58 protein-coding genes, 1 other RNA gene, 3 pseudogenes and 1 other annotated feature (2 of these 63 cut by a window edge) are annotated in these 57671 nt (G+C 42.9%); of the genes and pseudogenes, 61 read left to right on the top strand and 1 reads right to left on the bottom strand.

The window, feature by feature from the left end; translation table 11 throughout:
* The 32 genes and pseudogenes from recJ to CEQ75_RS13415 form a co-directional block, all read left to right on the top strand.
* Positions 1-878: the 3' portion of a single-stranded-DNA-specific exonuclease RecJ gene (gene recJ / locus CEQ75_RS13570; protein ID WP_157677476.1), read on the top strand. 1246 nt of this gene lie to the left of the window's left edge; the window shows 878 of its 2124 coding nt (coding positions 1247-2124); its start codon lies beyond the left edge, outside the window; its stop codon occupies positions 876-878.
* On the top strand, positions 875-1330 hold the full coding sequence (locus tag CEQ75_RS13565; protein ID WP_089611467.1) for a hypothetical protein: 456 nt from the start codon (positions 875-877) through the stop codon (positions 1328-1330). The genes recJ and CEQ75_RS13565 overlap by 4 nt, the downstream gene beginning before the upstream one ends.
* Positions 1331-1369: 39 nt before the next feature.
* Positions 1370-3541 carry a RelA/SpoT family protein gene (locus CEQ75_RS13560; protein ID WP_089612646.1) on the top strand — a complete coding sequence of 724 codons (2172 nt, stop codon included), beginning with the start codon at positions 1370-1372 and terminating at the stop codon, positions 3539-3541.
* Positions 3542-3576: 35 nt separating this feature from the next.
* Entirely contained in the window at positions 3577-4044 is a 468-nt protein-coding gene (gene dtd / locus CEQ75_RS13555) for a D-aminoacyl-tRNA deacylase (RefSeq protein WP_089611465.1), read from the top strand.
* Between the two features lie 98 nt (positions 4045-4142).
* The gene (locus tag CEQ75_RS13550) at positions 4143-4763 is read left to right on the top strand and encodes an MBL fold metallo-hydrolase (RefSeq protein WP_089611463.1); all 621 of its coding nucleotides are present in this window, start codon (positions 4143-4145) and stop codon (positions 4761-4763) included.
* Between the two features lie 110 nt (positions 4764-4873).
* Positions 4874-5086: a binding site (T-box leader), on the top strand.
* Positions 5087-5135: 49 nt separating this feature from the next.
* Entirely contained in the window at positions 5136-6398 is a 1263-nt protein-coding gene (hisS, locus tag CEQ75_RS13545; protein ID WP_089611461.1) for a histidine--tRNA ligase, read from the top strand.
* A gap of 38 nt (positions 6399-6436) precedes the next feature.
* A complete protein-coding gene (gene aspS, locus CEQ75_RS13540) occupies positions 6437-8224 on the top strand; it encodes an aspartate--tRNA ligase (protein WP_089611459.1) in 1788 nt (595 codons plus the stop codon).
* A 66-nt stretch (positions 8225-8290) separates the two neighbouring features.
* Positions 8291-8470, top strand: a non-coding RNA gene (ssrS, locus tag CEQ75_RS13535) — 6S RNA.
* 275 nt (positions 8471-8745) lie between these two features.
* The gene (locus CEQ75_RS19660) at positions 8746-8949 is read left to right on the top strand and encodes a DUF5104 domain-containing protein (RefSeq protein WP_089611456.1); all 204 of its coding nucleotides are present in this window, start codon (positions 8746-8748) and stop codon (positions 8947-8949) included.
* Positions 8915-9079, top strand: coding sequence for a DUF5104 domain-containing protein (locus CEQ75_RS19655; RefSeq protein ID WP_476700542.1), 165 nt, complete (start codon positions 8915-8917; stop codon positions 9077-9079). The genes CEQ75_RS19660 and CEQ75_RS19655 overlap by 35 nt, the downstream gene beginning before the upstream one ends.
* Positions 9080-10099: 1020 nt before the next feature.
* Entirely contained in the window at positions 10100-10366 is a 267-nt protein-coding gene (locus CEQ75_RS13515; RefSeq protein ID WP_257914073.1) for a metal-sensitive transcriptional regulator, read from the top strand.
* A 119-nt stretch (positions 10367-10485) separates the two neighbouring features.
* Positions 10486-10815, top strand: coding sequence for a thioredoxin (gene trxA, locus CEQ75_RS13510; protein ID WP_089611452.1), 330 nt, complete (start codon positions 10486-10488; stop codon positions 10813-10815).
* A 104-nt stretch (positions 10816-10919) separates the two neighbouring features.
* Positions 10920-12218, top strand: coding sequence for a replication-associated recombination protein A (locus tag CEQ75_RS13505; protein WP_089611450.1), 1299 nt, complete (start codon positions 10920-10922; stop codon positions 12216-12218).
* A gap of 32 nt (positions 12219-12250) precedes the next feature.
* Complete coding sequence (gene mnmA, locus CEQ75_RS13500; protein ID WP_089611447.1) at positions 12251-13333, top strand: tRNA 2-thiouridine(34) synthase MnmA; 1083 nt, start codon at positions 12251-12253, stop codon at positions 13331-13333.
* A 97-nt stretch (positions 13334-13430) separates the two neighbouring features.
* Positions 13431-13916 carry a PRC-barrel domain-containing protein gene (locus CEQ75_RS13495; protein ID WP_089611445.1) on the top strand — a complete coding sequence of 162 codons (486 nt, stop codon included), beginning with the start codon at positions 13431-13433 and terminating at the stop codon, positions 13914-13916.
* 211 nt (positions 13917-14127) lie between these two features.
* Positions 14128-14325, top strand: coding sequence for a YtxH domain-containing protein (locus CEQ75_RS13485; protein WP_089611441.1), 198 nt, complete (start codon positions 14128-14130; stop codon positions 14323-14325).
* Positions 14326-14428: 103 nt separating this feature from the next.
* Entirely contained in the window at positions 14429-15472 is a 1044-nt protein-coding gene (locus CEQ75_RS13480) for an AI-2E family transporter (RefSeq protein WP_089611439.1), read from the top strand.
* Positions 15473-15613: 141 nt separating this feature from the next.
* Positions 15614-16827: pseudogene (gene alaS, locus CEQ75_RS19565) on the top strand (alanine--tRNA ligase).
* Entirely contained in the window at positions 16770-18257 is a 1488-nt protein-coding gene (gene alaS, locus CEQ75_RS19560) for an alanine--tRNA ligase (RefSeq protein WP_420838517.1), read from the top strand. The pseudogene alaS (CEQ75_RS19565) and the gene alaS (CEQ75_RS19560) overlap by 58 nt, the downstream one beginning before the upstream one ends.
* A gap of 280 nt (positions 18258-18537) precedes the next feature.
* A complete protein-coding gene (locus CEQ75_RS13470) occupies positions 18538-18768 on the top strand; it encodes an IreB family regulatory phosphoprotein (RefSeq protein ID WP_089612644.1) in 231 nt (76 codons plus the stop codon).
* Positions 18769-18953: 185 nt separating this feature from the next.
* On the top strand, positions 18954-19901 hold the full coding sequence (locus CEQ75_RS13465) for an aldo/keto reductase (protein ID WP_089611437.1): 948 nt from the start codon (positions 18954-18956) through the stop codon (positions 19899-19901).
* A gap of 57 nt (positions 19902-19958) precedes the next feature.
* A pseudogene (gene ruvX, locus CEQ75_RS13460) lies at positions 19959-20383 on the top strand (Holliday junction resolvase RuvX).
* 88 nt (positions 20384-20471) lie between these two features.
* The gene (locus tag CEQ75_RS13455) at positions 20472-20750 is read left to right on the top strand and encodes a DUF1292 domain-containing protein (RefSeq protein ID WP_089611434.1); all 279 of its coding nucleotides are present in this window, start codon (positions 20472-20474) and stop codon (positions 20748-20750) included.
* 148 nt (positions 20751-20898) lie between these two features.
* A complete protein-coding gene (locus CEQ75_RS13450) occupies positions 20899-22245 on the top strand; it encodes a VanW family protein (RefSeq protein ID WP_089611433.1) in 1347 nt (448 codons plus the stop codon).
* 173 nt (positions 22246-22418) lie between these two features.
* Entirely contained in the window at positions 22419-23375 is a 957-nt protein-coding gene (gene mltG / locus CEQ75_RS13445; protein WP_157677475.1) for an endolytic transglycosylase MltG, read from the top strand.
* 29 nt (positions 23376-23404) lie between these two features.
* Positions 23405-24034: an O-methyltransferase gene (locus CEQ75_RS13440; RefSeq protein ID WP_089611429.1), complete on the top strand. Its 630-nt coding sequence runs from the start codon at positions 23405-23407 to the stop codon at positions 24032-24034.
* A gap of 10 nt (positions 24035-24044) precedes the next feature.
* Positions 24045-25265, top strand: coding sequence for a peptidase U32 family protein (locus tag CEQ75_RS13435; RefSeq protein ID WP_089612643.1), 1221 nt, complete (start codon positions 24045-24047; stop codon positions 25263-25265).
* Positions 25266-25288: 23 nt separating this feature from the next.
* Positions 25289-25504: a DUF4911 domain-containing protein gene (locus tag CEQ75_RS13430; RefSeq protein ID WP_157677474.1), complete on the top strand. Its 216-nt coding sequence runs from the start codon at positions 25289-25291 to the stop codon at positions 25502-25504.
* A gap of 87 nt (positions 25505-25591) precedes the next feature.
* Positions 25592-27277 carry a peptidoglycan D,D-transpeptidase FtsI family protein gene (locus CEQ75_RS13425; protein ID WP_157677473.1) on the top strand — a complete coding sequence of 562 codons (1686 nt, stop codon included), beginning with the start codon at positions 25592-25594 and terminating at the stop codon, positions 27275-27277.
* 199 nt (positions 27278-27476) lie between these two features.
* Complete coding sequence (gene sigK, locus CEQ75_RS13420; protein ID WP_089611423.1) at positions 27477-28187, top strand: RNA polymerase sporulation sigma factor SigK; 711 nt, start codon at positions 27477-27479, stop codon at positions 28185-28187.
* 654 nt (positions 28188-28841) lie between these two features.
* Positions 28842-28970 (top strand): hypothetical protein, encoded by a 129-nt coding sequence (locus tag CEQ75_RS19245; RefSeq protein WP_257914050.1) that lies wholly within the window; start codon positions 28842-28844, stop codon positions 28968-28970.
* A gap of 62 nt (positions 28971-29032) precedes the next feature.
* Positions 29033-29668: an HDIG domain-containing metalloprotein gene (locus CEQ75_RS13415; RefSeq protein ID WP_089611420.1), complete on the top strand. Its 636-nt coding sequence runs from the start codon at positions 29033-29035 to the stop codon at positions 29666-29668.
* Positions 29669-29708: 40 nt separating this feature from the next.
* Here CEQ75_RS13415 and CEQ75_RS13410 read toward each other — a convergent pair whose 3' ends face one another.
* Positions 29709-30260: a DsbA family oxidoreductase gene (locus CEQ75_RS13410; protein WP_089611418.1), complete on the bottom strand. Its 552-nt coding sequence runs from the start codon at positions 30258-30260 to the stop codon at positions 29709-29711.
* A gap of 332 nt (positions 30261-30592) precedes the next feature.
* Here CEQ75_RS13410 and CEQ75_RS13405 point away from each other — a divergent pair, with 332 nt between their 5' ends.
* The 29 genes and pseudogenes from CEQ75_RS13405 to aroQ all read left to right on the top strand — a co-directional run.
* A complete protein-coding gene (locus tag CEQ75_RS13405) occupies positions 30593-32053 on the top strand; it encodes an aminotransferase class I/II-fold pyridoxal phosphate-dependent enzyme (protein ID WP_242965202.1) in 1461 nt (486 codons plus the stop codon).
* On the top strand, positions 32054-32902 hold the full coding sequence (gene speE / locus CEQ75_RS13400) for a polyamine aminopropyltransferase (protein ID WP_089611416.1): 849 nt from the start codon (positions 32054-32056) through the stop codon (positions 32900-32902). It abuts the gene before it with no gap.
* Positions 32895-33746, top strand: a complete 852-nt coding sequence (speB, locus tag CEQ75_RS13395; protein ID WP_089611413.1) for an agmatinase — start codon at positions 32895-32897, stop codon at positions 33744-33746. The genes speE and speB overlap by 8 nt, the downstream gene beginning before the upstream one ends.
* 140 nt (positions 33747-33886) lie before the next feature.
* A complete protein-coding gene (locus CEQ75_RS13390) occupies positions 33887-35086 on the top strand; it encodes a saccharopine dehydrogenase family protein (protein ID WP_089611411.1) in 1200 nt (399 codons plus the stop codon).
* Between the two features lie 4 nt (positions 35087-35090).
* Positions 35091-36233, top strand: coding sequence for a carboxynorspermidine decarboxylase (gene nspC, locus CEQ75_RS13385; protein ID WP_089612641.1), 1143 nt, complete (start codon positions 35091-35093; stop codon positions 36231-36233).
* A 40-nt stretch (positions 36234-36273) separates the two neighbouring features.
* Positions 36274-36531 carry a hypothetical protein gene (locus CEQ75_RS13380; RefSeq protein ID WP_089611409.1) on the top strand — a complete coding sequence of 86 codons (258 nt, stop codon included), beginning with the start codon at positions 36274-36276 and terminating at the stop codon, positions 36529-36531.
* Positions 36485-37054: a YqeG family HAD IIIA-type phosphatase gene (locus CEQ75_RS13375; RefSeq protein ID WP_338032026.1), complete on the top strand. Its 570-nt coding sequence runs from the start codon at positions 36485-36487 to the stop codon at positions 37052-37054. Before CEQ75_RS13380 ends, CEQ75_RS13375 begins: the two co-directional genes overlap by 47 nt.
* 174 nt (positions 37055-37228) lie before the next feature.
* Positions 37229-37471 (top strand): hypothetical protein, encoded by a 243-nt coding sequence (locus CEQ75_RS13370; RefSeq protein ID WP_089611407.1) that lies wholly within the window; start codon positions 37229-37231, stop codon positions 37469-37471.
* 74 nt (positions 37472-37545) lie between these two features.
* Positions 37546-38415 (top strand): shikimate dehydrogenase, encoded by an 870-nt coding sequence (locus CEQ75_RS13365; protein ID WP_198306545.1) that lies wholly within the window; start codon positions 37546-37548, stop codon positions 38413-38415.
* Between the two features lie 194 nt (positions 38416-38609).
* Positions 38610-39059, top strand: coding sequence for a MerR family transcriptional regulator (locus CEQ75_RS13360; protein WP_157677472.1), 450 nt, complete (start codon positions 38610-38612; stop codon positions 39057-39059).
* 138 nt (positions 39060-39197) lie between these two features.
* Positions 39198-40895, top strand: coding sequence for an ATPase, T2SS/T4P/T4SS family (locus CEQ75_RS13355; protein ID WP_089611400.1), 1698 nt, complete (start codon positions 39198-39200; stop codon positions 40893-40895).
* Between the two features lie 140 nt (positions 40896-41035).
* A complete protein-coding gene (locus CEQ75_RS13350) occupies positions 41036-42082 on the top strand; it encodes a type IV pilus twitching motility protein PilT (protein WP_089611398.1) in 1047 nt (348 codons plus the stop codon).
* Between the two features lie 132 nt (positions 42083-42214).
* The gene (locus tag CEQ75_RS13345) at positions 42215-43429 is read left to right on the top strand and encodes a type II secretion system F family protein (protein WP_198306544.1); all 1215 of its coding nucleotides are present in this window, start codon (positions 42215-42217) and stop codon (positions 43427-43429) included.
* Positions 43430-43629: 200 nt separating this feature from the next.
* Positions 43630-44016, top strand: a complete 387-nt coding sequence (locus CEQ75_RS19240; protein WP_089611394.1) for a prepilin-type N-terminal cleavage/methylation domain-containing protein — start codon at positions 43630-43632, stop codon at positions 44014-44016.
* 89 nt (positions 44017-44105) lie between these two features.
* Positions 44106-44851: pseudogene (locus CEQ75_RS13335) on the top strand (prepilin peptidase).
* Between the two features lie 206 nt (positions 44852-45057).
* Positions 45058-45519, top strand: a complete 462-nt coding sequence (locus tag CEQ75_RS13330; RefSeq protein ID WP_198306543.1) for a prepilin-type N-terminal cleavage/methylation domain-containing protein — start codon at positions 45058-45060, stop codon at positions 45517-45519.
* Between the two features lie 125 nt (positions 45520-45644).
* Positions 45645-46040: a prepilin-type N-terminal cleavage/methylation domain-containing protein gene (locus tag CEQ75_RS13325; RefSeq protein WP_157677471.1), complete on the top strand. Its 396-nt coding sequence runs from the start codon at positions 45645-45647 to the stop codon at positions 46038-46040.
* 8 nt (positions 46041-46048) lie between these two features.
* Positions 46049-46561 carry a PilW family protein gene (locus CEQ75_RS13320; protein ID WP_089611388.1) on the top strand — a complete coding sequence of 171 codons (513 nt, stop codon included), beginning with the start codon at positions 46049-46051 and terminating at the stop codon, positions 46559-46561.
* Between the two features lie 16 nt (positions 46562-46577).
* On the top strand, positions 46578-47627 hold the full coding sequence (locus tag CEQ75_RS13315) for a hypothetical protein (protein ID WP_089611386.1): 1050 nt from the start codon (positions 46578-46580) through the stop codon (positions 47625-47627).
* Between the two features lie 126 nt (positions 47628-47753).
* A complete protein-coding gene (gene pilM, locus CEQ75_RS13310) occupies positions 47754-48875 on the top strand; it encodes a type IV pilus assembly protein PilM (RefSeq protein ID WP_089611384.1) in 1122 nt (373 codons plus the stop codon).
* A gap of 2 nt (positions 48876-48877) precedes the next feature.
* Positions 48878-49426 carry a PilN domain-containing protein gene (locus tag CEQ75_RS13305; RefSeq protein ID WP_089611381.1) on the top strand — a complete coding sequence of 183 codons (549 nt, stop codon included), beginning with the start codon at positions 48878-48880 and terminating at the stop codon, positions 49424-49426.
* Positions 49423-50505, top strand: a complete 1083-nt coding sequence (pilO, locus tag CEQ75_RS13300) for a type 4a pilus biogenesis protein PilO (protein WP_089611379.1) — start codon at positions 49423-49425, stop codon at positions 50503-50505. The genes CEQ75_RS13305 and pilO overlap by 4 nt, the downstream gene beginning before the upstream one ends.
* A gap of 20 nt (positions 50506-50525) precedes the next feature.
* Complete coding sequence (locus CEQ75_RS13295) at positions 50526-51731, top strand: stalk domain-containing protein (RefSeq protein ID WP_089611377.1); 1206 nt, start codon at positions 50526-50528, stop codon at positions 51729-51731.
* Positions 51732-51863: 132 nt separating this feature from the next.
* Entirely contained in the window at positions 51864-53027 is a 1164-nt protein-coding gene (gene aroC, locus CEQ75_RS13290) for a chorismate synthase (protein ID WP_089611376.1), read from the top strand.
* Between the two features lie 2 nt (positions 53028-53029).
* On the top strand, positions 53030-53557 hold the full coding sequence (locus tag CEQ75_RS13285; RefSeq protein ID WP_089611374.1) for a shikimate kinase: 528 nt from the start codon (positions 53030-53032) through the stop codon (positions 53555-53557).
* Complete coding sequence (gene aroB, locus CEQ75_RS13280; RefSeq protein ID WP_089611372.1) at positions 53544-54617, top strand: 3-dehydroquinate synthase; 1074 nt, start codon at positions 53544-53546, stop codon at positions 54615-54617. The genes CEQ75_RS13285 and aroB overlap by 14 nt, the downstream gene beginning before the upstream one ends.
* Before the next feature lie 49 nt (positions 54618-54666).
* Complete coding sequence (locus CEQ75_RS13275; protein ID WP_089612639.1) at positions 54667-56088, top strand: TldD/PmbA family protein; 1422 nt, start codon at positions 54667-54669, stop codon at positions 56086-56088.
* Positions 56089-56112: 24 nt separating this feature from the next.
* Entirely contained in the window at positions 56113-57459 is a 1347-nt protein-coding gene (locus CEQ75_RS13270) for a TldD/PmbA family protein (RefSeq protein WP_089611370.1), read from the top strand.
* A 58-nt stretch (positions 57460-57517) separates the two neighbouring features.
* Positions 57518-57671, top strand: the beginning of a protein-coding gene (gene aroQ / locus CEQ75_RS13265; protein ID WP_089611369.1) for a type II 3-dehydroquinate dehydratase. 287 nt of this gene lie beyond the right edge of the window; 154 of the gene's 441 nt are visible here — the first part of the coding sequence; it begins with the start codon at positions 57518-57520; its stop codon lies off the right edge, out of view.

Below are 57671 nucleotides of genomic sequence, written 5' to 3'. Positions count from 1 at the left end.
ATGATTTAATTCAATTTGGCGGTCATAAGATGGCGGCAGGCCTGAAATTAAAAAAAGAAAACATTGAATTGTTCCGGCAAAGGATCAATCAATATGCTGAGCAGTTTCTGGATAAGAAAGATTTGATGCAACCTTTAAAACTTGATTTAGAATTGGCTGCCTGGGGAGGAGAGGAAGGTTATCTCCGGGATAGTGAGAGTTTAGCGCCTTACGGATCCGGGAATGCACAACCGGTTTTTGCTTATCGGGGTCTTAAAGTTTTAGAAGCCCGGGGAGTAGGGACCGATAAAAACCATCTTAAAATTAGCTTCTCTGCCGGAGATTATCTCCTGGATGGGATTGGCTTTCAGCTGGCCGAGCATCTTTCCTGGATTCATCCTTTTACAACGGTAGATGTGGCTGCTTCTTTAGAGCGAAATCAATGGAATGGTCAGGAAAAAATTCAGCTGATGATTAAAGATATCAAACCTCATTTAATTTCCCAAACCAAGGACTCCTTGCTGCCCCTGTTCAGAAAGGCACAAGGGAAAAAGGGTTGGTCCGATTCCTGGGTAGATTTCAGAGAAACAGACAATCGGGAAAAATATCTGATAGACTTATTAAAAAAGGGAGAACCTACTTTAATTTATCTTGCATCTCCTCAACATTTGGAATCAATCAGCCGTATCGTTGCGGAGTTCTGCCCTTCCGTCACCTTTGACCGATGTTTTGATATCCAAAGACCTTGGCAGCAGGAGTATACCATGGCCAAGGTTAAGAAAAAATTACCCAGGCGGTATTTTTTACGGGAAATTTGCATGCAAAAACAAAGGAAATTTTTCATCATGTTGTTTTTTTTCACAGCCCCAGAAAGATCGAAGATTTATTCCGGTTTATGATCAAAGGAGAAGCACAGGACACACCAAAAATTCATTTATTGTATAATAAAAACGATATGGAAGCCTTAGACCTGGACTTTAAAGTCTTTTTTCCTGATCGGGAACTATTGGGAAATATTTATCGAGCGGTAAAAAAAGCAGGAGCTCCCCGTAATCAAATTGTCGGTTCCCGCAAAGAAATTTTACAAAAGATTCAGATTGATCATTTGGCCCATGGGAAAGAACAAGCAGTAGAAGCTTGGATTTCCATTATGTCGGAATTAGGATTAGTAAAATTATCGGTATGGGGGAAGGATTTACGTCTAGAATTGATAGAAAAAGGAAATAAATGTAATCTAGGCGATTCTTTATACTATGCTCAAGGAATGAACGAAAGAAATTCTTTTGAACATTGGTCTAAGGTTGCTCTTTCTCCCCAGTTGAATGAAGAAATTTCTGCTCTGCTGGGTTAAAGAACCGGTATCAAGTAAAGGAGTTTTGTAACTATGGCAATGGATATTAACGAGTTGGTAGCAGAAATTAAAAAATATAATCCGGCCAGCGACGGAGAACTGATTAAACGAGCTTATCGGTATGCAGCGGATGCCCATGGAACGCAGATCCGTTATTCCGGCGAACCCTATATCAAACATCCTTTAGCTGTTGCCGAAATCTTGGCTATGCTTCAACTGGATGATATTACAATCGTTGCCGGTTTACTTCACGATGTCATAGAAGATACCAATATCACCAGCTTTAATATTATCAAGGAATTCGGTGAAGAAGTTGCTTTATTGGTTGATGGAGTGACCAAATTAGGAAAGCTGGAATATAAATCCCGGGAAGAGCAGCAGGTAGAAAACTTGCGTAAAATGTTTATCGCCATGGCCAAGGATATTCGGGTAATTCTCATTAAATTGGCAGATCGTCTCCATAATATGCGTACCCTGCGCTACCATCAATCAGAAAAAAGGCAAAAGGAAATCGCTGAGGAAACCTTAGAAATCTTTGCCCCATTGGCACATCGGTTAGGAATATTTAAGATTAAGTGGGAGCTTGAGGATTTGTCTTTACGGTATTTAGAACCGGAGAAATACTACAGTCTGGTCGATCAGATTTCTGCCAAACGTGCCGAACGAGAACAATTTATCGAGGAAATATGCCAAACGATAAATGAAAAATTAGAGGCAGTGGACATTAAGGGAGATGTGACCGGCCGACCAAAGAGTTTTTACAGCATCTACCGCAAGATGATTAATCAAAATAAAGAACTCTCCGAAATATATGATCTGATGGCAGTTCGGGTTATTGTGGATAGTGTCAAGGATTGCTATGGTGTCCTGGGCATTATTCATACCTTGTGGAAGCCTATCCCCGGCCGGTTTAAAGACTATATTGCTATGCCTAAGCAAAACATGTATCAATCTATTCATACGACAGTGATCGGCAATAACGGGGAACCCTTTGAAATCCAAATCAGAACCTGGGATATGCATCGTACCTCAGAATATGGGATTGCGGCCCATTGGCGTTACAAAGAAGGGCGCAGCGGCGATAAAGAGTTTGAAAAAAAACTAACCTGGTTACGAGGGATGCTGGAATGGCAGCAAGATCTTAAAGATGCGACGGAATTTATGGAATCGATTAAGGTCGATCTGTTTGTTGATTCTGTGTATGTTTTTACACCTCAGGGAGATGTGGTGGAATTACCGGCAGGAGCGGTTCCCCTTGATTTTGCTTATCGGGTCCACACTCAGGTCGGACATCAATGCATCGGAGCAAAAATCAACGGCAAGATTGTACCCCTGGATTATCAACTGTCTAATGGCGATATTGTTGAAATTCTGACGATGAAGGGCCGCGGACCTAGTCAAGACTGGCTGAAAATTGTCAAAACGTCTCAGGCTAAGAGCAGAATCCGCCAGTGGTTCAAAAAGGAAAAAAGAGAAGATAATATCTTACGAGGCAAAGAGATTCTGGAAAAGGAAATAAAAAAGTACGGACAAGATACGGGTTACTTCTTTAAAGCGGAAAGATTGGCGGAAGCAGCAAAAAAATTTAATTATCAGTCCGGAGATGATTTATTAGTTGCCGTGGGGGATGGTATCATTTCTCCTCTGCAAGTGCTCACCAAGATCAAAGAAGATTTTCGTAAGGATAAGGAACTGGCAGCTCCTCTTCCTGAGATGAAGCCTTGGGCAGAATCGGGCAAACCTTCTCAAGGAATCATTGTACGGGGCATTGATAATGCGATGGTGCGCTTTTCCCGCTGTTGTAAACCTTTGCCTGGGGATCCCATTGTCGGCTATATCACTCGGGGAAGAGGAGTTTCTATCCATCGGGCGGATTGCCCCAATGTACTCCACGCCCACCAGCAGGAACAGGAGCGATTGATTGAGGTGGAATGGGATCAAAAAGAACAGGGATTGTTCCAAGTGGAAATCGAAGCCATTGCCTTGGATCGCCCCCGCTTGGCGATGGATGTGATGAGTGCCATTGCCGATACCAAAACGACCATTAATTCAGTCCACGCCCGGGCAACCAAAAATAAACATGCATCTGTAAATGTAAAAATGGAAATTAAAAGCTTGGATCACTTGGAATATATTATGAATAAGGTAAAGCGTTTAAAGGATATTCTTGAGGTGAAAAGGGTAACGCCCAGCGGAAATACCGATTTGTAATTGACAAGCAACAAAATTGAGCAAGGGAGAATAACATGAGAGCTGTTGTGCAAAGAGTAAAGAAAGCTCAGGTTGCTGTGGCCGGGGAAAGGGTGGGCACTATTGATACAGGATTATGCGTCTTTTTAGGCGTCGGAAAAGAAGACACCAAAAAAGATGGGGAGTATTTAGCGGATAAAATTATCCATTTACGAATTTTCCCTGATGAAGAGGATAAAATGAATTTATCTTTAGTTGATGTCCAAGGTGCAATTCTGGCCGTATCACAGTTCACCCTGTATGGAGATTGCCGTAAAGGACGCCGACCGGGGTTTTCTGATGCTGCCTCACCGGAGCAGGGAAAGGAACTGTACGAAGCTTTTATTCAATCGCTGAAAGAGAAAGGCATTCCCGTTGAAACTGGAATCTTTCAGGCAGATATGTTGGTATCCATTGAAAATGACGGTCCGGTGACCTTATTATTAGATAGTCAAAAAACTTTTAACCGGACTAACTTGTTGTAAGTAGGCATTTGAATTTTTAACGCTGTATTTGCAGTGCTAACTGAACTCCCTACAAGTGATATATTTTCTTTAACAGTATGAATATAGGAGGAAATGATATGATTATCCATGAATTTCAGGTAGGAATGATTGGTACCAATTGTTATCTGGTGGCATGTCCCGACACGAAAGAAGCAATGGTGATTGACCCCGGAGATGAAGCAGATCGAATATTTAAATTGGCTGAACAGAATGGTTTCAAAATTACCACCATTTTGAATACCCACGGTCATTGGGATCATATTGGGGGCAATAAAGCCTTGAAAGAATTAACACAAGCTCCGATATTAATTCATGAAGCAGACAGTGATTATCTCACAGACGAAAAACTCAATTTAGGATCCTCCTTTGGAAATAAAGGTGAAGGTATTAAAGCAGATTGCCTTCTAAAAGAAGGAGATATGGTGACGGTGGGAAATCTGTCTTTTAAAGTGCTTCATACTCCGGGCCATACCCCGGGAGGTATTTCTCTAGTGGCAGACAAAGTTGTTTTTGTGGGCGACACCCTTTTTAAAGGATCCATCGGACGCACGGATTTTGCCGGAGGAAGTTTTTCGGTTTTAATCTCCTCCATTAAAAATAAGCTCTTAACTTTGGATGATGATCTGACGGTATATCCGGGACATGGACCTCATACCACCATTGACCGGGAGAGGAAGGAAAATCCTTTTCTTGCCTAAGTCCGGAAGTCCGGAAAGCAGCTTAAACCATGGTTTTTTCGGAATATTAAATTGACAAATCATCAAACTTTAGATAAAATTATTCAGTGTAATACCATGAAGTATGGCATTAAAAAGCGAAGAATGGGATTTTCAGACAGGATTTGTTTTTACAGGGAGGAAAAGACGTGACTGAAAGCTTTTCTAAAAACTGCTGCTGAAGGAACACCCAGGAGCTGGCATTTATTTAAAGAATGCCCGGGATCTACCCGTTATCAGACGATAAAAGTGGGATTTTCTGATCCAATTAGGGTGGTACCGCGGGAACAACTCTCGTCCCTGATGATAATTCGTCAGTGGGGGGAGTTTTTTTGTTGAAAGGAGGCTTTTCATTTGTTAACAACCAGACCCAGAGGAACCAATGATTTTTTGCCTCAGGAAACTGAAAAATGGCAGTTGATTGAAAAAATCCTTCGGGAAATCTGTGAAGAATTTGATTATCATGAAATCCGCATCCCTATTTTTGAGCATACGGAGTTATTTCAACGAGGGGTAGGGGAAACCACGGATATTGTGGAAAAAGAAATGTATACTTTTATGGACCGGGGTAAGCGCAGCATTACTTTAAGACCGGAGGGAACGGCTTCTACCGCACGTGCCTATTTGGAGCATAAAATGAGTGCCCTGCCTCAGCCGGTCAAGCTTTATTATATGGGCCCCATGTTCCGTTATGAAAGACCCCAGGCGGGACGTTATCGTCAGTTTCACCAATTTGGCGTGGAGGTATTTGGCTCCTCAGATCCAGGGGTTGATGCTGAGGTGATTGCACTGGCCATGGCTTTCTATCAACGATTAGGTTTGACCGGTCTAGAAGTGCGTTTAAACAGTGTCGGATGTCCGAAATGTCGTCCAGCCCATCGTCAAGCCCTGCAGCAATTTTTAAAACAGGATTTGGAACAGCTTTGTCCCGATTGTCAGGGGAGATATGATCGAAATCCCTTACGCATTCTGGATTGCAAAAATCCCCAATGCCAAAAAATCACGGCAGGAGCTCCCACGATCTTACACTCTCTTTGTCCAGAATGTGTGGATCATTTTGCCGCTGTCAAAGAGTATCTGGGGATGGCCGGGATTCAGTATCAGGTGGACGAGAGACTGGTTCGGGGCTTGGATTATTATACCAAAACTGCTTTTGAGGTGGTCGTGCAGGAAATCGGCGCCCAGAGTGCCATTTGCGGTGGTGGACGCTATGACGGTTTAATGGAATCTTTAGGAGGTCCCCCAACACCGGGTGTCGGTTTTGCCTTAGGCATGGAGCGAATTTTCCCCACCTTAGCCACCCAGGGGATTGAGCTTAACCCGGAAAAAATGCTGGATGTGTACTTGGTGGCCATGGAAGAAGAAGGGCAAAAAAAAGCCTTTCAACTGTTGATGGACTTGCGCAAAATGGGCATCAAAGCAGAAAAAGACTATATGAACCGGAGTATGAAAGCACAGATGAAAGCGGCGAACCGTTTCCAGGTGAAGTATGTGCTGATTATTGGAGCGGATGAATTAGCTAAGGGTACAGTCATGATACGGAATATGGAAACCTCGGAACAAAAAGAAATGATGGTTGCGGATACATTAAATTTTATAGAAAAAGCGGTAAAATAAATTTCAACAAGACGGTTTTAAAATAAGGAGGAAGTCTCGTGGCAGAAGGAATGTTGGGTTTAAAACGAACCCATGGCTGTGGTGAATTAACAGCCTTAAATCAAGGAGAAAAAGTCGTATTAATGGGCTGGGTGCAGAGACGACGGGATCATGGCGGCTTGATTTTTGTTGATCTGAGGGATCGTTCCGGATATGTCCAAGTGGTCTTTGACCCCCAGATATCCGGGAGCTTTTTTCAAAAAGCCGAAGCAGTACGTAACGAATATGTATTGGCCATCACCGGTCAGGTAGGAATCAGACCTGAAGGCACTATTAATCCCAATATGGCAACGGGAGAAATTGAAATTTATGCCGATGCATTACATATTTTAAACTCGGCCAAAACCCCGCCTTTTTATATTGAGGATAGTATTGACGTAGATGAAATTTTAAGACTAAAATATCGCTATCTGGACCTACGTCGCCCAGAAATGCAGCAGGCTATGATTGCCCGGCATCAGACGACCATGGCAGTGCGATCTTTTCTGGATGAACATGGATTTTTAGAAATTGAAACCCCTATGCTGGCAAACAGCACACCTGAAGGTGCCCGGGATTATTTGGTACCCAGCCGGGTACATCCGGGGGAGTTTTATGCTTTGCCTCAGTCACCACAACAGTTTAAACAGATTTTAATGGTGGCAGGCATGGAAAAATATTTCCAGGTGGTACGTTGCTTCCGGGACGAGGATTTAAGAGCCGATCGGCAGCCGGAATTTACCCAATTGGATATTGAAATGTCCTTCGTGGACAGAGAAGATGTTCTCTCCCTTATGGAAGAGATGACAGCCAATTTATTTAAAAAAGTGCTGAATATCGAATTGACGACGCCGTTTCCCCGGATTCCATATGATGAGGCTATGGGTAAATATGGCTCTGATAAACCGGATCTCCGTTTTGACATTGAATTGGTAGATGTGGCTGATATTGCTGCCGAAAGCAACTTCCAAGTCTTTAAAAACGCCTTAGCTGCCGGTGGACAAGTGAAGGGGATAAACGCTGTCGGTTGCGGACATTATTCCCGCAAGGAATTAGATGATTTGACAAAAATTGCTGCCGTCTTTGGCGCCAAGGGATTGGCTTGGATTACTGTGGAAGAAAATGGGGTTAAATCCCCCATTGCCAAATTTTTTAGTGAGGATCAAATCAATCGTCTGTTGGATCGTTTTCATGCCCAAAAGGGAGATGTCCTTCTCTTTGTGGCAGATAAACCCTCCGTGGTAGCAGATAGTCTTGGTCACCTGCGCCTTGAAATAGCCAAAAGAGAGAACTTGATTGATAATAATATGCTAAACTTTGTCTGGGTAGTGGATTTTCCCCTTTTAGAATATGATGATGAGGAAAAGAGATGGGTGGCCAAACATCACATGTTTACTTCCCCTAGAGATGAGGATTTGCCTTTATTAGAAAGTGATCCGGGTCAGGTAAAGGCAAAGGCCTATGATATGGTATTAAACGGCGTGGAAGTAGGGGGCGGCAGCATCAGAATTCATCAACGTGAGATTCAGGAAAAATTATTTAATTTGGTTGGCTTTACTCCGGAAGAAGCAAGAGAAAAATTCGGCTTTATGTTGGAAGGCTTTGAATATGGAGCACCGCCTCACGGGGGAATTGCTTTCGGTATTGATCGTCTGGTGATGCTCATGTTGAAAAAAGACACCATCCGTGATGTCATAGCTTTCCCCAAGACCCAAAGTGCCACGGATTTAATGATTAAGGCTCCCGGTCCGGTGGCTCCCAAACAATTGCGGGAATTACACATTAAGCTGAATGTTCCAAAGAAATAATTGGCAAGATAAAATATTTATTTTGATTGAAATAAAACTTTAATTATGATAATATAAATCTAAAGAAAAACCCTGCGATGCACGTTTCTACCGAATAGTTTTGTTCCAACACTTTATTTTCGGGAGCCTGACTCTGATCATGGACTTTCAGCCTCTCTCGTAAGAGGACCTAGAAGATAACCAGGAGGGCACCCACCTGCTGAGGCAGGTTCAAAACATCGGTTCTACGACATATGTGGGGTTTTATCTTTCGTCATTTAAAATATCTATTATTACAAAGAGCCGAAAGGCTCTTTTTTCTATATATCGAGGGACGCGGGCAGGGACGCGGGGACAGGGACGCGCAGGGACGCGGGGACAGGTACTGTGTCCCTCTTTAATTGTTGTCTTAGATGAGATGGGTGATAATCACACCATTCTGTTATTTGGCTCCTGCAATATAATAGGAGATGATGGAAAAGGTGGAGTAGTAGGAGGATTCGCTGTGAGTGAAGAAAAAAGGCTGATGCACGAATGGAACAATAATCTCAGCGCTTAAGGACAAGGATAAAGAGACGTTAGAATCATTATTTTCTAAAAAGGCACTAGACGAAACCGATGACATCGATAACAGAATTGATTATTTGTTTGATCTCATACAAGGTGATATATTTTCTTGGGAAAGAGACAGTTGGTCCTCTGAATCAATGGATGGGGGAAAAAAGATCCCTGATGATTCGCTTTGATTTCGATATTAAAACTGATAAGGATGACTATGGACTTTTTGTAATTGATTATAATGTGGATACCATTAATCCTGATAATGAAGGCGGGCGTTTACATGTTGCAAATAAGAAGATCAGAAGATTGGAATAAAGAAACACTATCATGGCATGAAAGATATGTGCTGGAATCTACATGACAAAAGAATAATTTCTAAAACCTCACCGCTATTTGGTGAAATTATACTATCAAGTGGTGATCCTGAATTTGATGATGCCATGGAAAGTTTAAACTATATACAATTTGCAAATCCGCGTACATGGTCGGATACATATGATGACTTAGATGATATTACAAGAGCAGTGTATTTTAAATTGTGGGGTAAATAAAATGGATAAATTGTTTACTTTCCTAATATTTATCATCATTAGTACTTCTGCAATAGCGAGATTAGTTGATTATTTTACAAATTAGCGAAAAAAAGATGAAATATTAAAACTGTTTGCGGTATCGTTGGTCATATCAATTTTCGTTCTTTGCTTTTATTATGTACTTTCGAAAATCTAAATAGGTCTTGACAAAGGGCATAAAAATAAGTAAAAACCTGATTTGGAAGAACACTGAGAAATTCCGTTTATAGAAACGTAATAGATTTTTTTCGGAGAAATGCGGGTACAGGGGATTGTGTAATAATTCTCAGACGTTTGAACTTTCGTGTAATTGGTAATAATAACGTTAAATGAGATGTTATCAATGAACGAAAGAACAAATGAATTAGTAAAACTATTGGTACAGGAATGTAACAGCATGGAGGACATTCATACAATGCTAAAGAATTTGTTCAGCGGAACAATAAGCTAAAAAGGATGAGAATTTAGGATAACGCTGGTGCCAGAGATGTTAGCGTTCAGGCATATGTCAACGATCTGTGCATTATTCCGTTAAAAAGGATGCACGGAGCACCGTTGTTTCATTTTTCAATGGAACCGCATTAAAAATAGTTAACGGATTTGTCTGGATAAGGTGCTGTGGGAGGTCAGCTGATCAAATAATTATCAGCTTCCTACCCGATTCATTCATAATTTTTGTTCTAATTTGACAAGCTAGTTGTAAAACATCCCATCATCGATTATAATATAAATATACGGGGTAGGGGTATGGAGGTGTTTTTTCTTGGCAGGGTGTAATAAGGATGACATCATGCACCGTTTGAAGAAAATAGAAGGCCAGGTCAAAGGCATTCAAAAAATGATTGAAAATGAAAAAGATTGTGCAGATATTTTAACACAGATTGCAGCTATTCGAGCTGCGATTAATAAGGTGGGCGTCATGTTATTTGAAAACCACACCAGGAAGTGCCTGAAGGACGCTTTGGAGGTGAACCAAGAAGATAAAATGATTGACGATCTCATTCAAGTTATGATTAAATTCACTAAGTAATCCTTTCCGGAAAGGGTATACGGGAAGAAAATCATGGCAATTCTATCTGGAATAAGGTATAATTTAAGTCAACAATGAAAATAACATAATTTAATTATTTAATTGGGAGGAGATTGCATATGGCTAGCGAAAAAGTTCAAGTGTTTTCCGATGCAAATTTTCAAGAGACTGTATTACAGGCTGAAAAACCAGTTTTGGTAGATTTTTGGGCAGCTTGGTGTGGCCCCTGCAAAATGATTGCTCCTGTGGTAGATGAAATTGCCAATGAATTTGACGGTAAAGTCATCGTTGGTAAAATAAATGTAGATGAAAACAATGCTACGGCAGGTAAATTTTCTGTCATGAGTATTCCGACTTTGTTGCTTTTTAAGAATGGCAAAGAAGTTCAAAGGGTGGTAGGTTATAAGTCCAAGAATGAATTGGCCGCGATCTTAAACGGCGCCCTCTAAGTTAAATATTTTTTACTACTGAAAGATGTTTCACTTATATACAGGGAAAAAGACCGGTTATCCGGTCTTTTTCCCAATTAAGGTCAATAATAGGTGGTGCTCCTGTGGATTTATTTGAATACGCCCGGAAAGAAGTACTAAAAAAAGCAGCCCCTTTGGCTGCCCGTATGCGGCCAAAAGGTCTGGAGGATTTCTTCGGTCAGGAAGAAATTGTCGGTCCCGGCTCCCTGCTCCGTCGTTCCATTGAAGGGGATCAGTTTTCCTCTGCCATCTTTTATGGTCCTCCCGGCTCCGGAAAAACCACCTTAGCCCAGGTAATCGCCAATAGTACCAAGGCTCATTTTGAAGAATTAAGTGCTGTCACAGCAGGGATTGCCGATTTAAAAAAAGTCATTCAGGAAGCCAAAGACCGGCTGGGCATGTACAACCAGAAAACGATTTTATTTATTGATGAAATTCATCGTTTTAATAAGGGGCAGCAGGATGCCCTTTTGCCCGCCGTGGAAGACGGCACTCTGATTTTAATCGGCGCCACGACAGAAAACCCCTATTTTGAGGTCAACTCAGCTCTTCTTTCTCGCTCCAGGATTTTCCGTTTGCAAACTTTATCTCAGGAGGATATTAAAAAAATATTGCTCCGGGCACTTGATGATCGGGAACAAGGCTTAGGGGGCTACCGGGTTCAGATCAATGAAGATGCCTTAAACCACCTGGCTGATATGGCCGGGGGAGATGCCCGTATTGCTTTAAATGCCTTAGAGTTAGCCGTTACTACCACCCCGCCTCAGGAGGACGGGATCAGGCATATTGACCTAAAGGTAGCTGAGCAATCTATTCAGCGGCGGGCGGTAAAATACGATAAAAAAGGAGACTATCATTATGATATTGTCTCCGCCTTTATTAAGAGCATGAGGGGTTCCGATCCCGATGCCACCCTCCATTGGATGGCCAGGATGCTGGATGCCGGGGAGGATCCGGAATTCATTATGCGCAGAATCATAATCTGTGCTGCTGAGGATGTGGGTTTAGCTGATCCGGAGGCTTTAAAATATGCGATGGCTGCAGCCCAGGCTTTAGCCTATGTGGGTTTACCGGAAGCCAGACTGCCCATGGCTTCCGCTGCAATTTATGTAGCTTGTGCCCCTAAGTCCAATGCAGTGATTAAGGGGATCGACGGTGCTTTAAGCGATGTAAAAGTTCGTCCCACCGGTGAAGTGCCTATGCATTTAAGGGATGCTCATTACCAAGGGGCTAAAAAATTAGGTCATGGGGAACATTATCAATATCCCCAGGACTATCCCGGTAATTTTGTAGCTCAGCAATATTTACCGGAGGAATTAGCTGGAACCATCTATTATCACCCCACGGAAAATGGCTTAGAAAAAAAATTCTGGACAGACTAAAAAAGTTAGGATTAAGGTAGGGAAATAAAATTATGGCAGATAAAAAAAAGGTACTGGTGGCGATGAGCGGCGGTGTAGATTCCTCTGTGACAGCTGCCCTTTTAAAAGAGCAGGGTTATGACTTATTCGGTGTTACCATGCAAATCTGGCCTCAGGATCAGCCGGATCCCGATGGGTCTGGAGGATGTTGCAGTTTTTCCGCTGTGGATGATGCGAGAAGAGTAGCAGAAGCGCTGGATATTCCTTATTATGTCATGAATTTCAGGGATCTATTTCAAGACAAGGTAATTAACTATTTTATTCGGGAATATTTACAAGGTAAAACTCCTAATCCTTGTATTGCCTGTAATCAATATGTTAAATTTGCTGCACTGCTTCATAAAGCCATGGCCTTAGGCGCCGATTTCGTGGCTACCGGCCATTATGCCAGGATTTTATTTGACCGGGAAAGAGACCGATATGTATTAAAAAAAGCGCAGGATCAAAATAAAGATCAGACCTATGTTTTGTATAATTTTACCCAAGATCAATTATCCAAAGTGTTGCTGCCCTTAGGCACCTATACCAAGCCGGAAATCCGGGCATTGGCACATAAAATGAATTTGTCCCTGGTCGCTGAAAAAGCGGAAAGTCAGGAAATTTGTTTTATCCCGGATAATAATTATCGCCGCTTTTTGAAGGAAAAAGCAGGTCAGGAGATTAAAGGCGGACCTTTTTTTGATATCCAAGGGAATGTGATCGGTCAACATCAAGGTATTCCTTATTATACTATCGGTCAGAGAAAGGGATTAGGTATGGCTTTAGGTAAGCCTGCTTATGTGGTGAATATATTACAGGAGAAAAATGGAGTCGTCATCGGAGACGCTAAGGATTTGTTTAAGACAACCCTTATTGCTCATCACAATAATTTCATTTTAATGGATCGATTGGAAAAGCCCATGGAAGTTAAGGTAAAGGTTCGTTACAAGGCTCAGGAAACACCGGCAGTTATTTCTCCCTTGGAAAATAACCGGGTACTGGTAGAATTTAAAGAACCGGAAAAATCTATTACCCCTGGCCAAGCTGTAGTATACTACCAAGATGAATATGTGGTTGGCGGAGGAGTTATTGAATAAAATACCTTTATTTGCAATGTAAAAAAACGTCGTTAGACGTTTTTTTTCTTCTTTATCGGTCAATACTAAATGCTAGATCGATTAGAGGAGGACGGACTTGTTAAAGGGACAGCAAATCATCGGGCAAAAGGTCATGACTTTAAAAGAGGGCAAAGAAATCGGTCGTGTTGAAGACTTAATCGTAGATACTTCAGAAGGTTATCTGAAAGGAATCATTCTGGAAAATCGAAGCATTTTAAAAAATGCCCGGATTATTCTCTGGAGTCATTTGATACAGGCAGGTCGAGATGCTTTGATCATCAGCGGTCAGGAAGATGTGCTGGAGGAAGCAAATGATCTCAGGGATTTATCTTGGCAAAATAAAACAGGAAAAAATGTGTTTTCTGTGACAGGGGCAGATATTGGCACGATGAAGGATCTGGTCTTTGAAAGGTCAACTGGAAAAATTTTAGGAATTGAGCTTTCCGGAGGTTTTTGGGCAGATTTAAATCAGGGTCGAAAAATGATTCCCTGGCCGCAAATTCAGTTAAATCAAAAAGATGTATTCATTGTCGATCAGGTGAATGAAGATCTTTGGAGTTAACAGAGATACTTGGGGAATAAAAGGAAGGTGTTATCATGGGATGCCCTGTATGTAATGGACGAGAAATAGGAAAGATAGGAACGAACCAATTTTTTTGTTGGAATTGTCTTGTAGAATTTAATGAGCAAAATGAAGTTTTTGAGATTTCGGAAGACGGGACATTAACAAATTTGGATTCAGCAGCACAATAAAAGATAAGGAGATGAATGACGTGAACAACAGATCATTTATCAAAGGAATTTTGGCGGGCAGTATTATCGGGACTGTGTTGGGCATGTTTACGGCTCCGCAAAGAAAACCCTTTCCGGAAAGCGCGCAAAAAATGATTGGTCAAACCCAACATCTGCAAAGCAAAGCAAAAAGAGTATTAAAAGGGATCAATAAAGGCGTTTCAGAGATGATGAAATAAATAATTTGTTATTTTTAAGTGAGGGTAACCTCACTTTTTCTTTCCTTGTTGTTGCCGGAATAAGAAAGAAGATTTTTTTAGCACCAAAAAAGAGGTGATTGAAGTGGAGAAAAAAAAGCGCATGATCGTCTGCATCATTTCGGGTCTGGCCATATTTCTTCTGGCAGGATTGTTTTTATTTCAAATCAGAAGCATTATCATGCCTTTTCTATTAGCGATTCTCCTGGCTTATATCCTATTGCCTCTTGTTGAATTTCTGGTGCTGCATCGATTTTCTATGACCGGAGCAATTCTCATTGTCTATTTGGCCTGCAGTATTATGGTTTTTATTCTGGTACTTTATGTTTTTCCAGGCATTTTTTCTGAGCTTACCCAATTTGCCGGAGAAATTCCTTCCTATGCTCAAAGTTTTCAAAATTCTCTGCTGGAATGGCAAGAACGTTATAGCCGTTTTAATATCCCTGACAGTATCAGGCAGATTGTGGATGAAAATATTCTCTCCATTGAAGCGCGAATTGTCGAAATAGTGCGAAGTTCTGCTTCCATCATCATTGGACTTTTTAGCTACACTTTTAGTTTGCTTATCCTGCCCATCTTAACCTATTATTTCCTTAAGGATCACGCATTGATTACCCAAAAGCTGATTTCCTTTCTTCCCCCCAATAAGAGATCGGAAATATTAAACCTGTGGTTTAAGATAAACCAGGTCTTACGAAGATTTATTTATGGCCACCTTACGGTGGCTTTTCTGGTAGGAGTTCTGACCATGATCGGACTCAAACTCATCGGAGTTAAGTTTGCTGTAACCTTAGGTTTTATTGCCGGACTGGCTGATATTATTCCTTATTTTGGTCCCTTTATCGGTGCGATCCCGGCTGTATGTTTAGCTTATTTACAATCAAAAAAATTGGCATTATATACCATTATCGTGATGGTTGTGGTGCAGCAAATTGAAAGTTCCGTTATTACACCAAAGATTATCAGTGACAGCGTGGGACTTCATCCCTTAACGATTATTTTTGTTCTTCTTTTGGGGGGCTTTTATTTTGGCATCTGGGGGATGCTTTTTTCTGTTCCTGTCACTGCTGTGCTGCGTATTCTAATCAATTATCTTTATCAAAAAGCGGTTGGCGTAAAGCTGGATTGACAGCATAGTCTTATTTTAAGTATAATTTGAGAGAATAATGGATAATTTTACATTAAAAAAGGAAAAAGAGCGTGTAATATATCAAAAAAGTGCTAAAATAGAAGTTAAGAGATTTTCTGCAGAGTAGAACGGAGGAGTAGTATGACAGGAAATGAAGTCAGGGAAAAATTTCTCAAGTATTTTGAAGGTAAAGGACATACCATTGTAGCTAGCTCATCCCTGGTACCCCACGAAGATCCCACATTGCTATTTACCAATGCGGGCATGGTGCAGTTTAAAGATGTTTTTTTAGGTTTGGATCAAAGACCCTACGTTCGGGCAACTACATCGCAAAAATGCGTCCGTGCCGGAGGAAAACATAATGATTTAGATACCGTAGGGCGGACTGCCAGACATCATACTTTTTTGAAATGCTGGGGAACTTTTCCTTTGGGGATTATTTTAAACGGGATGCTATTACCTATGCTTGGGAATTTCTTACTGAAGTGTTAGGACTGCCTAAGGACAAGCTTTATGCTACCATCTATTTAGATGATGATGAAGCCTATGATTTATGGTTGGAACTGACAGAAATCCCCAGGGAAAGAATTCTTCGTTTAGGCGAAAAGGATAATTTCTGGTCCATGGGAGATACGGGACCTTGCGGTCCCTGTAGTGAAATCCTGATCGACCGGGGAGAAGAATTGCGTTGCCAGGCAGAGGAATGCGCGATCGGCAAATGTGACTGTGACCGCTGGTTGGAGCTATGGAACCTGGTCTTTATGCAATTTAATCGTGATGAAAATGGAACGATGACGCCTTTGCCCAAGCCCAGTATTGATACCGGCATGGGTTTGGAAAGGGTTACCTCCGTGCTGCAGAATGTATCTTCTAATTATGATACGGATCTTCTGAAAAAATTAATCACTCATATTGAAAAGACAACAGGCAAGACCTATCATAGCGACGACAGGGGTTTCCCTTTTCGAGTGATTGCTGATCATGCCCGGTCCTGCACATTTTTAATTGCCGACGGTGTCCTTCCCAGTAACGAGGGAAGAGGCTATGTTTTGAGACGTATCCTGCGCAGGGCAGCTCGTTTTGTTAAGGTTTTAGGATGGGAACAGCCCTTCCTGTGTGAGATGGTACCGGTTGTGGTCGATTTGATGGGTCATGCCTACCCGGAAATAAAGGAACAAGAGGAATATATTCAAAAGGTAATTCGTATTGAAGAGGATAGATTCCATGAAACCTTGTCCGAAGGGATGAAGGTGGCGGCGGGGATTATTGAAGAACTCAAAAAGAAGGTAAAAATCAATTGGGAGGTAAGGATGCCTTTCTCCTTTATGATACCTACGGTTTTCCCTTTGATTTAGCAGAAGATATTGCTGAAGAGTATGATATGACCGTGGATCGGGCGGGTTTCGAAGCAGCCATGGAAGAACAGCGGCAAAGAGCCCGGGCAGCCCGGATCGATTCCAAAGCCTTCGATGATGCGGTAGCCATAAATACCTTGCTCGCAGGTGTACCTGCCACCCAGTTTCTCGGCTACGAAACCATAGAAGGGGAAAGTAAAATTATGGCTCTGGTGACAGCAGGAGAAAGTCGAACCAACCTCACAGCAAAGGATGAAGGCTATCTGGTTTTAGACGCAACACCTTTTTATGCAGAAAGCGGCGGCCAGGTAGGGGATACGGGCATGATGACCGGTCCGACAGGTCGGGCCAAGGTACTGGATACCCAAAAACTAGCAAATGGTGTTTTCCTGCACCAGATTCAAGTAGAAGAAGGCTCCCTCTCTGTTGGAGAGACGATCAAAGCCGGGGTGGATAGGGAAAGAAGAAGGGCGATTGCCCGCAACCATACCGCGACCCATTTGATGCACCGCGCCCTGCGTAATGTTATCGGGGAGCATGCCCATCAGGCAGGTTCATTGGTGAATCCTGATCGTCTGCGTTTTGACTTTTCTCATTTTTCCGGGTTAACAGAGGAAGAACTGGCCCAGGTGGAAGAGATGGTAAACAATGTGGTTTTGGATAACTTGAGCCTGGAAACTTTCCAAACGAGCATTGAAGAAGCCAAAACCATGGGGGCAACGGCCTTATTCGGAGAAAAGTACGGAGATGAAGTACGAGTAGTCAAAGTGGGAGATTACAGCATGGAGCTTTGCGGAGGCACCCACTGTCAAGCCACCGGCGAATTGGGCCTGGTGAAAATATTAAGCGAAGCGGGAATCGGTGCCGGATTACGGCGTATCGAAGCTGTTTGTGGTCATAATGCCCGTATCTTTTTCCTGGAACAGGAGAAACTATTGGCGGAAACGGCCCATGCCCTTAAAACAATTCCCGCTGATGCGGTAAAAAAAGCGGAAGCTCTGCAAACCGAATTAAAAAATAAAGAAAAAGAAATTGAATCTTTACAGACCAAGCTGGCCAAAGAAGCTACGGGAGATGTTTTAGATCATAAAGAAACTGTGGGTGACATCAATGTTGTCATCGCCCAGGTTGAGGCACCGGATATGAATGCTCTCCGTTCCATGGCAGATTTAATCCGGGATAAAATAGGTTCCGGCGTCATTGTTTTAGGTGCCATTAGCGAAGACAAAGTAAATTTTGTTGCGATGGTAACCCCTGAACTGAAAGGGAAAGGGCTTCATGCCGGTAATATTCTGAAAGAAACCGCCAAGGTAGCCGGAGGTGGCGGGGGCGGCCGTCCCGATATGGCTCAAGCCGGGGGGAAAAATCCGCAAATGGTGCAGCCCGCCCTTGCGAAAGCCCGTGAAATCATTCTGGCCCAGTTATCATAAACAGAGTTCTTGGCATCAGGTGGAGTTTTTTAACTCCATCTGATGCTTAGAAATCGTTATCCAGGAACTTAGTGCCACTTATCCCATCGCTTTATGAAACGTGGGTATTAGTGGCAGTTAGTTATCGGAATAAAGTGATAAAGTTATCAGAATTCGTTGATCTTGTAAAAAAGTAAAAGGGAATTTGATGGTCATAAGCGAATAGTATTAAGATAGAAAGAGCGGGGGTGTTTTTGTGGCTGGACCTAGTGGTGATCATGGAGATCATCTGGAAGAAACGATGATGTTTAAGGTAGAAAGAGAAGAACAGCTTAATCCCAGGGAAACTTTATTGTTTGTTTTTAAAGCTTTAGAGGAAAAAGGTTATAATCCCATTAACCAGCTGGTAGGTTATTTGATTTCCGGCGATCCGGCGTATATCACCAGTCATAAGCAGGCACGCAGCTTGATTCGTCGTGTAGAACGGGATGATTTGATCGAAGAGTTGGTTCGAAACTATTTAGATAGATAATCTTTAATTTTTTAAGACGACCTACAGGTCGTCTTGTTTTTGTACTTTCAGAAAGTAAAAGTTTAAGATTGAAAGGATAAGTGCAACTAAGACTTCCGCCCAGCTTTCGGCTTGTAGCAGCCAAGTTTTATTTACCTGGCAGCAGACCAGGTTTAGCAAAATTCAACTTAAAGGATAATGGTATCATGATCTATCATCAATTAGGGAAAACAGGCTTTCAGGTCTCGAAAATTTGTTTTGGTTCTTTAACCATTGGACCTTTGCAAGCTAATTTAAATATTCATCAGGGGGCCCAGGTGATAAAAACCGCCTTGGATTTAGAAATTAACTTTATTGATACGGCGGAATTATACCAAAACTATGCGTATATTAAAGAAGCTTTAAGAGGGCATCCTAAAGATGCTATCATTGCCACCAAATCTTACGCTTACTCAAAGGAATTAATGGCCCGGAGCCTGGAAAATGCCCGGCGGGAATTAGACCGGGATCGAATTGACATATTCCTGCTCCATGAGCAAGAATCTCTTCTGACATTGAAAGGACACTGGGAAGCTGTTGAATATCTCTTAGCAGCGAAAGCCAAAGGGATAGTGGGGGCTGTGGGAATCTCCACCCATCGGGTGGAAGGGGTAAATGCAACCACAGAAGTCAAAGAAATTGAAGTGATTCATCCGATGCTTAACATGGCAGGGCTGGGCATACAGGATGGCAATGTTGAGGATATGCTTCGGGCACTGAAGCAAGCAAAGGAAGCAGGTAAAGGAATTTACGGTATGAAGGCCATTGGAGGGGGAAACTTGATGGCCCAGGTGGAGGCTGCTTTAAAGTGGTCCTTTCAGCTTGATTGCATTGATGCGGTGGCGATCGGCATGAAGAGTCCTGAAGAGGTGCGTATTAATGTGGCCTGGTCAGAAGGAATAGAGCCTGCTCCTGAAGATTTAGCCAAAGTAACGAGAGAACCCAGGAAACTCTTAATTGAAGAATATTGTACAGGATGCGGCAGATGTTTGGAGAAATGTGCCCAGGGAGCTTTATCCTTTCATGAAGGCAAGTCCACAGTTAATATGGAAAAATGTGTCCTCTGCGGATATTGCGCCTCTGTCTGTCCTGATTTTTATATTAAAGTAATTTAAATAGTCAACTTGTGATCGTCAAAGATAATTGATGATTTGATAAAGGAGCAGATGTTCATGAGAATTATGGGTTTAGATGTAGGAGAAAGAACCATAGGTATTGCAGTAAGTGATCCCCTTGGCTGGACAGCCCAGGGGTGGATACCATTCGCCGCAAAGGGGATTTAAAAGAGGACCTGGACCATCTTAAATTGGTGCTTGATGAGTATGGAGTAGAAGAAATTGTAGTTGGATTACCCAAAAACATGAATGGAACCCTGGGTCCCTCGGCGGTACGAGCTCAGGAAATAGCCGATGTAATTGCCCAAGAGACAGGACTTCCTATTAAAATGTGGGATGAAAGGCTTTCAACCATGGCCGCGGAAAAAACCCTCTTGGAAGGAAATGTGTCGAGAGCGAAGAGAAAAAAAGTAATTGACAAGATGGCAGCGGTGATCATCCTTCAAAGTTATTTAGATTTTTATGCGAATCAGAAATCTTGACCGAAATGGATTTTACTTTATGGTAACCATTGACATCATTTCATGAATCGTTTACAATGTCCGTAATTTAAGAAAATGAGGTGTAATGATGACTGATTTTGAAGACAGAAAAATTGTCTTATTAGATGAAGAAGGTGCAGAACATGAATTTGAGGTTCTTGACATTATCGAAGTAGATGGGGCGGAATACGCCATCCTATTCCCCATACTGGCAGAAGGCGAGGAAGAAGTGGATGAAGCCATCATCTTAAAAATTGAGAAGGATGAAAATGGCGAGGAACTTCTTACGGAAATCGAAGATGATGAAGAGTGGGAAAAAGTTGCCGATGCATATGACAGCATGTTAGAAGATGAGGAAAACGAATAAAACAAAGAAAATATGCAACCTTCATCAGAGTTCTTTGAAACCCTGATGAAGGTTTCTTTATGCACGAAGCGCGAAAATATTCAAACATAAGATGAATTGGTCTCTCATAACATAAAATTAAGGAAATAGTGGGGTGAGGTGACCCAATTTGTCTAAGGATCAACAAAAGGCCAAAATAACTCTGGGTATTTGCCTCTTACTGATTTTATTTGCTGTCCTTTTTTATGAGTTCCAGGTGATGCACAGCAACAAAATCCTGCCCGGAGTGACCATTGCCGGAATGGAATCAGACAATATGGAGAGAAATCGCAGTCAGCTCTCCCTGGATCCTATTTATCAACAAGCGATGGCAAGAAAGATCATCATTCAAGGAGCAGATGAAAGCTGGTCTTATTCTCCTCAGAAATTAGGATTAAAGGAGGATAGCGCTGCAACCATTCGGGATGCCTGGTCTATTGGCAGAGTGGGACCATTTTGGAAAAGATGGTTCACCCGCTGGGAAACAAAACAAAATGGGATCACAATCCCCTTGGCTTTTCAGTTAGACGACCAGGTCCTTCAGCAGGAAGTAGAGAAAATGGCGCAAACAATTGATCATGAAGGAGCAAGCGCCGAGCTGACCATTGATCAGGATCATCGGATAGGGATTAAAGCGGAGCAACCCGGTATTCAGGTGCATGTGGAGCAGAGTAAAGATAAAATCAAAGAAGTATTGCGATCAGGAGATCAGACGGTGGTTTCCTTAATTATCCAGACCGTGGAACCGGAGATCACGGAGGAAACCGTGCTCTCATGGCAGATTAATGGTGTGGTGGCCAGTTTTGAAACTTTTTTTAATGCTGCTCAGGAAGAAAGATCCTCCAATATCAAAACGGCGGCCCAAGCGCTGGATCAAGTCCTCCTAATGCCTCAGGAAGTATTCTCCTTTAACGAAATTGTGGGCCGGCGTACTACCGAAACAGGCTACAAGGAATCACTGGTGATCGAAAATAATGAATTTATAAGCGGAGTCGGAGGAGGGGTCTGCCAGGTATCTTCAACTTTATATAATGTGATCCTGATGGCAAATTTACCCATCTTAGAACGGCATCCTCATTCCTTGCCGGTAACCTATGTAGAACCAGGTCGGGATGCCACCGTATCATATGACTGGGCAGATTTAAAATTTCTAAATAATCGGCAAAAACCGGTCTTGCTTCATACGGAATATACAAAGGGCAAACTCAAAATTTATCTCTTTGCCACCAAGGGGGATTTCCAAGAAGTCAGGCTCTTCAGTGAAATTATAGAATATCTTGAGGGGGAAGAAGAAATTATTCACGATAAAACCTTGGGGCCGGAACAAGTAATTGTGGAAAAAAAGGGGCAAAAAGGGATGGTGGTAGACTTGTATCGCGAATTCCTGGCTTCTGACGGCAGTCTGATTTCCCGTGAAAAAATTACCAGAGATCGATATCGAGCACAAACAGTGATCAGAGTGCCCGTCGGTCAATAAGGGCATAAGTCAGCTCATGGTTCAAAATGATCCAATTTTGTGATAATTATTGTTAATATTTGATATTGCCTGTATAATTAAAACAGCTTTCTATATTTTATTTATTAATGAAAATGACGGAGGAATGCATGGTCAAAGGACACCGCAAAAAGAAAAGGACAGGAAGGAACTTTGTGATCATCATAATCACCGCTTTAGCGGTCTTTTACACCGGAATTATGTTGGCACCGGTTCCTGTGCATCAGGAGGTCTCCTTCCAAGTCCCCGGACAGGCTACGACGGGTGATATTGCCCAAATCCTTGAAGATGAGGGCTTGATTCGCAATAAATTACTTTTTGAAATGTACATTCGGTTCACAGGCTTAGACAGGAAATTAAAAGCAGGGGAGTACAGTTTTTCCGGAAAAATTACTTTGACCGATATTGGAGCAAAGCTTTCCCGGGGACAAGCTCAAACCGATAAGGTTACCATTCCGGAAGGATATAATGTAGAACAAATCGCCCTATTGTTGGAAGAAAAAGGATTAGCTGATTATGATAAGTTTTTGGAAGTTACTCAATCAGGGGATTTCTCTTATCCATATCTGCCACCTAAGAACAGTGAAGACCGTCTAGAAGGATATTTATTTCCCGATACTTATCAAATCATTCCCGGCTGGCCGGAAGAGAAAATTGTTGCGATGATGCTCAAAAGATTTGATGATGTTTTTCTCCCCGAATGGCATGATCGAACCCAGGAAATGAATACGACGATCCCTGAAATCGTTACTTTGGCTTCCATCATTGAAAAGGAAGCTAAGGTGGAAGAAGATCGTCCTGTTATTGCCAGTGTATTTTATAATCGCATGAAGATCGGCATGCATTTGGAGTCTTGTGCCACGGTGCAATATGCTTTAGGTGAGGTGAAAGAAGTTCTTCTCTATGAAGATCTAAAAATTGATTCCCCTTATAATACCTATTTAAATGGTGGACTGCCTCCCGGACCCATTGCCAACCCAGGGAAAGATTCCCTTAAAGCGGCCTTGTATCCGGCAGAAAGTAATTTCTTTTATTTTGTCGCCAAACCTGACGGTTCTCATTATTTCAGCCGAACATTAGCGGAACATAATGAAGGAAAAAGGAAATATTAAAATAGCCTGTCAAACGGAGTGTTTTTTTCGTGGAGATTGTCAATAGGGACATTTTGGAAATGATGACTGATGATTGTGCCAAAAACCATGTGGCACTAATTGCACCGGAAACGGCAAGTTATTTGAAGCTTTTAATAGAATGGGGTAATTTTCGGCGCATTCTGGAAATCGGAACGGGCCTGGGTTATTCTACCCTGATTTTTGCCCAAGCGGCCGCAAAACAAGAGGGCGCTGTTGTCACCATTGAACGGATGCCGGAGCGGGTGAAGCGGGCCAGAGAGTATTTCTCCTTAAGCGGTTTGCAAAATATTCGCTCCTATGCCGGGGATGCCCAAGATGTGCTTCCTTGTCTTACTGATTCCTTCGATTTCATTTTTATGGATGCGGCCATGGGGCAATACCTTGATTTTTTTCAGCTCCTGTTTCCAAAGCTTGCGCCGGGAGGACTGTTGATTGGTGATAATGTTCTTTTCGAAAATTTAATTTTTCGGGATCGTTATCAAATCCCCCGCAGACGCAGAACCATGCAGCAAAGATTAAGAGATTTTTTAAATCTGGTGTTGGGGCATTCCGAGCTATCTGCCAGATTATTCTCAATTGGAGACGGATTGGTGGTATGCCGACGCCAACTTAGCGTCCGTGATAAAATGATGGAGTGATTACAAAATGATGCAGAAACCGGAATTATTGGCCCCGGCAGGCAATTTAGAAAAACTTTATACCGCAGTTAGGTTTGGTGCCGATGCTGTTTATCTTGGAGGAAAAGATTTTGGTCTTCGGGCAGGGGCGGGCAATTTTTCTCATGAGGAGATGGCACAAGGGATCCGTTTTGCCCATGATCAGGGGGTTAAGGTCTATGTCACCGTCAATATTTTTGCCCATAATCAGGATCTAGAGGGCTTAATCCCTTATATTGAAACCTTAGATGCTTTAAAGATTGATGGCATTCTGGTTTCCGATCCCGGAATTTTTCGTTTGATCCGGGAAAGATTTCCCCAGTTAGCCATCCATATTAGTACCCAGGCCAACAATACCAATTGGGCCACAGCCCTTTTCTGGCAAGAAATGGGGGCAAAGCGTATCGTCCTCGCCCGGGAACTTTCCATTCAAGAGATCAGGGAAATCCGAGATAAAACGACATTGGAATTAGAAGCTTTTGTTCATGGCGCCATGTGCATTTCATATTCCGGGCGGTGTTTACTTAGCAATTATCTGACCGGTCGGGATAGTAACCAGGGAGATTGTGCCCATCCATGCCGCTGGAATTATCGGTTGATGGAAGAAAAAAGATCAGGGGAATATTTTCCGGTGGAGGAGGATGAAAGGGGCGCCTATATTTTCAACTCCAAAGATCTTTGCCTGGTGGAACAGATTCCAGCCTTGATTAAAGCTGGGGTCCATTCCCTGAAAATTGAAGGACGCATGAAAAGCTCCTACTATCTGGCTACGGTAGTCAAGGTTTATCGGGAAGTCATTGATGCCTATTGGAAGGATTCGGTGCATTTCTCCTTTGACAAAGGTTGGCTGGAGGAATTAGGGAAGGTGAGTCATCGCCATTATACCCAAGGTTTTGCTTTTAAAAAACCGGATGCCGAGGATCATCGTTATGAGACCTCTGCTTATGTGCGGAGCTATGACTTTATCGGGCAGGTATTGGAATATCTTCCTGAGACCGGGGAAATGCGGGTGGAGCAGCGTAACCGGATGTCAGTCGGTGATAAAATCGAAATTTTGCCACCTCAGGGTGATTTTATTTCCTGGGAAATCAGAGAGATGAAAAATGACCAGGGAGAACCCATTCGTCATGCTCCACATCCTCAGCAAATCGTGACTATGGCAGCTCCGGCGCAAAAAATCCCGCCCTGTGCCCTGATTCGCCGCGCACATTAGGAGGTAAAGAGGAGGAAGAGATTTTGGCAGAAAGTTTAAATATTTGGGTCCGCCTTGACCCCCAAAATATCGATGTTTTTAATAAAATTATCGAGGGTTATGACAATTTGGCCTTAGTAACGGCCATCGAGCCCGCTTTGGGGCAACTTCTGGTACGGGTCACCCCGGACACAAAAAAAGATACCTTGCGTTTGTTGAAACACCTCCCCTTTCCCATAGAGATAGTATCGGAATCTTAACTTTAAACCCGGATCATTTCTTTCCATGAATAATTCTTAATTTTTCCGACCACCCTATTAAGAGTATGAATTATAGGGGTGGTCTTTTTGTTTTTTAAACAGAAGCGGGTCTTAATTCTTTATCTTCTTTTCGCCGGCACCTTTCTTTTATTGTTGGGCAGATTGTTTCAAATTCAGATCATTGATGGTGCCAAATACGCCCAACAAGCGGTGGCACAGCGTCAGCAAACCGTAAACTATGTTCAATTTCCCAGGGGTCAGATTTTGGATAGAAAACTTCGTCCTTTGACAAATGTCGAAGAGCAGCCTGCAGCCGTTGTTTTTCCCCTGATGATGCCGGAAGACCGATCTGAAGCGGCATCTTTCTTATCCTCTGTTTTGTCGCTTCCTGTGGAGTCAGTAACCAATCGACTGAATGGGGATCCGGTCGTGCTCAAAACCGGTCTTTCTGAAGCAGAAGTATCCTTGATAGAAAAAACAAACCTGCCTGGTGTTTATGTCTTACCGGTCGTTCCCCGCTATCAAAGGAATTGGCCCGCCGTGCATATGATCGGGAACGTGGGTCAGATCAGTGAAGAAGAATATCAACAGCTGAAAGACAGAGAGCAAGATTATCAGCGAGAAGATGTTATCGGGAAAAACGGCCTGGAGAGGCAATATGAAGAAGTGCTGAGAGGGGGTGAATCAGCAAAAATTGCCGCTATGGTTGACGTACATGGGCAACACGTAAAGGGGGCGGGCTTTACTTTAATTCCGGATAAAATAAAATCAACGGATTTGCCTACTCATGTGGTTACAACCCTGGATCAGGATTATCAAAAAATTACCGAAGAAGCATTGGAAGGTTATGAAGGAGCTGCCGTAGTTCTTGATGTTTGGAATGGAGATATTCTAGCTATTGCTTCCAGCCCTGAATATGATCCATCCATGTCAGAAACACCCGAGGGAAAAGATGCATATATTAATAAAGCATTACAAAATTATCCTCCCGCCTCGGTATTTAAAATTCTGATCATGCTGGCTGCCCTGGAAGAAGGCCTGGTGCAGCCGGAGGATCAATTTATCTGTCCGGGAGAAATTACCTTGCCTTCCGGACGCAAGGTATCCTGCTGGAATCAAGAGGGACATGGGGAAATCACTTTTGCCCAAGGTGCTGCTTACTCCTGCAATCCTGTTTTTATTCAAGCCGGATTAGAATTGGGTGGGGAAAAAATTTTAGAATACGCAGGCAAGTTAGGCCTTCGTGATGATAAAATCATTGGCTATGATCTTCCCCTGACTTCTCATTTTCAATTTAATAACAGGGTTGAGGGAGATCTGGTCAACGTAATTATGGGAGAAAAGGGAGTTAGCCTTAGTCCCCTGTTAGTTGCCAAACTCATCGCCCAGGTGGCCAACGGAGGATTCAGTATTACACCTCGCCTGGTATCTGAGCTTCATAATGACCAGGGGGAGATTGTAAAGGAATATCCCAGCACCATGGGAGAGAGGATTATTACGGAAGAAAGCACCGGTGCGGTAAAATCGGTTTTGCACTTGGCGGTAGAGGAGGGTACCGGAACAGCGGCTCAAGTACCGGGAATTGAGACTGCCGGTAAAACAGGTTCTTCTGAAACAGCAGGGGTATGGTTTGCCGGATTTGCACCTTTGGATGTGCCCAAATGGGCTGTGGTGGTATTCGTCCAAAAGGGTACTTCGGGCGGCAGGGAAGCTGCTCCAATTTTCAAAGAAATTATTGACCGTCTGGCCCGGCTGGAAGGAATGATTCAGTGAACTCGTTCAGCTAAAGCTGAACATCGGGGCTTCAGATGGGGAATCTACCCCACCTGAAGTGAAAATAGGAGCTCCCACTTATAGAAGTGGGAGTCTTGAAATTTGATAAAATATTTGGTAAAATTTCCCCCTCCAAAAGTGTCACATTTTATATAAATTGTCATAAAATGTAGAACCGACACTCTTGGAGGTGCTTTGGATGGGACCAGAATGGGCAGCAATCCTGTCTTTATCGATGCTTAAAGGTCTGCATTGTGTTTTTGGATATATCAGCAACAACGCTTTCCCTCATCCTTTATCAGAAGAGGAAGAAACAAAGACGTTGGAAAAGTTTGAAAATGGTGATGAAGAAGCGAGGAATCTACTAATTGAGCACAATTTACGATTGGTTGCTCATATTACGAAAAAATTCGAAAGCGCGGGCTTAGATAAAGATGATTTGATTTCCATTGGAACGATTGGTTTAATCAAGGCCATCAATACCTTTAATCGGGGTAAGGGAACGAAATTAGCCACCTATGCCGCTCGGTGTATTGAAAACGAAATCTTGATGCATCTTCGTTCCACCAAGAATATGCGTACAGAAGTGTCTTTATATGATCCCATTGGAACGGATAAAGAAGGAAATGAGGTTTCTCTGGTCGATGTTCTGGGTACAGAGGGCGATTTAGTCCTGCAATCGATAGAATCCTATTACGAGCAGAAAGAATTATTGGAAAAGGTAGAAACCTTGGAAAACCGCGAGCGCTTCGTTTTACAATCCCGTTACGGACTTTTTAACAGTCTGAGACGGACCCAAAGGGAAATCGCTAAAAAGCTGGGTATTTCCCGCTCTTATGTGTCTCGCATTGAAAAAAAAGCCATTCAAAAACTTACCCAAGAATTAAGCAAGTCCGGAAACAGCTCTTAATTGTTTTAAATATTTTGAAAAACCAAGTAAAAGGAAGATTATTAGAGCAATTATTTAAACAATTGCATTAGACAAAACAATTTAATCGAATATGGGATTTTTCACCCTTTGACGGATGGAAGAAAATCGAGTATTATTTACCTAAGCTCCAAGGAATTCCTAAGACGGAAATCCTACAGCGTCAGAAACGGAAACGTAACATTAAAACTTATCAAAATTAATCTATGGATTCAGGATTCAGTGTCTAAGAGGTTTCAGGAGAAAGTGGTTACAGCAGGAAAGACCCATGGAAGATCGCCTTTACAAAAATCTGAAAAGATGGAGTGATGGAAGAACGGAAGTGAAAGGGTCCTGAGGTAGGCAACGGAAGACTGAAAAAACTGTTAGATGAAGGTTATGTTTACTTGATAAGTAAAGTAATGGAACGCAAAAATGGATGATAGTTGTAGGGAAAAGTCAATAAAGGTTCGTTGGAGCTATATTCTATTCTATTCTTTAAAAGAGAATGTCATCGGAATTATTTATCCGATGACATTCTCTTTATCATCTGCTAATCGTCCGTTAAACCCCTAATAGAGAAAGTTTCACTCGATACGTTTGCCAAAAGTATTAATTTTTTGGGCCAAGGGTACACTACCATTGAGGTGAAGGACGATGGAAAAAAACAAGAAACCGTACCAAAAAGAAAACAAAAATCAAGGACTAAAGACAGTTGTTCCGGAAAATCAAAACCAAAATCATAATATTAAAAAAGAAGCATTAGGTCCTAACACCAAAAGATAAGGGAGGCCAAGCGTGATCTGCGGGCAGAAAGTGCCAGTGAGTTTGGGATGCAAATAAGGATCATGCAAATAAAGACCGATTCTATGGAAAAATGGTATTTTGAAATCAACGATCATCTGTTAAATGACCCCAGACCTGGTGAGTATTTAAGCCGGATTTCACAGGGGCAGATTTTTCTCCAATTTCCTTTTACTCTCCTGAAGAAATTAAAAGAGACGAAACAATCTCCCCAGCATCATCCGGAAGGTTCTGTTTGGAATCATACTTTGTTGGTGGTGAATGAGGCGGCACAAAGGAGGGCACAGAGCAAAAATGCCCGGGTTTTGATGTGGGCGGCTCTGCTCCATGACATTGGTAAGCCGGACACAACCAGAGAACGCAAGGGGAAAATAACCGCCTATGATCACGACAAGGTTGGTGCGGAATTGGCCAGGGAATTTTTGCTGGCATTAACAGATGAGACCAACTGGATCGAAGAAGTTGTTAAACTGATCCGGTGGCATATGCAAATTCTTTTTGTCGTAAAAAATCTGCCCTTTGCCGACATTAAGTCGATGAAGAAAGAAGTTGACATCCGGGAAGTGGCTCTCCTTGGTTTATGTGACCGTTTAGGACGATCAAATCGAAACAAAGCACAAGAAGAAGAAACGATTCAAATATTTATGCAAAAAAGTATCAGGGATGGCCATCAGGGATAAACTATTTCCTCAGGCCATCCAAAATTTTTCTCTTTTCTGTTTATCTTTCCGAAAGCTCTTTAAGCACTTTGACAAAAATCTCATAACGCTCGGCGCCAAAAATTCTTTTTCCGTTCTCAAAAATAAAGGTGGGTATGCCCTCGACATGATATTTTTCGCCTAATGCATGGGATTCTTTAAGAATAGACGTATATTTTTCTTCCTGGAGGGCTTTCTCTAGTTGTCCAACATCCAAGCCGATTTTCTGCGCAGATGCTAATACAATATCCAACTGCCCAATGTCTTCTCCCAGCCCGAAATAAGCTTGATAAACAACATCCTGGAACTCCCATAGTTTCCCCTTTTCCCGGGCAAATTCTGTGGCTGCTAACGCCAATTTGGTATTAGAGCTTCTTTCCATTTTATTAAATACCACATCATAGGGCTTACCGGCCAGATTTAAATTCCTTTTCATCATGTCAAGATCAGCATTCGGGAACTGATCTCTAAGCCAGATCCCTTCTTTAGGGGTTTCGGGATGGAGTTCGTATCCCACCCACTGTACTTCCAAAGGATATTTCTTTTGCAGCTTGTAGAGAATACCTTTCCCTATGTAGCAAAAGGGTCAGGCATAATCTGAAAAGAGCACGATTTTGAGGGGGTGCATATGATCAATCCTTTCTTATTTCTTAATCAAGTACTATCATATATTTTGACATAATGACCCTTTGTTATGCAATACCCATTTTATCCGATAACTAACTGCGACGAATTGTTTAAATTACCGGTAATTGAGCAGAATTTAAAGGATTAAATTTTTGTTTATCGAAATATGAATATGATATTTCGCCCATCCAAAGATGAACCCCAAAGAATCAATTGTGATTGCATTTTTTGTCTAAAAATGCTATATTGAATCCGCAATTTCAAAAGACAGGGGCTGTGATGATAGAAAAAATGCTGACACAACATAATGCACCTATTTATGAAGCCTTAGAAAAACACATGAAAAATCGCGTTGTTCCTTTTGATGTGCCCGGTCACAAAGGGGGTCGGGGCAATAAAGAATTAACTGATTTTTTAGGGGCAAATTGTTTAAAATTAGATGTGAATTCCATGAAGCCCCTGGACAACCTCAGCCATCCAATGTCCGTTATTAAAGAAGCCCAGGAACTGGCAGCAGAAGCTTTTGGGGCCAACCACTCATTTTTTATGGTAAATGGTACCACCGGGGCAGTTCAGGCGATGATTATGTCCTGCTGCAAGGCCGGAGATAAAATTATCATGCCCAGAAATGTTCACCGGAGCGCCATAAATGCTTTGGTAATCTGCGGGGCGATACCGATCTACATAAACCCGGGATTAAATAAAGAACTGGGAATTCCTTTAGGCATGTCGGTGGACGATGTTAAGGAAGCCATTTTAACTCATCCGGATGCCAAGGCAATTTTGGTGAATAACCCAACATATTACGGGATCTGTTCTAATTTACAGGAAATTGTGACGTTGGCCCATAATTTTGGCATGATGGTCTTAGCGGACGAAGCCCATGGAACCCATTTTTATTTTGGAGAAGATTTACCGGTTTCCGCTATGGCAGCAGGGGCAGACATGGCGGCAGTGAGTATGCATAAAACGGGAGGTTCCCTGACCCAGAGCTCCATTTTGTTAAGCGGACCGAAAGTTAATCCGGATTACGTGCGGCAAATTATTAATTTAACCCAAACCACCAGCGCTTCCTATTTGCTCCTTTCATCCCTGGATATTGCCCGGAAAAATCTTAGTTTGAATGGCAAGGAAATGTTTCGTAAAACAGTGCAATTTGCCCAATATGCCCGGGATGAAATTAATAAACTGACCGGTTATTATGCTTTTTCCCGGGAATTGATCAATCATGATACCGTTTTTGACTTTGATATCACCAAACTTTCTATCCATACGCGAAAAATCGGTCTGGCCGGCATTGAGGTCTATGACTTATTACGGGATGAGTATGGGATTCAAATCGAGTTTGGGGACATTGGAAATATTCTGGCCATCATTTCTGCCGGTGATCGGGCATTGGAAATTGAACGTTTGATTTCTGCTTTATCAGAAATTAAACGCTTGTATTCAGGTGATAACCGTGGCATGTTTGACCACGAATACATTAAACCGGACGTGGTTTTAGCACCTCAACATGCATTTTACAGCAAAACACATGCTGTTCCTTTAGAGCAAAGCAAAGGCTGCATCAGCGGCGAATTTGTCATGTGTTATCCACCGGGCATTCCCATTTTGGCGCCGGGAGAAAAAATCTCTGAGGAGGTTTTAGCCTATATTTCCTATGCCAAAGAAAAAGGTTCTTTTTTAACAGGAACCCAGGATATGGAGATAGAAAATATCAATGTTGTGGAGGATATATAAATGGACTTATGGTACACAGAATATCATACGGAAATGGTACGTTTCTCCATTAAAATCGACAAACAATTGGTAAGCATGCAAAGTGAGTTCCAACGGATTGATGTCTTTGAGTCTTATGAATTCGGAAGAATCCTTGTTTTGGACGGTTACTTGATGCTGACAGAAAAAGATGAATTTATTTATCATGAAATGATTGTGCACCCACCCCTTGCCGTCAATCCCAAAATTAAAAAGGTGCTGGTGATTGGCGCCGGAGATGGGGGCACGATTCGGGAATTAACTCGTTACGAAAGTTTGGAGCATATTGATATGGTGGAAATTGATGAAATGGTGGTAGATGTATGCAAGGAATACCTGCCCCATATCTCCTGCCGTTTAAAGGACCCCAGAGTCAATATCTACTACGAGGACGGACTCAAATTTGTGCGAACCAAACAAAATGAATATGATTTAATTATTGTAGATTCAACGGATCCTTTTGGACCGGGTGAGGGTCTTTTTACCAAGGAGTTTTACGGAAATTGTTTCAAAGCCTTAAGTGAAGATGGCATCTTGATCAACCAACATGAGAGTCCTTATTACCCAAGGGATGCTTATGCCATGCAGAGAGCCCATCAGAAAATAAAATCCATTTTCCCCATCAGTAAGGTTTATCAGATTCATATCCCCACCTATTCTTCGGGACACTGGCTGTTTGGATTTGCTTCAAAAAAATACGACCCGGTCACCCATATCGATCAGGATTGGTGGAATGGTTTGGGTCTTAAAACCAAATATTATAATACTGAAATTCACCAAGGCTCTTTTGCCCTGCCCAACTATGTAAAGGAGCTGTTGGCCAATGCATGAGAGAAAGTTCCATACCTTTATCGGTTGTGACGGCACCTATGTGGAGAGTAAGATTGTTCTTTTCGGCGCTCCCTTTGACAGCACCACCTCTTATCGCCCCGGCGCACGTTTTGCCAGTGCTGCGATACGCAATGAAAGCTACAGCATTGAAACCTACAGTCCTTATTTGGATCGGGATCTCACGGATCTGAAAATTTATGACGGAGGTGACCTGGAGCTTGCCTTCGGAAACCCGGAGAAAGCCCTGACTGTCATTGAAAATTATACCGCCCAAGTGCTTCATGATAATAAGCTGCCTCTGATGATCGGCGGAGAACATTTAGTAACCTTGGGAGGGGTGCGGGCGGTCTTACAAAAATATCCTCAGCTGCATATTCTCCATTTTGATGCCCACACAGATCTAAGATCGGACTATTTAGGGGAAAAGCTTTCCCATGCTACCGTGATGCGTCGTTGCTGGGACCTGGTGGGGGACGGGCGAATCTTTCAATTCGGGATCAGAAGCGGTGATAGGGAGGAGTTTTCCTGGGCACAGGACCATGTTTTCATGGAAAAGTTCACCTTGAACCAGGTGGATCATGTAGTAGAAAAAGTAAAGGATCAGCCGGTTTACCTGACCTTGGATTTGGATGTTTTAGACCCTGCCGTTTTACCCGGCACCGGTACTCCGGAGGCAGGGGGCGTGGGCTTTTTGGATTTATTAAAAGTGTTTACCCAGGTAAAAGGCTTGAATTTGGTGGGAGTAGATATGAATGAATTATGCCCTGTCTACGATCCCAGCGGGGCCTCTACGTTACTAGCCTGTAAGCTGTTAAGGGAATTATTATTAACATTGGATCAGTGAACTCGTTTAGCTAAAGCTGAATATCGAGGCTTCAGAGGGGGAATCTACCTCACCTGAAGTAAAAATAGTAACTTCCACTTATAGAAGTGGGGAGTCTTGGAATTTAATGAAGAATGAATCATGATTCGGAGGGATAATCAATGGGAAAAGCGTTAATTATTGGTGCCGGAGGCGTAGGCAGCGTGGTAGTTCATAAATGCTGTCAAAACCCGGAGGTTTTTGAGGAAATTTGTATCGCCAGCCGAACTGTAGCGAAATGTGAAGCATTAAAAGCTAAGCTGGATGGGGGAAAAACCAAAATCACCACCGCCCAGGTGGATGCAGACAAGGTGGCGGAACTGGTAGAGCTTATTAGCAAAGAAAAACCGGACATCGTCATCAATGTGGCTTTGCCTTATCAGGATTTAACGATTATGGATGCTTGTCTGGCTACCAAAACGGATTATCTGGATACCGCCAATTATGAGCCTTTGGACACGGCTAAATTTGAATATAAATGGCAATGGGCCTACCGGGATAAATTCCGGGAGGCCGGCATTACGGCTGTTTTAGGCAGCGGTTTTGATCCCGGAGTCACCGGCGTTTTTTCTGCCTTTGCTCAAAAACATTATTTTGATGAAATTCATCAAATTGACATCCTGGATGCCAATGCGGGAGATCATGGCTATCCCTTTGCCACCAACTTCAACCCGGAAATCAATATTCGGGAGATTACGGCTAAGGGCAGTTATTTTGAAAATGGCCAATTTATCGAAACAGAACCCATGTCCATCAAACGAGTCTATGATTTCCCCGTCATCGGGGAAAAAGATATCTATCTCCTGCACCATGAGGAAATGGAGTCGCTGGCCTTAAACATCAAAGGTATTAAAAAAATTCGGTTCTGGATGACTTTTTCCGAGAATTACCTTACCCACCTGCGGGTTCTGGAAAATGTGGGAATGACCTCCATTGATCCTATTGACTTTAATGGACAAAAAATTGTTCCTCTCCAGTTTCTGAAAGCCGTACTTCCTGACCCGGCTTTCTTAGGGCCTCGGACCAAAGGGAAAACCAACATCGGTTGTATTTTCCAGGGATTAAAGGACGGTCAGGAAAAGCGCTACTATGTATATAATGTTTGCGACCATGAAGAAAGCTATGCTGAGGTTGGTTCCCAGGCCATTTCCTATACCACCGGAGTGCCGGCGATGATTGGCGCCATGATGGTACTGACAGGAAAATGGAAGAAACCCGGAGTCTTTAATGTGGAAGAATTTGATCCGGATCCTTTTATGGACGCCCTTAATAAATTCGGTTTACCCTGGCAGGAAAGCTTCAATCCGGAATTGGTTGATTAAAGAGATGGTCAAGGAAATTGATTTTAGTAAAGTCCCTACCCCTTGTTACCTGCTGGATGAAAGGCTGCTGATAAAAAACCTGTCCACTCTCCGGGGTTTGACAGAGCGGACCGGCTGCCGGATTCTTCTGGCGCAAAAAAGTTTTGCCATGTTTTATGAATATCCGTTGATCAAAAAATATCTTCATGGTACAACCGCCAGCGGTCTTTTTGAGGCAAAGCTGGGCTATGAAGAAATGGGCGGGGAGGTTCATATTTTTTCCCCGGCATATTTAGACCATGAATTTGACGAAATTCTGCAAATTTGTGACCATATCGTCTTTAATTCTTTTGCTCAATGGAGAAGGTTTAAAGATCGGGTAAAGCAGGGGCCTCGTCCTATCTCCTGCGGTCTTCGGGTCAACCCGGAATATTCGGAGCAGGAGCATGGCATCTATGATCCTGCCGCTCCCGGCTCTCGTCTAGGGGTCACTCTCGCTAATTTTGAACCGGAGCTTTTGGAGGGCATCGAAGGTCTTCATTTTCATACCCTTTGTGAGCAGAATTCAGACGTTTTAGCCCGTACATTAAAGGTCTTTGACGAAAAATTCGGTACCTTTATGAAGGGGATGAAATGGCTTAACCTGGGGGGAGGCCATCATATCACCCGGCCTGATTATGATCTGGCAACCCTGGAAAAATTCCTGCACTTTGCCCGGGAAAAATACGGGGTGCAGGTTTATCTGGAGCCGGGGGAAGCGGTAGTATTAAATTGCGGTTATTTAGTGGCCCGGGTCCTTGATTTTGTTCATAATGGCCTGGATATTGCCATATTGGATACCTCCGCTGCCTGTCATATGCCGGATGTGCTGGAAATGCCTTATCGTCCACAGATTATCGGCAGCGGCTTACCGGGGGATTTTCCTTATACTTATCGTTTAGGCGGTCCTACTTGTCTGGCAGGAGATATCATCGGGGATTATTCCTTTCCCCAACCCTTAAAGGCAGGAGATCCTTTGGTATTCTGCGATATGGCTCATTATACCATGGTAAAAAACAACACCTTTAATGGCATTAAGCTGCCTTCCATTGGAGTTTTTAATGATCGGGACGGGTTGAAAATAATTAAAGAATTCGGCTATTATGATTTTAAAAACCGCCTTTCCTAGTGGAAAGGTCAGAGGGATTTGCACCGAGGAGGAAAAAAGCATGGAAAAGATACAAGTAATACAGGAAACCATAAATCAAATTATTGAAGAATTGCAGAGCCAGCCCTTTGGCTTGGATGTAGCCTTGGAAAAATTTGATCAGGAAAAAGTCCATTGGTTAATTCGTATGAAGGATCAGTTTGTACCTATCACAATGGATGAAATTAATGAAAAAAGAACCGGCACAGACAGTCTGTACCAGACTATGAAAGATCTTTTTATGGAGAAGTTTCAGTGGCTTATTTGGAAAACCGTCTAAGGGGGAGAGAGATTTTTTGAAAACCAATAACTTTATGCCGGACATGATGACCGTATCTGTCTTGGATATTCCCCTACAGGACTTGGCAAAAAGAAATGTTAAAGGTATGATTCTGGATCTGGATAATACCATTACAGAGTGGAACAATCCGGAAATAAAAGATGAAATGATGCATTGGTTTGCGAACCTGCAGCAGCTCGGTATTTCCGCTTGTCTGCTTTCCAATAACAAGGGACCCCGGGTCATGGAAGCTGCTCAAAAATTAGGGATTTCATATGTGTCCAGAGCGACCAAACCTCGACGCAGTGGATATCGCAGAGCTATGGAGGTACTTAAAACCACAGAGGCGGAAACAGTAGTGGTGGGAGATCAGATTTTTACCGATATCCTCGGCGGAAATCGCACCGGACTTTATACTATTTTGGTTAACCCCATTGGTGCCAAAGAATTCGCCGGGACCAAGGTGAACCGATGTATTGAACGCATCTTTTTAAAAGTGGCGGGCATTAAAAGACCTAAGTGAACTTGTTCAGCTAAAGCTGAACATCGGGGCTTCAGATGGGGAATCTACCCCACCTGAAGTGAAAATAGGAGCTCCCACTTATAGAAGTTGGAGTCATGGAATTTGATAAAGGTGTTGTTTAAAGATTCTCTCGTCAGGGCAGAATAAGAACAAACCAAATTTGGGGGTTCAAGAATGAGCGCAACCCATACCTTTAGTTTGTTTTTACCTGCGCCTGAAAAAATTATCAGCGCCACGTTGCTTTTAATGAAGATCCGAAGCCAGGTAGAAGAAATTAAGATTACCCATCCGGAACTAAAAAATTCAAGACTGATTAATGTTGGCATGTACCGTGCTAAGGGCGGTATCCGGGTAAAGCTTTATTTTTCCCAAGGGGAAGAGCAAGCCCTTGCTACAGAAAAAAGAGCTGAATTTTAGCTCTTTTTTGGCTTAGACTACCTTGAACTAAACCTTACACCAGAGAATCAGAGAAAATAACAGGAGGAGAGACCGTGCAGTTATTAGGTATTTTTGGCCATCCGATCACCCATTCATTGTCACCTGACATGCAAAATGCTGCCCTTCAGGAAACGGGTTTGGATCAAAAGTATGTTTATCTACCATTTGATATCTTACCGGAGCATTTGGAAGCAGCCGTGGCATCATTGCCCGTGCTGGGTGCGAGAGGCGTTAATATTACGCTGCCCCATAAAGAAAAAGTCCTGCCCTTATTGGATGATTTAGATCCCCAGGCCCTAGCAATCGGAGCTGTTAATACCGTTCTCCATGAAAATGGAAGGCTGAAAGGCTATAATACCGATGGTTTAGGTTTTATTCGCTCTTTAAGAGAGGAAGGGCAATGCGATCCTTACGGGAAGACAATCTTACTTTTGGGAGCCGGAGGAGCAGCTCGCGCTATTGCCGCCGCTATGATCCTTCAGGGAGCAAAGGAAATTATGATTTTGAATCGTACCCTTGCCCGGGCAGAACCTATTCAGGAAATGATTCAAAACATGGGGGGGACATCTTCCATATATGATTTTTCCCCGGAAGATCTTACAGAGAAAATACAAAGTGCCCAAATCATAATTAATACCACCTCTGTCGGTCTATATCCCCCGGATCAATCTCTTTTAACAGAATACTTGGACGGTCTGCACGGAGGTCAATTGGTCGCCGATATTATATATCATCCCCAGGAAACCTTGCTGTTAAAGCAGGCGAAAGAGAAAGGCTGTGCCACATTATCAGGACTGGGCATGCTAATCTATCAGGGAGCGGAAGCTTTTCGTCTGTGGACAGGTGTGGAAGCACCTGTTTGGGCTATGAGAGCATCCTTGGAAAAAAAGCTGAAAAAAATTGATACATCCGCACATGAATGATGGCATGATCCTGGAACAAGCTTGCATCAAAGATAATGATTATGACTAAAATTTTGAAAAAGCGCTGAAAGGCGCTTTTCTTGTCGCAATTATTCGGTAATAATTACCTGAGATGGAGAGGAAATCAATTTAATTTGAGGAATATATATCAGGTTATAACAAAAATGTGCCTGAGGAAGGAAAGGAGGATTTTGATGGCTGCTTTAACCATTGATCAAGCCGGCAATATCCTGCAAGTAGAGGTAAGTACTCTAAGATATTGGGAAAAGGAATTTAATGACTTTTTAAATATTAATTGCCCTAAGGGACAAAGAGCACGGTATACTGAGGAAAATATTGAAATGTTTTCCCAGATCAAAGAACTTCTCTATAACGAACAATACACGATTAAAGGTGCCAAAAGACGATTGGAGATGGAACGTACCTTAACCAGCGGATTAGGAATAGACTCCAATTTTAAAACGACGGTGTTTTTTATGTTTTCCGCCATTATCCAGGAACTGCAAAAAACTCGGGAAGAAAGCAAGAATCTGGCCAGACAGTTGGAACTACTACGCAAGGAGAAAGAGGACATTGAGGACAAGCTTACTGAAGAACAGCAGAAAAGCCTATGGCAGGTTCTTACCCGCAAATTCAGCAGCTAAAACCGACTTGTCCCAATGGATATTTTGTTGAATATTGCAGGAAATTGAAGAATTTAGTGGAAGTTATTAATGCATTGATCTTTTTTGACGAAGTTTTTGCTTTATGATCTTAATAAAACCAGACTGAGGAGAATCATCGTGGACAGGACAAAAAAGAAACTGGGGGATTGGCTCATAGAAGCCGGGATGATTACTGATCGTAATTTGCAGGAAGCCCTGAACATTCAAAAACGCACTGGGGAGCGGCTTGGTACGATATTGGTTAACCAGGGCTTTACCACGGAACATGATATAATGCAGGTTTTGGCCCGGCAATTGAATGTAGATGCCATTAAACTAGGCAGCGTCGTCCTGCTGCCCAATGTGACCAAATTGGTGCCGGAAGCTTTAATTAAACAGCAGCGGGTGGTCCCGGTAAAAAAAGAGGGCAATAAGCTTTTTGTTGCCATGCCGGACCCCCTAAACCTGGTGGTGCTGGATGATCTTCATCTGGCTACCGGGCTTACTATTGTACCCATGATAGCCATGGAACAAGATATTGATGGTGCTATTAAAAAGCTTTTCGGTTTTCAGGATCTTGTTAATCAAGCCATTTTGGAATTTGAAATTCAGCCGCAGGCAAATTTAGTTGCTTTTGATTTGGATGAACCCCCGGGAGCTTATGGCGTTGAGGCTCCGACGGTGCGTATTGTCAATTCCATTATTAAGCAAGCTGTTCAGGATCGAGCCAGTGACATTCATATCGAGCCCCGGGCAGAGCAATTGCTGATTCGTTTTCGTATCGACGGTGTTTTAAAGGATATATTAGCCCTGCCGAAGCAATCCCATGCTTCAGTGGTATCCCGGATCAAGATCATGGGAGATATGGATATTGCCGAAAAAAGAATTCCTCTGGATGGAAGAATCCAGGTCAAAATTGCTCAACAGGATGTGGATTTACGGGTATCCACCCTGCCCACGATTTTTGGGGAAAAAGTGGTGATCCGTATCTTGGATAAAAGCGGCGTGATTGTAACCCTTGACAAGTTAGGCCTTTCACCGGATATTTTACCTATTTACAGACAAATGGTTCAGCGTTCCTACGGCATGATTATTATAACCGGTCCCACCGGCTCCGGAAAGACCACCACCCTATATTCCACCATCTCAGAAATCAATGCGCCGGAAAAAAACATCGTAACCATTGAAGATCCGGTGGAATATGTTTTGGAAGGGATCAACCAAATTAGAGTGAATGATAAAGCGGGGCTGAATTTTGCCAATGGTTTGCGGGCGATTTTGCGTCAGGACCCGGATATTCTCCTGATCGGGGAAATCCGGGACGGGGAAACGGCTGGTATTGCCGTCAGGGCGGCTACTACCGGCCATTTGGTTTTGACCACACTGCATACCAACGATGCAGCAGGAGCTCTGCCCCGATTAATAGATATGGGGATAGAGCCTTTTTTAGTGGCCTCCACCGTAATTGGAGTGATGGCCCAACGGTTAGTGCGCTTAATCTGTCCCTTGTGCAAGGAAGCTTATGAATTGGCGGAGCATGCCGTGGAAAGAAAATTCATGGGCATTGGACCTGATCAAGGCGTAACCCTTTACCGAGGCAGCGGCTGCCCCCAATGCAGTTTTACCGGATATCGAGGACGGATAGCCATCCAAGAGCTGCTGCCGGTCCGGGAAACCCAGCAACAATTGATCCTGGCCCGCTCTCCGGTCAATGAAATCGCTCAATCTGCCATTGAAGACGGGATGCTGTCTTTAACCCAGGACGGTATCCAAAAGGCATTACTGGGCCTGACGACCATTGACGAAGTGATGCGCGTGGCAACAACCGGACTCTAACCTGACTAACTTGGCATAAGTTTCCTGCTTAGGCAGGAGTCAAATGCCAATTAAGTCATGCATTAGCAGTTCTAAAAACTTGGCAAGAAAATTACTTGCCAAGTTTTTAGAACTTGCGTCAAGGAGGAGCAGATCAACTTATGAATATCAGTGAAATTTTGACGAAGGCTGTAGAAATGAAAGCCTCAGACGTACACCTGACCGCCGGGCGGCCGCCTCTTTTTCGTTTGCTGGGAGATTTGCATGCCCAGGAGCAATGGAAAATGCTCCTGCCCCCGGATACGGAAGCTTTGTGTCGGGAAATGTTTACCCCACGATTGTCTGATGAGATGGATGGTCAGGGACAGGTGGACTTTGCCTATGGCCTCGCCGGATTAGGCCGTTTCCGGGTCAATGTCTTTAAGCAGCGCAATAGTTTCTGTGCGGCTATCCGGGTGATCAATCCGGAGATCGTCAGTCTGGAGGAACTAAATCTTCCTCCTGTGGTGGGAGAGCTTGCCCGGAGACCACGGGGCATGGTACTGGTGACGGGACCAACGGGAAGCGGTAAATCCACCACCCTGGCCTCGATGATCGATTTGGTCAATATAGAATACAAAAAACATATTCTCACCTTGGAGGATCCTATAGAATTTCTTCATAAACATAAGAATTGTATCGTCAACCAAAGGGAAATCGGTACTGATACCCATTCTTTTTCAGATGGATTGCGCGCCGGTCTCCGGGAGGACCCGGATGTAATTTTAGTGGGAGAAATGCGTGATCCGGAAACCATTTCCATTGCCGTAACCGCTGCAGAAACCGGCCATTTGGTGTTAACCACCCTCCATACTTCCAGTGCCGCTCAGACGGTGGAGAGAATCATTGACGTTTTTCCTCCACATCAGCAACAACAGATTCGAGTACAATTAGCCTCCACCATCCAGGGGGTTATTTCTCAAACTCTCTTAAAACGGGCAGACGGAAAAGGACGCATTGCAGCGGCAGAGATATTGATCGGTACGCCGGCTGTGCGTAATTTAATCAGGGAAGGGAAAACACACCAATTAAATTCCATGATTCAGACCGGGGGGCAATATGGCATGCAAAGCCTGGACTCTACCTTAAGAAAGATGATTCATGAGGGTACGATTTTGATGAAAGAAGCTTTGACACAAAATGCAAATTTCCAAGCGCAATCTATTTAATGGAAAATTAATATAACAGATGCAGAAATTTGAAGGAAATCTTCATTTTAAGTCGAATAAGCTATAAGACTAAAAGCAGAGAGAAATTACATACAATTATTATTGATGCATGACAAACGGAGTGGAGGAACCATGGCGGAATATGCTTATAAGGTGCGGGATATGGGGGGAAGAGTAATTACCGGTACCATGAAAGCGGAAAATGAACGCATAGTCGTGGAAGAATTACGCAATCGGGATTATCTTATTGTGGATGTAGCAGAAAAAACCGTGCGGAATTTTAATATTAAACTACCCAAACTGGAATCTTCTGTTAAAGCAAAAGACCTGGCTATGTTTTGCCGGCAACTTTCCACTTTGATGAATGCCGGTGTGCCCCTGGTCAACTGCATAAGAATTCTCCAGGAGCAAACGGAGAAGGGCGTGCTGAAAGACGCCTTACAGGAGGTTGTAAGTCACCTGGAAGAAGGAAACTCCTTAGCCCAATCCCTGCGTCCGTATCCCAAAGTTTTTCCGGATATTTTTGTCAATATGGTGGAAACGGGAGAACTAAGCGGTACCATTGATGAGGTAATGGAGCGCTTAGCCATTAACTATGAACGCGAACATGACATCCGGGAAAAAGTAAAATCATCCATGACCTATCCATTGGTCATTCTTATTGTGGCGGTTTTAGGCATGTCCATTATGCTGATTTTTATTGTTCCCATGTTAGTCGGTATGTTAATAGAAAATGGGGCAGAACTTCCTTTAATCACCCGCATCGTGCTCGGTGCCAGTGAATTTACAAAAAACTATTGGTATCTCATTCTTTTGATTTTTATTGGTCTTTATTATGGTACCAAACAGGCTTTTAAGAAAAGAAATGTGCGGGAAGCTTTCGATCGGTTTTTATTAAAGATGCCGGTATTTGGTGAATTAATTCAAATCTACATTGTGAGCCGTTTTTCCCGGACACTGGGAAGTATGTTGCGCTCCGGTGTGCCGATTGTGGAAGCCTTAGGCACTGTACAACGCACTGTAGGAAATCTGGCTGTTTCCCGGGAAGTGGACATTGCTAAGGAAAGCATCCTTAAAGGAAAAGGCATTGCCGAGCCTTTAAAATATTCCCAGGTGTTTCCTCCCATGGTGGTTAATATGATTGCTGTAGGGGAGGAAAGCGGTGCTTTAGACACCATGCTGGAAAAGGTAGCCATCTTTTACGACCGGGAAGTGGATACCCGTTTGGATCGACTGGCATCGTTGGTAGAACCACTTCTGATTGTAGGATTGGGTGTGGTCTTGGGTTTTATGATTATTGCCATGATGCTGCCCATTTTGGATATTACATCAGGTTCCACGATTTAAATTTATGATTTAAAATAAGATATCAATTTCCCAAAATTTCGGCAATTGTGCACTTATCAAAGAAATCTCCTTAAAAAGTGCCGGAGAGTGCCGGAGCAAAATTTTCATGCTAAAAAGATGGAGTGCGATCCATCTTTTTAGCGGAAGGATTTTGATTGGGAATAAATTAACAAAAAATCTTTAATAAAGGAGGTGAAAAAATGTTACAAAAAATTCGTGATCTGATCAAGAGTGATAAAGGTTTTACCCTAATTGAATTGGTGGTAGTCGTTGTAATTCTCGGTATCCTGGCCGCTATTGCCATTCCTCGGTTTATGGATCGAACAGAAGCTGCTACTAAGGCAAGAGCTGATGCGGACACAAAGATAGTTCAAAATGCCATTGATTTGTATTTAGCTGATGATACGACAAGAACATTTGACAATGTTACTGCGTATGATTCTGATGGAGCTAAGACAGAGACGGGATTTGCCAACCTGATTACTAATGGCTATATTAAGGACGTTCCCGTCCCACCGGCAGGATACACATATGAAGTTACTGGTGGTGAGTTCAAAGCTACGCCTGCCACACCTGCTACACCTTAAGGAGAAGGAGAATAAACCTAATTCCGGAGTGACAGGATCCATGATAATCCTGTCACTCCTAAATACATCCCACAAATCTGAGGTGCTTAATGGACTATTTCTTAATTTTTCTCATCGGTTTGATGATCGGCAGTTTCTTAAACGTGTGTATTGACCGGATTCCCCAAGGAGAATCCGTAATTTATCCTCCCAGTCATTGTGAGAGCTGTGGGAAGAGCTTAAAACCAATAGAGCTGATTCCTTTAATCAGTTATCTGTTATTCCATGGGAAATGCCGTAATTGCGGGACTTCACTTTCCTGGCGCTATCCCGGGCTTGAACTTCTCACCGGTTTTGTTTTTTTCTTGGTATATTATTTTACTCCTTGGGATGTGAAAATTTTACCTTACTTGATCCTAACCTCAATATTGATAGTGATTTCCTTTATTGACCTGGATCATTTTCGAATACCTAATTATTTAATCCTTTTAGGTTTGGTCACTGGGATCATTTTTAATATTTTTTGTCCCTTTATATATTGGTTCGATGCTTTGCCCGGTTTTATGACCGGAGGCGGGATACTTTTTTTAATTTCTTTAGCCAGTCGGGGAGGTATGGGTGGGGGGACATTAAGCTGGGTTCCATGATCGGTTTTTATCTGGGATGGCAGCTGGTGTTACTCACCATATTTATGGGGGCCCTTTTTGCTTCCATAATAAGCATTTTTCTGATTTCGGGTAAAAGTAAATCCAGAAAGGATGCCATTCCTTTTGGACCTTTTTTATCTTTGGGTGCACTGACAAGTATCATGTTTGGCAACAACATCATCTCATGGTATGTTGCAAGATTTTTTTAAGATGATGATCACGTTGTTTTAAGTACAGATTCTAAGAGACAAAATATGACCATTTTCCAACAAATCAAAAGACAAACATCATATTATTAGCTTTGATCCTCTTAGTTTCTCATAGGTCTTCTTGAATATGTGGAAATAATAAGGAAACTATAAATCTTAGATTATTTAGATTATTATGCAAATTGATATAAATGAGGTTTCTTCTGATGATGAGAAGGAGTAATAACCAAAAGGGCTTTACCCTGATTGAAATTACCCTGGTCTTAGTCATTTTTGGAATTTTATTAGCTATTGCTTATCCCAGGGCTGCCCATTTAAAATACAAATTTGATTTAGAGATGGCCACTCGGTATATGATATCCGATATCAGGAAATGGCAATTTCAAGCCATTGCTGAGCAAAAGGATTATCGCTTTGTTTTAGATGCCGGTAAAAAAACCTATTCTTTTCGGGATGGGATGAAAATTAAGGAGGTCAGAGACTTAAGCTCCATGATAACGAGTATTAGCCCTACAGAGGGAATGAGTGAATTTTATTTGAGACCCTCCGGGACAACCAGCCGGGCAGGACATTTTCTTCTTAAAAACGCAGTTAACGATAAAAAATTCATTTACGTGCTCAATACAACGGGAAGAATACGAGCTTCTGACATCCCACCGGCGCCATAAACGGTGTAATTTATAACGGGACATACGGTGATAGCCCATTTTCATTCTAAACCTTTGGAGAATAAGTTTTGCCAATATAAAAATTGATTTTGGGTTTGGATGAAATTATAAGAATGAGGTTCATCATGAATAGGAAAAATCGATGTGATGCCGGTTTTACTTTTGTGGAAGTAATTGTAGCTATGGTCATTATTATGATTGGGGTGATCCCTTTATTGGGCCTTCTTAACAGCAGCCTGAGAAATTATGACCGCTCCACGAAAACATCCGTTGCCCTTCATATCGCGGAAAAAGAAATTGAAGGGTTAGGGGAAGTGGACCTAAGTACATATATTGAAACTTCTGACTGGACTGAAGTCGCTGGATCCAAGGGATACGAATATAAAAATAAGATCACGGATGTATCCTATGCGGTTAATGGGGAACAGGTGCAATTCTATCGTGTTGAAGTTTGGGTGAAATGGGGGTCCCTAGGACAGGAGCATGAAGTTTTCTTGAGGAACTATACGGCCGGGAAGTAGGCGGAATAATGATGAAAAATGATCAGGGCTTAACATTAATTGAAATCGTTATTTCCATGGTTTTATTTGGTATCCTTTTAACGCCGGCTTTTGCCCTTTTTTCATCGGGTTTAAAGTCCTGGACTCATGGGACGGAACAAATCGATGTGGTGCAAAATATGCGTTTTACTATGGACCGTATGACCTCAGAGATCCGTCAGACTGTGAAAGATCCAGCACCGGTTCTTCCTGCCACTGGAACAACTGCTTCAACAATTTCTTTTTATATCCCCAAAATTGATGCTGCAGGTAAATTTATTGGAACTGCAAAAATTTCTTATCAATATGACACAGGAGACAAAGAGCTAGAACGAAAGGAAGAACCTGGTTCCTATCAGCCGGTTGCTAATAAGATCAAATCTGTGACTTTCGAATATAACGAACTTATGTCTACATTAGAGATTACCTTAGTGGGTATGGGGCAGGATGGTCATGAAATAATCATGACATCCAGTATCGTACTGCGTGCAGTAAGCAGATAAAGGTGGGATCAAATTGATGAAGCTTGTTAAAAATGACAGGGGGGCCATCCTTGTATTTGTCGCTTTTGCTTTGGTCACTTTATTTGTTTTAGGCACTTTTTTGCTGGACATTTCTAAAACAGATTTTGATATAAGCAAAACCCAGGTGGCCAGAGTACAGGCAAATTACAATGCGGAATCAATTTTTAATCAGGTGATGGCTCAACTACTTGTTGATGAAGATAAACTGATGGCGTTAAAAACCATTATCAATGATCTGCCTATGGGCGGAAAAGCTTCTTTTGACTTAAGTATACCGATAATAGCTGAGAATGGAGGAATTACCTGGCCTAACCCAAAGAAATATGTGCATTTTACCGTTCAAAAAAATAATCCTGATGATATTACCCTTTCAACTGAAGTGACCGGTAACTATTCAGGTAAATACGGAAAGGCAACAAAAAACCTGAGAGTTCAATCCCGGATCTCTTTGGCTGACGGCTGGATACTACCGGAAGATGCAGCAATCGTATCAGGCAGTACAATCGAGTATAAGAAAGATACTACCATTACAGGAGAACTTTTTGAAAAACAACCAGAATTGATTCCCAATTTAGATTTGAATCAATTTACATCATGGCAATCCCCTCCCCTTGGATGGTCAGGAGACCTAGCGGAATTAGCTCCGGGGAATTATTATTGTTCATCTCCTATAGAATTTTATGGCACTTATTCAGGACATATTGTATTGGTTTTTGATGATAGTGTTAAACTCAGGAAAGACACTGCGATTAATGCTGTCGAACAAGATAATTATGTTGACAATTCCTTAATCATCATTACCTTTGGGGACATTGAAATTAAAAAAGAAAATAAATATTCTGGGGTATATCTCGCGCCTTATGGTTCTGTGGACATAGATAAAGCAGGAAATTTTACGGGGACGATCCTTTGTAAGGATTATTTTTATGCCAAAAAAGATTTTACCATAACATATAATGAGGAACTTGCCAATGTCTTTAATAGTTTTATCAACACTACATTATCTTACAGCAATATTAATTTTGATATCGTTAATTGGAAATAAGGACCTATTTTAAGATTTTATTCTTTTAGTATTTATTAGTTGTTTATTGTTGAAGGAATAAGTGCACATTAGGCTTTGGCTTAGATGCTTACGTAAGCAAATTTTTCTAGGGAAGGGAATAACAACTTGCTGAACAAAATCACCACGCAATTCCAAAAACGTATCCTTAAGAAGGAGAACTTTCTCGGCATCGATATCGGAACCCGGGATATTAAAATGGTGGAGATGGCTGCCAAAAGCCAAACTCAGATTACCCGCATGGGCCGCATCCCCACCCCTGACGGTGCCGTAGATGATGGCGCCATAGTGCAGGTAGAGCAAGTGGCAGATGCACTGCGCTCTATGGTAGCGCAATCCGGAACTAAGACCCGCAGGGCAGTAACCATTATTTCCGGGAAAAATGTTATCATTCGCTATATTAAATTACCCAGAATGAGTGAAAAAGAAGTGGCCTCTACCCTGAAATGGGATGCAGACAAGTATATTCCTCTTTCTTCCGGCACAGATTTGATTATTGAACATTTGGTGCTGGGTGATACCATGGAGGAGGGCGCGCCCCTGATGAATGTGCTCTTAGTTGCAGTGCCCAGACGGTTGGTTTATTTGATCCATGAAACCTTTACCAAAGCTGATCTGACATTAATGGCGGTAGAAATTGAACCACTATCCCTATGGCGCAGTATAGGCAGCAATGTGGTGATACGAACGGGAGCTGTAGTGAACCGTATGGATACCTTTATCGGTTTGGATGTTGGGGCCAAAGCATCTAACCTGGTGGTTTTCCAGGGCGAAGAGTTGAAATTCTCTCGCAATATTACCATCGGCGGGGATGACTTAACGAAAAAAGTGGTCAATTCATTGGGATTAGAATTTAATGCCGCCCAGCTGATTAAAGAAAGGGATGGCAGACTTTTTAAAGAAGAAGAGGAAAACCTCTCCCCGGAAAAAGAAAATCTTTATCATGTACTTCGGGAAAGCGTGCCTCCTTTGATTGCTGAAATTCGCCGATCTATGGAATTCTACCGCTCCCAATATAAGCAAAGTGATCCCCAAGCCATGATTATTACCGGGGGAGGCTCCAAATTAAAAGGCATGGTGGATTTCTTTCACCAAGAGATGGAGCTAAGGGTTATTCCCGGCTTGCAAAATTTTACGATTCAAGAAGATGCTGAGTTGAAAGGCCATGAAATGAATCAGGTTGATCCGGCCTTTGCCGTTGCCATTGGCCTGGCTTTGAGAGAGGTGTGACCATGAACAAAAACATCAATCTCTTGCCGCCGAAATTACGAAACAGCACCACGAAAAACCAGATTGATTTAATGAAGGTTTTGCTGGTCCTGATTGGAGTTACCGTTCTGGCTGGGTACACTCTTTTCTTTGGCTGGATTAAGTTTTCCGAATACCGTTCAGTACGTCTGGAACGCCAATTAACGTCTATCTTGCCGGAAAAATCGGAAGCAGAAACATTCCAAAAAGAAAGTAAACGATTGGAACAGGAAATCGTCGAATTAACAAATATTACGAAGGAAAAAAAACGATGGTCTCCCTTTCTCGCAGATATAAACAATCGGTTACCCCAGGATATTTGGATTACAAATTTTACCTGTGACCAGGAAAAAAACTTCCAACTGCAGGGTTTAGCTGGCAATCTTTCCACCATCGGGGTATTTCTTTATGAGCTTAATGAGCTTCCTTATTTTCAGGAACTCCGTCTGGTACGTTCCAAAGAAATCAAGGTAGGAACAGCCATCTTGGTGGATTATGTGCTGGTGGGAAAGTTAGCAGAGGGAAGTGAATGATAATGCTGGAATCCTTGTCTAAAAGAGAAAAAAATCTTATCAACATCTTACTGGCCTTTATTCTCATTGCCTTAATTTATTGGGGTTTTGGCCGGGTTTTATTCCCCAAATATGCTGTGGTGGCTCATGAAATTGAGGGAAAGAAAAGTGAACTGGAAGAAACCCGGGCATTGATTGCCATGCTCCCCAACCTGGAAGAAGAATACCTGCAGTTAAAGGAAGATGCAGACCGCCTTAAAATCCCCATGAACACAGAGGTGAGAAATGGCATCAATTATTACTTTATTGGCCAGCATGCCGTCGATAACAATATAATTATCACCCAAGTCAATCCCAAACCCTTGGACAGCAATCAGGCCGTTCTCAAAATTCCTTTTGAGATCCGGGTGCGGGGATATTATCAGGATATCGTGAATTTTATCAGACTGGTGGAGCAGGATATGCCCAATACCTCTGAGCTTTTGTCACTCCAATTACATCCATATGTAGAAGATGAGGAGACAAAGGATACAGCGAAAAACCAGAAAACTACAAATGATAATGCAGATAAAACAAGCCAGGGAAACAAGGAAAATGTGGAAAAGGAAGAAAAAAAGGACACGTCACCTGCCGACTATCAAGATCCCGTCATTGTCGGTAATAATCCGGAGGTTGTGGGTGTTTTAAGTATCGTAACTTATATGGTACGCAGCCCGGAAAATTTACAACTGGCTCAGGAAAGCATCCCATTGGGACGTTTTGACGTTTTTAATCCAACAGTTGATGTACCTGCAAACCCTGTCGGTACGGTCGGCATGGAAGAATCCGAAACAGTTGTGACGGATGAAAATCTAAGTGCTCCGGAGATGGATCCTATTATTGATGATTCAGGAGATCCATTTGCTACTAAATCTCCTATCTCGTCAGCTGCAGATCCAACAGGTTCGGCTAAACCGAAAGGGGCGGCAGGGTCCGAGATGAAGACCGAAAAAGAGGAAAAAACCCCAACTGCTCCTGCAAATAAGGAAAAGGTCTCATCACCCGTGCCGGAAGTCTTTGTCAAGGAAACCGGTGATTATAGTTTCCCGGTAAGGGAATAAAGCATGAGAAGGATGGAAAGATGAAGAACAAAAACGTTTTCATATCTATGTTTATATTTTTTACCCTTTTTATTTTTGCTCTCCCTGTCTTTGGGTCGGAAAATTCCTACTCCACCCGGGTTTCCGTTACTTACCGGGGCATTCAGGTTTATCTGAATGGTCAGATCATCGGCGGAGAAGCACCTTTTATTTTGAATCAAAAGGGAATTGTTATGGTTCCGGTGCGTACCATCGCAGAGGCCACCGGGAGAACTGTCCTCTGGGATCAGGCAGAAAATATGGTAAGAATCTCTGAGTCAATCAACTCTCAGACCAATCAGGGAAAAACGGGTGGATCCGTCCTTTCTTTGGACGCGGCAAAACAGGAAGTTGCGGTCACCTATCGCAATATTCAAATTTTTTCCGGATCCCGTAAGATTACAGGCGAAGAACCTTTTATTTTAACCGGCAAAGGCATTGTCATGGTTCCTCTCCGCGGAGTTGTTGAGGCCACCGGACTCCCAGTCAACTGGGATGGCATGGAAAACAAGGTTTATATCGGCACCATGCCTAAAAACGTCAACTTAAAGGATAATATCCCCTCAGATAACAAAAGTACCGGATCCTCCCGGGAAAAGAAAGTTGACTTACAGGATATGATGGTGATTCGCAACGTAGGACCATTCTTTCGCCAAAGGGATCCCTTTGTCATTGTTGCCGACACTTATGCTAAAGGTTTAGGGGTGCGTTTAAGTACCGGCAGTGCAGAAATAGTGCTGAGAACCAACAGAGAATTTCAGGCCATCGAAGGCTGGCTGGGCGTTGATGACGAAACCAATAATACCAACGGTGCTTATTACCTTTCAATTTTTTCCGATAGTCATGAAGTACTCAGTAATGTGATCACAGAAGGAGGTGCGGAAAAAATAATTAAGCGTACCCCTAAGGAGTATGATTATGACTATCAGCTGGTAGACATGGAAGTTGATGATGGAGATAATAAAGATGGTCAGCCCGGACTTTATCAAACTGAGTATCCGGTTAATTCCCATCTTTATGAGAAAAAACCTCTCTTTTTAGGCGGTCCTATCTACCCCGCTTCTTATCCCAAATATATCAGTCCTGCGGTGACAGACATTTCCGATGCCTTGACGGTGACGATTCGTGTCACTTGGATTCCTGGATCTGAAGGGAAGTACAATGATTTGACCGCCGTTTTAGCGGATTTTAAATTTATTAAAAAATAAACCTAGTTGCCAGCCGGATCATTCCGGCCAATAATTGACAAAGTTTTATTTTCCCGGCATAATTAAAGAGCACGTGGACTGCGTGTTCTTTCTGTATATTAGATCCGTTGAAACGAACAAAGGAGGCAGGCTATGCGTTTTCTTACAGCAGGAGAATCCCACGGACCGATGCTGACAGCTATTATTGAAGGGTTTCCGGCAAATTTGCCCCTAACGGCCGATTTTATCAACCAGGAATTAGCCCGCCGGCAGATGGGTTATGGACGGGGGGGCAGGATGCAGATTGAGCAAGATCAAGTGGAAATTTTGTCTGGGGTGCGTAATGGTTTGACCATGGGAAGCCCCATTACCTTACAAATTAAGAACCGGGATTGGGTGAACTGGGCCGAAGTGATGTCACCTGCACCGGGAGCGGATATGACAACAAAAAAAATTACCCGGCCACGTCCCGGTCATGCCGACTTAACCGGCAGCATAAAATATGATCAGGGTGATATGAGAAATATCCTGGAAAGATCCAGTGCCCGGGAAACAGCATCTCGGGTAGCCGTTGGTGCAGTGGCCAAAGCGCTGCTCAAGGAAATGGATATCATGGTTTTTGGACGTGTGGTAGCGATTGGAGGGATCAAAGATACCAATCCCCTGCCCGGAATTCCCTGGGAAGAGTTATTTTCCCAAGTAGAAAATTCTCCTGTACGCTGCTTTGATGAGCAAGTTTCTGAAAACATTTTGAGAATGATCGATCAGGCCAAAAAGGAAGGGGATACCTTAGGAGGGGTTTTTGAAATCATCATTACCAAGGTACCCGCAGGCTTGGGCAGCCATGTTCATTGGGAGCGGAAAATTGACGGACGTTTAGCGGGGGCTTTAATGAGCATTCAGGGAATTAAAGGTGTAGAAGTGGGCTTGGGTATTCAGTCAGCTGACCAACCGGGTTCCAAAGTACATGATGAGATTGGGTATGAAGAAAATAACGGCTTTTTCCGTTATTCCAACCATGCCGGGGGCATCGAAGGGGGGATGTCCAACGGTGAACCCATCGTCATCCGGGCAGCCATGAAACCGATTCCCACTTTGATGAAGCCCTTGAATACGGTGGATCGTGCTACAAAGGAAAAGTTAACGGCCCAAGTAGAACGGTCCGATGTATGTGCTGTTCCTGCCGCCTGTGTGGTCGGGGAAGCAGTGGCAGCATGGGAAATCGCCCGCTCACTTCAAGAAAAGTTTGGAGGAGATACCCTGGAAGAAATGAAAGAAAGGGTGAAGAAATACAGAATATATTTAAGGCAGGTGTAGTTATGCCCAATATCGTTTTAATCGGTTTTATGGGAACAGGGAAAAGTGCCATTGGCCGGGTCATAGCCCGTGCTTTAAACTTTAAGTTTGTTGATTCGGATCAAATGATTGAAGAAGTAACAGGGTTGACCGTGAATCAGATTTTCCGCAAACACGGGGAAATTCGTTTTCGTTCCGAGGAAGACCTGGTTTTAGAAAAATTGGCCAAGGGGGATCACTTAGTGATTGCCACCGGAGGAGGTGCCATTTTAAATCACAAAAGTATGGAAGCTTTGAAAAAGAATGGTTATTTTGTGCTCCTCACCGCTGATCCGGAGGTTATTTTAGAGCGTGTATCCAGAAAGAATACCCGGCCCTTGTTGGCTAAGGGTCGCAACTTAGAAAATGTTAATAATCTTTTGGCGGAAAGGGAAGAAAGCTATCATTATTATGCGGATGCTACTATAGATACTTCCCGTCAGGATATTGAAGATTCGGCAAGACAAATCATACGTATCGTAAAGGAAAAATGGAGTTATGAAAAAAGTTGAGGTTTTATTAGGAGCCCGCAGTTACCAAATTCAAATTGGTTCAAAGATGCTGGCACATCTGGGAACTGAATTAAAAAAATTAAAAATTCCGGAGAAAATTCTCATCATCACCAACACGACTGTTGCCCCCCTATACGGAGATGTGGTTGCAAAGACACTCCGGGAAGCGGGTTTTGCTCTGGAAACACTGATCTTACCCGATGGAGAGGATTTTAAAACTTTGGAAACTGTATCCCGTATTTATGATCATGCTGTTTCTTTTGGCTTGGACCGTTATGGTACCATGCTGGCCTTAGGCGGAGGAGTAATCGGTGATATGGCCGGATTTGCAGCCGCGACCTACATGCGGGGCATCAATTTTATCCAGGTTCCCACCACTCTTTTGGCCCAGGTGGATGCCAGCGTGGGAGGCAAGGTTGCCGTGAATCATCCCCGGGGAAAAAACCTGATCGGCGCCTTTTATCAGCCGAAATTGGTTTTTATAGATATTGATACCATTTCCACGCTGGAGTCACGGGAAATCCGTTCCGGCATGGCGGAGGTTATCAAATATGGGGTCATTGCAGATGATCAATTTTTTTCTTACTTAGAAGAACATACTGTTTATGATGATCATTTTTTGACGGAGATTATTGAAAAATCATGTACTATCAAAGCTCAGGTGGTCAAAAATGATGAATTGGATCAGGGTCAGCGCGCCATTTTAAATTTTGGCCACACTATCGGTCATGGGCTGGAGGCAGCCACTTCTTATCAGGTTTATCGTCACGGTGAGGCGGTGGCCGTTGGCATGGTTGGCGCTGCTTTAATTGCCCAGGAAATGGGACTGATCACCAAAGAAGAGACGGACAGAATCAAGAAACTTATTCTTCGGACCGGACTTCCCATCCGCTTTACCGGGGTGAATTGGGATGAATTATGGTTTCATATCCAGGCGGATAAAAAGGCCCAGTCTGGTAATATTAATTTTATCCTGCCTACTGCCATCGGATCGGTTCAGATCGCCCCGGTGGAGCCTTCATTGATTCGAAAAGTGGTGGAACAGGAACTCCAAGGATAAAGAGATTAAAATTTCCTGTATGATGTTTTTTGAAAGGACTGTAAAAAACATGCTCTCAAAAAATGAATTGGAAAAAATATTGGATAAAGCTCTGGCAGCAGGGGGTGACTTTGCCGATATTTTTATGGAAAAAAAAGTTACCACGGGCATTGGCTGCGAAGACAATAAAATTGAACGGGTCAATACAGGGATAGATATGGGAGCCGGTGTGCGGGTGATCAGCGGTGAAACCACTTCTTATGCCTACACCAATGATGTATCTCTTGACGGGCTTTTGGAGGTTGCCCAGATCGCTTCCCGGGCGGCTAAAAGCGAGCGCAGCAACAAACCTGTCAAAATCACTAAAAAAATGCCTCAATTTGATTTTGAAATAGAAATGCCTCCTCATCAAGTATCTGTTTCCCATAAGGTGGAACAAGTTCAGCTGGCCAATCAGGGAGCCCGGAACATTGACGAAAAAATTAAACAAGTTTCTGTCGGCTATGGGGATGTGATTCAGGATGTATTGATCGCTAATTCCTTGGGTGACCAAGTGGAAGATCGCCGCATCCGAACCCGACTGATTGTTCATGCCGTAGCTTCCGATCAAGGTCAGGTACAGACAGGTTACGAATCATTAGGAGGCACCCAGGGCTTTGAAATCTTTAAATGTCATAATGCAGAAGAATTAGGCAAGGCTGCCGGAGAAAGAGCATGCGCTCTTTTAAAGGCAGCCCCTGCTCCGGCAGGCAAAATGACAGTGGTCATGGCATCGGAGGCAGGAGGCACCATGGTTCACGAAGCCTGCGGCCACGGTTTGGAAGCGGATTTGGTGCAAAAGAAATTATCTGTTTATGGTGATAAAATTGGGCAAAAGGTGGCCTCTTCTTTGGTCGCCGTGGTAGATGATGCTACTATTTTAGGAAAATTCGGTACCTACCGCTTTGATGACGAAGGAATCCATGGGCAAAAGAAAACTCTGATTGAGAACGGAGTTTTAAAAGGTTATATGTACGATCATCTCACCGCTCAAAAGGATCATCAGAAATCCACCGGTAATGGCCGGCGGGAATCTTATCGGGAAAAACCCATCCCGCGCATGACCAATACTTATATTGCCGCCGGTAAAGATGACCCGGAAAAAATTATCAAAGATACGAAAAATGGCATCTTTGTGAAAAGGATGGGCGGCGGTCAAGTCAATACTACCAACGGTGACTTTGTGTTTGATGTGGCGGAAGGTTACATCATCGAAGATGGTGAGATTAAGAACTTGGTTCGGGGCGCAACGCTCACCGGCAATGGCCCCCAAGCTTTGGTCATGGTGGATCGGGTCGGCTCCGATTTAGGTTTTGCCATCGGCACTTGCGGTAAGGATGGTCAGGGAGCTCCTGTGTCCGATGCCCAACCTACCATCCGTATTCAGGAACTGATCGTGGGGGGCACTGCGCAGACTGAGGCGAAGAGCAAAACCACCATGAAACGTTTATAATGTGGTACTTGAGGAGGGAATACAGTGACAGAGATTAATCTGCAAAATATTGGCGAAAAAGTACTGAAATCAGTTTCATCTCGGGGAATTTCTTTGGCTGAGGTTTTCTTAACCAGGTCCAGGGATTTATCTATTGATGTGAGCGATCAGCAGGTAGAGACAATGAAATTAGCGGAGGAAATTGGGCTGTGCCTGCGTCTGTTCCATCATAACCGTTTGGGGTTTGCTTATTCCTCGGATTTTTCTGATACTGCTTTAGATCAAATGGTCACCCAGGGGATTGATAATGCTCAAATTACAGCCCAGGATGAATTTTATACCCTGCCGGAACCTGTTACTTACTATCCTGAAATGGATCTGATCGATCCCCAAATTCCTCAAGTGCCTGTATCAGAAAAAATTTCCCTGGCAAAAGAAATTGAAGGACGAGCCAGGCAATATGATCCCCGCATTAAAATTACAGAACGATGTGCTTATTCCGATGCGTTTTATCAGGTGGTAATTATGAATACCCTTGGGGTTTACGGGCAGTACCAGGGTTCCTATTGCGGTGCTTCTGCCTTTTTGGTGGCAGAAGAAGGAGGAGACTCCCAAACGGGTTTTGGTTTTCAATATCGCTTAAAATATCAGGAATTAAACCCGGAAGCAATCGCCCTGGAAGCAGCCGAAAAGGCCGTGCGCATGCTGGGAGCCAAGAACATTAGTACCCAAACCATGGTGACCGTATTGGACCCTTACATTGGGACTAAATTCCTGGGCTTAATGGGGAATTCTTTGTCTTCTGAAGCAGTGCAAAAGAGCAAATCTTTTTTTGCCGGGAAGATCAATTCCCAGGTGGCCTCACCTCTGATCACTATTATTGATGACGGCGCCAGAAAAGGGGAAATTATGTCTGCTCCTTTTGACGGGGAAGGAGTCCCCTGTCAAAAAAATGACCTGATTGTAGATGGCATGCTGACAGGTTTTTTATACAACACCTATACAGGGGCCAAGGAAAGGAAAAAATCCACAGGAAATGGCATCAGAGGTTCCTATAAAGGAATGCCGGAAGTAGGTACCACCAATTTATACATTGCCGGCGGAGACACAGAAAAAGAGGAATTGCTGAAACAAGCCAATCAGGGAATTTATATTACAGATGTGATGGGCATGCATACGGCAAATCCCATTTCTGGAGACTTTTCTTTAGGCGCCAGCGGCTTATTGATTGAAAAGGGTGAATTAACCAAGCCTGTGCGGGGAATCGCTATCGCCGGCAATGTTTTTGACTTATTTTCCAACATTGATGGCGTAGGTTCGGATTTAACCTTCTTTGTGGGTAAAGGCAGTCCTACTTTAAAAATCGCTAAAATGACGGTCAGCGGCTGTTAACTACTGTTCAAATAAATAAATCTGTGATAAAATGCTAACGAAAGGCTGGTGGTAAGGTATGGCAAAAATCCTGGTCTTGCACGGACCGAACCTGAATCTCCTCGGCTTACGAGAAAGAGAAGTTTATGGGGATGGTTCCCTGGAAAGGATTAATGAAAACCTTACTCAATTGGGGGAAAAATTTCACATTACCATGGTGTTTGCCCAGTCTA

It is taken from the genome of Dehalobacterium formicoaceticum, assembly GCF_002224645.1.
Classification (GTDB): Bacteria; Bacillota; Dehalobacteriia; order Dehalobacteriales; family Dehalobacteriaceae; genus Dehalobacterium; species Dehalobacterium formicoaceticum.
The sequence above is the reverse complement of the archived record's forward strand: the minus strand, read 5'-3'. Positions and strand labels throughout refer to the sequence as shown.

Coding starts and splice junctions, on each gene's coding strand:
- CEQ75_RS13565 (WP_089611467.1), top strand. CDS start 875: ATGATCAAAGGAGAAGCACAGGACACACCAAAAATTCATTTATTGTAT.
- CEQ75_RS13560 (WP_089612646.1), top strand. CDS start 1,370: ATGGATATTAACGAGTTGGTAGCAGAAATTAAAAAATATAATCCGGCC.
- dtd (WP_089611465.1), top strand. CDS start 3,577: ATGAGAGCTGTTGTGCAAAGAGTAAAGAAAGCTCAGGTTGCTGTGGCC.
- CEQ75_RS13550 (WP_089611463.1), top strand. CDS start 4,143: ATGATTATCCATGAATTTCAGGTAGGAATGATTGGTACCAATTGTTAT.
- CEQ75_RS19655 (WP_476700542.1), top strand. CDS start 8,915: ATGGGGGAAAAAAGATCCCTGATGATTCGCTTTGATTTCGATATTAAA.
- trxA (WP_089611452.1), top strand. CDS start 10,486: ATGGCTAGCGAAAAAGTTCAAGTGTTTTCCGATGCAAATTTTCAAGAG.
- mnmA (WP_089611447.1), top strand. CDS start 12,251: ATGGCAGATAAAAAAAAGGTACTGGTGGCGATGAGCGGCGGTGTAGAT.
- CEQ75_RS13470 (WP_089612644.1), top strand. CDS start 18,538: ATGATGTTTAAGGTAGAAAGAGAAGAACAGCTTAATCCCAGGGAAACT.
- CEQ75_RS13465 (WP_089611437.1), top strand. CDS start 18,954: ATGATCTATCATCAATTAGGGAAAACAGGCTTTCAGGTCTCGAAAATT.
- CEQ75_RS13455 (WP_089611434.1), top strand. CDS start 20,472: ATGACTGATTTTGAAGACAGAAAAATTGTCTTATTAGATGAAGAAGGT.
- CEQ75_RS13435 (WP_089612643.1), top strand. CDS start 24,045: ATGCAGAAACCGGAATTATTGGCCCCGGCAGGCAATTTAGAAAAACTT.
- sigK (WP_089611423.1), top strand. CDS start 27,477: ATGGGACCAGAATGGGCAGCAATCCTGTCTTTATCGATGCTTAAAGGT.
- CEQ75_RS19245 (WP_257914050.1), top strand. CDS start 28,842: ATGGAAAAAAACAAGAAACCGTACCAAAAAGAAAACAAAAATCAAGGA.
- CEQ75_RS13415 (WP_089611420.1), top strand. CDS start 29,033: ATGCAAATAAAGACCGATTCTATGGAAAAATGGTATTTTGAAATCAAC.
- CEQ75_RS13405 (WP_242965202.1), top strand. CDS start 30,593: ATGATAGAAAAAATGCTGACACAACATAATGCACCTATTTATGAAGCC.
- speE (WP_089611416.1), top strand. CDS start 32,054: ATGGACTTATGGTACACAGAATATCATACGGAAATGGTACGTTTCTCC.
- speB (WP_089611413.1), top strand. CDS start 32,895: ATGCATGAGAGAAAGTTCCATACCTTTATCGGTTGTGACGGCACCTAT.
- CEQ75_RS13390 (WP_089611411.1), top strand. CDS start 33,887: ATGGGAAAAGCGTTAATTATTGGTGCCGGAGGCGTAGGCAGCGTGGTA.
- nspC (WP_089612641.1), top strand. CDS start 35,091: ATGGTCAAGGAAATTGATTTTAGTAAAGTCCCTACCCCTTGTTACCTG.
- CEQ75_RS13380 (WP_089611409.1), top strand. CDS start 36,274: ATGGAAAAGATACAAGTAATACAGGAAACCATAAATCAAATTATTGAA.
- CEQ75_RS13370 (WP_089611407.1), top strand. CDS start 37,229: ATGAGCGCAACCCATACCTTTAGTTTGTTTTTACCTGCGCCTGAAAAA.
- CEQ75_RS13360 (WP_157677472.1), top strand. CDS start 38,610: ATGGCTGCTTTAACCATTGATCAAGCCGGCAATATCCTGCAAGTAGAG.
- CEQ75_RS13350 (WP_089611398.1), top strand. CDS start 41,036: ATGAATATCAGTGAAATTTTGACGAAGGCTGTAGAAATGAAAGCCTCA.
- CEQ75_RS13345 (WP_198306544.1), top strand. CDS start 42,215: ATGGCGGAATATGCTTATAAGGTGCGGGATATGGGGGGAAGAGTAATT.
- CEQ75_RS19240 (WP_089611394.1), top strand. CDS start 43,630: ATGTTACAAAAAATTCGTGATCTGATCAAGAGTGATAAAGGTTTTACC.
- CEQ75_RS13330 (WP_198306543.1), top strand. CDS start 45,058: ATGATGAGAAGGAGTAATAACCAAAAGGGCTTTACCCTGATTGAAATT.
- CEQ75_RS13325 (WP_157677471.1), top strand. CDS start 45,645: ATGAATAGGAAAAATCGATGTGATGCCGGTTTTACTTTTGTGGAAGTA.
- CEQ75_RS13320 (WP_089611388.1), top strand. CDS start 46,049: ATGATGAAAAATGATCAGGGCTTAACATTAATTGAAATCGTTATTTCC.
- CEQ75_RS13315 (WP_089611386.1), top strand. CDS start 46,578: ATGAAGCTTGTTAAAAATGACAGGGGGGCCATCCTTGTATTTGTCGCT.
- CEQ75_RS13305 (WP_089611381.1), top strand. CDS start 48,878: ATGAACAAAAACATCAATCTCTTGCCGCCGAAATTACGAAACAGCACC.
- pilO (WP_089611379.1), top strand. CDS start 49,423: ATGATAATGCTGGAATCCTTGTCTAAAAGAGAAAAAAATCTTATCAAC.
- CEQ75_RS13295 (WP_089611377.1), top strand. CDS start 50,526: ATGAAGAACAAAAACGTTTTCATATCTATGTTTATATTTTTTACCCTT.
- aroC (WP_089611376.1), top strand. CDS start 51,864: ATGCGTTTTCTTACAGCAGGAGAATCCCACGGACCGATGCTGACAGCT.
- CEQ75_RS13285 (WP_089611374.1), top strand. CDS start 53,030: ATGCCCAATATCGTTTTAATCGGTTTTATGGGAACAGGGAAAAGTGCC.
- aroB (WP_089611372.1), top strand. CDS start 53,544: ATGAAAAAAGTTGAGGTTTTATTAGGAGCCCGCAGTTACCAAATTCAA.
- CEQ75_RS13275 (WP_089612639.1), top strand. CDS start 54,667: ATGCTCTCAAAAAATGAATTGGAAAAAATATTGGATAAAGCTCTGGCA.